The sequence below is a fragment of the Ancylobacter amanitiformis genome, from assembly GCF_030814815.1.
Lineage (GTDB): Bacteria > Pseudomonadota > Alphaproteobacteria > Rhizobiales > Xanthobacteraceae > Ancylobacter > Ancylobacter amanitiformis.
The window spans coordinates 1-55993 of record NZ_JAUSVR010000009.1 but is presented as its reverse complement, the minus strand read 5'-3'; the positions used below and the strand labels follow the sequence as shown (position 1 = coordinate 55993).

The 55993-nt window shown below is 68.4% G+C and carries 52 protein-coding genes (1 of these 52 cut by a window edge); 29 read left to right on the top strand and 23 right to left on the bottom strand.

Going from position 1 to position 55993, the window contains the following annotated elements:
* Window positions 1-408, top strand: partial view of an acetylornithine deacetylase gene (gene argE / locus QOZ99_RS14165; RefSeq protein WP_306890642.1) — the 3' end only. It extends 756 nt beyond the left edge of the window; only the last 408 of its 1164 coding nucleotides appear in the window; its start codon lies off the left edge, out of view; the stop codon is at window positions 406-408.
* A 64-nt stretch (window positions 409-472) separates the two neighbouring features.
* Here argE and QOZ99_RS14160 read toward each other — a convergent pair whose 3' ends face one another.
* The 3 genes from QOZ99_RS14160 to QOZ99_RS14150 form a co-directional block, all read right to left on the bottom strand.
* Window positions 473-1504, bottom strand: a complete 1032-nt coding sequence (locus QOZ99_RS14160; protein WP_306890641.1) for an Hsp33 family molecular chaperone — start codon at window positions 1502-1504, stop codon at window positions 473-475.
* Window positions 1505-1724: 220 nt separating this feature from the next.
* Entirely contained in the window at window positions 1725-2678 is a 954-nt protein-coding gene (argF, locus tag QOZ99_RS14155; protein WP_306890640.1) for an ornithine carbamoyltransferase, read from the bottom strand.
* Window positions 2675-3883 (bottom strand): aspartate aminotransferase family protein, encoded by a 1209-nt coding sequence (locus QOZ99_RS14150; RefSeq protein ID WP_306890639.1) that lies wholly within the window; start codon window positions 3881-3883, stop codon window positions 2675-2677. The genes argF and QOZ99_RS14150 overlap by 4 nt, the downstream gene beginning before the upstream one ends.
* 439 nt (window positions 3884-4322) lie before the next feature.
* Here QOZ99_RS14150 and QOZ99_RS14145 point away from each other — a divergent pair, with 439 nt between their 5' ends.
* Both QOZ99_RS14145 and QOZ99_RS14140 read left to right on the top strand, forming a co-directional pair.
* Window positions 4323-4826, top strand: a complete 504-nt coding sequence (locus QOZ99_RS14145; RefSeq protein ID WP_183191263.1) for a GcrA family cell cycle regulator — start codon at window positions 4323-4325, stop codon at window positions 4824-4826.
* 75 nt (window positions 4827-4901) lie between these two features.
* Entirely contained in the window at window positions 4902-5702 is an 801-nt protein-coding gene (locus QOZ99_RS14140; protein WP_306890638.1) for a M48 family metallopeptidase, read from the top strand.
* Window positions 5703-5768: 66 nt separating this feature from the next.
* On the opposite strand, the gene QOZ99_RS14135 is transcribed toward QOZ99_RS14140, so the two are convergent.
* The 7 genes from QOZ99_RS14135 to QOZ99_RS14105 form a co-directional block, all read right to left on the bottom strand.
* Window positions 5769-7946 carry a transglycosylase domain-containing protein gene (locus QOZ99_RS14135; protein ID WP_306890637.1) on the bottom strand — a complete coding sequence of 726 codons (2178 nt, stop codon included), beginning with the start codon at window positions 7944-7946 and terminating at the stop codon, window positions 5769-5771.
* Window positions 7947-8040: 94 nt separating this feature from the next.
* The gene (locus QOZ99_RS14130) at window positions 8041-9030 is read right to left on the bottom strand and encodes an amidohydrolase family protein (RefSeq protein WP_306890636.1); all 990 of its coding nucleotides are present in this window, start codon (window positions 9028-9030) and stop codon (window positions 8041-8043) included.
* 108 nt (window positions 9031-9138) lie between these two features.
* A complete protein-coding gene (locus QOZ99_RS14125) occupies window positions 9139-11937 on the bottom strand; it encodes a [protein-PII] uridylyltransferase (protein ID WP_306890635.1) in 2799 nt (932 codons plus the stop codon).
* 175 nt (window positions 11938-12112) lie between these two features.
* Window positions 12113-12691: a PRC-barrel domain-containing protein gene (locus QOZ99_RS14120; protein ID WP_306890634.1), complete on the bottom strand. Its 579-nt coding sequence runs from the start codon at window positions 12689-12691 to the stop codon at window positions 12113-12115.
* Between the two features lie 167 nt (window positions 12692-12858).
* Window positions 12859-13338 (bottom strand): hypothetical protein, encoded by a 480-nt coding sequence (locus QOZ99_RS14115; RefSeq protein ID WP_306890633.1) that lies wholly within the window; start codon window positions 13336-13338, stop codon window positions 12859-12861.
* Window positions 13339-13616: 278 nt separating this feature from the next.
* Window positions 13617-14939, bottom strand: a complete 1323-nt coding sequence (locus QOZ99_RS14110) for a sensor histidine kinase (protein WP_306890632.1) — start codon at window positions 14937-14939, stop codon at window positions 13617-13619.
* 9 nt (window positions 14940-14948) lie between these two features.
* Window positions 14949-15752, bottom strand: a complete 804-nt coding sequence (locus QOZ99_RS14105; RefSeq protein WP_306890631.1) for a response regulator — start codon at window positions 15750-15752, stop codon at window positions 14949-14951.
* 254 nt (window positions 15753-16006) lie between these two features.
* On the opposite strand from QOZ99_RS14105, the gene QOZ99_RS14100 reads away from it, so the two are divergent.
* Both QOZ99_RS14100 and QOZ99_RS14095 read left to right on the top strand, forming a co-directional pair.
* On the top strand, window positions 16007-16189 hold the full coding sequence (locus tag QOZ99_RS14100; protein WP_306890630.1) for a NepR family anti-sigma factor: 183 nt from the start codon (window positions 16007-16009) through the stop codon (window positions 16187-16189).
* Window positions 16186-16740 (top strand): sigma-70 family RNA polymerase sigma factor, encoded by a 555-nt coding sequence (locus QOZ99_RS14095; RefSeq protein WP_306890629.1) that lies wholly within the window; start codon window positions 16186-16188, stop codon window positions 16738-16740. Before QOZ99_RS14100 ends, QOZ99_RS14095 begins: the two co-directional genes overlap by 4 nt.
* A gap of 230 nt (window positions 16741-16970) precedes the next feature.
* Here QOZ99_RS14095 and QOZ99_RS14090 read toward each other — a convergent pair whose 3' ends face one another.
* The 3 genes from QOZ99_RS14090 to QOZ99_RS14080 all read right to left on the bottom strand — a co-directional run bounded on the left by QOZ99_RS14090 (window position 16971) and on the right by QOZ99_RS14080 (window position 19586).
* Window positions 16971-17150, bottom strand: a complete 180-nt coding sequence (locus QOZ99_RS14090) for a DUF1328 domain-containing protein (protein WP_306890628.1) — start codon at window positions 17148-17150, stop codon at window positions 16971-16973.
* 162 nt (window positions 17151-17312) lie between these two features.
* The gene (locus QOZ99_RS14085; RefSeq protein WP_306890627.1) at window positions 17313-18212 is read right to left on the bottom strand and encodes a LysR family transcriptional regulator; all 900 of its coding nucleotides are present in this window, start codon (window positions 18210-18212) and stop codon (window positions 17313-17315) included.
* Between the two features lie 159 nt (window positions 18213-18371).
* Window positions 18372-19586, bottom strand: coding sequence for a DNA recombination protein RmuC (locus tag QOZ99_RS14080; protein WP_306890626.1), 1215 nt, complete (start codon window positions 19584-19586; stop codon window positions 18372-18374).
* A 109-nt stretch (window positions 19587-19695) separates the two neighbouring features.
* Between QOZ99_RS14080 and def the strand changes: the two genes are divergently transcribed.
* From def to QOZ99_RS14060, 4 genes are all read left to right on the top strand, one after another.
* Window positions 19696-20244 (top strand): peptide deformylase, encoded by a 549-nt coding sequence (gene def, locus QOZ99_RS14075; protein WP_306890625.1) that lies wholly within the window; start codon window positions 19696-19698, stop codon window positions 20242-20244.
* A 109-nt stretch (window positions 20245-20353) separates the two neighbouring features.
* Window positions 20354-21283, top strand: coding sequence for a methionyl-tRNA formyltransferase (gene fmt / locus QOZ99_RS14070; RefSeq protein ID WP_306890624.1), 930 nt, complete (start codon window positions 20354-20356; stop codon window positions 21281-21283).
* A complete protein-coding gene (locus tag QOZ99_RS14065; RefSeq protein ID WP_306890623.1) occupies window positions 21280-21741 on the top strand; it encodes a GNAT family N-acetyltransferase in 462 nt (153 codons plus the stop codon). Before fmt ends, QOZ99_RS14065 begins: the two co-directional genes overlap by 4 nt.
* Before the next feature lie 447 nt (window positions 21742-22188).
* Window positions 22189-22446 (top strand): YMGG-like glycine zipper-containing protein, encoded by a 258-nt coding sequence (locus tag QOZ99_RS14060; protein WP_183191247.1) that lies wholly within the window; start codon window positions 22189-22191, stop codon window positions 22444-22446.
* Between the two features lie 55 nt (window positions 22447-22501).
* On the opposite strand, the gene QOZ99_RS14055 is transcribed toward QOZ99_RS14060, so the two are convergent.
* A complete protein-coding gene (locus QOZ99_RS14055; protein ID WP_306890622.1) occupies window positions 22502-23128 on the bottom strand; it encodes a S24 family peptidase in 627 nt (208 codons plus the stop codon).
* A gap of 394 nt (window positions 23129-23522) precedes the next feature.
* On the opposite strand from QOZ99_RS14055, the gene QOZ99_RS14050 reads away from it, so the two are divergent.
* Both QOZ99_RS14050 and QOZ99_RS14045 read left to right on the top strand, forming a co-directional pair.
* Window positions 23523-23882 carry a DUF952 domain-containing protein gene (locus QOZ99_RS14050; protein ID WP_306890621.1) on the top strand — a complete coding sequence of 120 codons (360 nt, stop codon included), beginning with the start codon at window positions 23523-23525 and terminating at the stop codon, window positions 23880-23882.
* Window positions 23883-23914: 32 nt separating this feature from the next.
* A complete protein-coding gene (locus QOZ99_RS14045; RefSeq protein WP_306890620.1) occupies window positions 23915-24991 on the top strand; it encodes a quinone-dependent dihydroorotate dehydrogenase in 1077 nt (358 codons plus the stop codon).
* A gap of 79 nt (window positions 24992-25070) precedes the next feature.
* On the opposite strand, the gene QOZ99_RS14040 is transcribed toward QOZ99_RS14045, so the two are convergent.
* The 4 genes from QOZ99_RS14040 to QOZ99_RS14025 form a co-directional block, all read right to left on the bottom strand.
* Window positions 25071-25583 (bottom strand): c-type cytochrome, methanol metabolism-related, encoded by a 513-nt coding sequence (locus QOZ99_RS14040; RefSeq protein ID WP_306890619.1) that lies wholly within the window; start codon window positions 25581-25583, stop codon window positions 25071-25073.
* An 84-nt stretch (window positions 25584-25667) separates the two neighbouring features.
* Entirely contained in the window at window positions 25668-27008 is a 1341-nt protein-coding gene (locus QOZ99_RS14035) for an MATE family efflux transporter (protein WP_306890618.1), read from the bottom strand.
* Window positions 27009-27012: 4 nt separating this feature from the next.
* The gene (locus tag QOZ99_RS14030; protein ID WP_306890617.1) at window positions 27013-27282 is read right to left on the bottom strand and encodes a DUF6460 domain-containing protein; all 270 of its coding nucleotides are present in this window, start codon (window positions 27280-27282) and stop codon (window positions 27013-27015) included.
* Window positions 27283-27286: 4 nt separating this feature from the next.
* Window positions 27287-29227, bottom strand: coding sequence for a cisplatin damage response ATP-dependent DNA ligase (locus QOZ99_RS14025; protein ID WP_306890768.1), 1941 nt, complete (start codon window positions 29225-29227; stop codon window positions 27287-27289).
* Between the two features lie 29 nt (window positions 29228-29256).
* On the opposite strand from QOZ99_RS14025, the gene QOZ99_RS14020 reads away from it, so the two are divergent.
* Window positions 29257-30114: a hypothetical protein gene (locus QOZ99_RS14020; RefSeq protein ID WP_306890616.1), complete on the top strand. Its 858-nt coding sequence runs from the start codon at window positions 29257-29259 to the stop codon at window positions 30112-30114.
* Here QOZ99_RS14020 and QOZ99_RS14015 read toward each other — a convergent pair.
* Window positions 30111-31139, bottom strand: coding sequence for a ligase-associated DNA damage response exonuclease (locus QOZ99_RS14015; RefSeq protein WP_306890615.1), 1029 nt, complete (start codon window positions 31137-31139; stop codon window positions 30111-30113). The two genes, QOZ99_RS14020 and QOZ99_RS14015, sit on opposite strands and share 4 nt — an antisense overlap.
* A gap of 51 nt (window positions 31140-31190) precedes the next feature.
* Here QOZ99_RS14015 and QOZ99_RS14010 point away from each other — a divergent pair, with 51 nt between their 5' ends.
* The 3 genes from QOZ99_RS14010 (at window position 31191) to pdeM (ending at window position 35481) form a co-directional block, all read left to right on the top strand.
* Window positions 31191-32117: a class I SAM-dependent methyltransferase gene (locus tag QOZ99_RS14010; protein ID WP_306890614.1), complete on the top strand. Its 927-nt coding sequence runs from the start codon at window positions 31191-31193 to the stop codon at window positions 32115-32117.
* Between the two features lie 111 nt (window positions 32118-32228).
* Window positions 32229-34787, top strand: coding sequence for a ligase-associated DNA damage response DEXH box helicase (locus QOZ99_RS14005; RefSeq protein WP_306890613.1), 2559 nt, complete (start codon window positions 32229-32231; stop codon window positions 34785-34787).
* Entirely contained in the window at window positions 34753-35481 is a 729-nt protein-coding gene (pdeM, locus tag QOZ99_RS14000; protein ID WP_306890612.1) for a ligase-associated DNA damage response endonuclease PdeM, read from the top strand. Before QOZ99_RS14005 ends, pdeM begins: the two co-directional genes overlap by 35 nt.
* A gap of 89 nt (window positions 35482-35570) precedes the next feature.
* Here the strand turns inward: pdeM and QOZ99_RS13995 are convergent, their stop codons facing one another.
* Window positions 35571-38960 carry a hypothetical protein gene (locus QOZ99_RS13995; protein WP_306890611.1) on the bottom strand — a complete coding sequence of 1130 codons (3390 nt, stop codon included), beginning with the start codon at window positions 38958-38960 and terminating at the stop codon, window positions 35571-35573.
* Window positions 38961-39334: 374 nt separating this feature from the next.
* On the opposite strand from QOZ99_RS13995, the gene QOZ99_RS13990 reads away from it, so the two are divergent.
* The 3 genes from QOZ99_RS13990 (at window position 39335) to QOZ99_RS13980 (ending at window position 41157) form a co-directional block, all read left to right on the top strand.
* A complete protein-coding gene (locus QOZ99_RS13990) occupies window positions 39335-39766 on the top strand; it encodes a MerR family transcriptional regulator (RefSeq protein ID WP_306890610.1) in 432 nt (143 codons plus the stop codon).
* A gap of 177 nt (window positions 39767-39943) precedes the next feature.
* On the top strand, window positions 39944-40558 hold the full coding sequence (locus QOZ99_RS13985) for a 2-hydroxychromene-2-carboxylate isomerase (protein WP_306890609.1): 615 nt from the start codon (window positions 39944-39946) through the stop codon (window positions 40556-40558).
* A 152-nt stretch (window positions 40559-40710) separates the two neighbouring features.
* Window positions 40711-41157, top strand: a complete 447-nt coding sequence (locus QOZ99_RS13980; RefSeq protein ID WP_306890608.1) for a hypothetical protein — start codon at window positions 40711-40713, stop codon at window positions 41155-41157.
* A 51-nt stretch (window positions 41158-41208) separates the two neighbouring features.
* Here the strand turns inward: QOZ99_RS13980 and QOZ99_RS13975 are convergent, their stop codons facing one another.
* On the bottom strand, window positions 41209-42207 hold the full coding sequence (locus tag QOZ99_RS13975; RefSeq protein WP_306890607.1) for an alpha/beta hydrolase: 999 nt from the start codon (window positions 42205-42207) through the stop codon (window positions 41209-41211).
* Between the two features lie 119 nt (window positions 42208-42326).
* Between QOZ99_RS13975 and QOZ99_RS13970 the strand changes: the two genes are divergently transcribed.
* Window positions 42327-42791 carry a secondary thiamine-phosphate synthase enzyme YjbQ gene (locus QOZ99_RS13970; protein WP_306890606.1) on the top strand — a complete coding sequence of 155 codons (465 nt, stop codon included), beginning with the start codon at window positions 42327-42329 and terminating at the stop codon, window positions 42789-42791.
* A 139-nt stretch (window positions 42792-42930) separates the two neighbouring features.
* The gene (locus QOZ99_RS13965; protein WP_306890605.1) at window positions 42931-43599 is read left to right on the top strand and encodes a response regulator transcription factor; all 669 of its coding nucleotides are present in this window, start codon (window positions 42931-42933) and stop codon (window positions 43597-43599) included.
* Between the two features lie 246 nt (window positions 43600-43845).
* Here the strand turns inward: QOZ99_RS13965 and QOZ99_RS13960 are convergent, their stop codons facing one another.
* Complete coding sequence (locus tag QOZ99_RS13960) at window positions 43846-44376, bottom strand: toll/interleukin-1 receptor domain-containing protein (protein WP_306890604.1); 531 nt, start codon at window positions 44374-44376, stop codon at window positions 43846-43848.
* A 304-nt stretch (window positions 44377-44680) separates the two neighbouring features.
* Window positions 44681-48220 carry a hybrid sensor histidine kinase/response regulator gene (locus QOZ99_RS13955; RefSeq protein ID WP_306890603.1) on the bottom strand — a complete coding sequence of 1180 codons (3540 nt, stop codon included), beginning with the start codon at window positions 48218-48220 and terminating at the stop codon, window positions 44681-44683.
* 230 nt (window positions 48221-48450) lie between these two features.
* Between QOZ99_RS13955 and mscL the strand changes: the two genes are divergently transcribed.
* The 9 genes from mscL to QOZ99_RS13910 form a co-directional block, all read left to right on the top strand.
* Complete coding sequence (mscL, locus tag QOZ99_RS13950) at window positions 48451-48879, top strand: large conductance mechanosensitive channel protein MscL (protein ID WP_306890767.1); 429 nt, start codon at window positions 48451-48453, stop codon at window positions 48877-48879.
* Between the two features lie 176 nt (window positions 48880-49055).
* A complete protein-coding gene (gene rfbC / locus QOZ99_RS13945) occupies window positions 49056-49616 on the top strand; it encodes a dTDP-4-dehydrorhamnose 3,5-epimerase (protein WP_306890602.1) in 561 nt (186 codons plus the stop codon).
* 32 nt (window positions 49617-49648) lie between these two features.
* Window positions 49649-50713, top strand: coding sequence for a dTDP-glucose 4,6-dehydratase (rfbB, locus tag QOZ99_RS13940; RefSeq protein WP_306890601.1), 1065 nt, complete (start codon window positions 49649-49651; stop codon window positions 50711-50713).
* On the top strand, window positions 50710-51609 hold the full coding sequence (gene rfbD, locus QOZ99_RS13935; protein WP_306890600.1) for a dTDP-4-dehydrorhamnose reductase: 900 nt from the start codon (window positions 50710-50712) through the stop codon (window positions 51607-51609). The genes rfbB and rfbD overlap by 4 nt, the downstream gene beginning before the upstream one ends.
* A gap of 131 nt (window positions 51610-51740) precedes the next feature.
* Window positions 51741-52685 carry a heme-dependent oxidative N-demethylase family protein gene (locus tag QOZ99_RS13930; protein WP_306890599.1) on the top strand — a complete coding sequence of 315 codons (945 nt, stop codon included), beginning with the start codon at window positions 51741-51743 and terminating at the stop codon, window positions 52683-52685.
* A gap of 39 nt (window positions 52686-52724) precedes the next feature.
* Window positions 52725-53222: a DUF6790 family protein gene (locus tag QOZ99_RS13925; RefSeq protein ID WP_306890598.1), complete on the top strand. Its 498-nt coding sequence runs from the start codon at window positions 52725-52727 to the stop codon at window positions 53220-53222.
* A gap of 109 nt (window positions 53223-53331) precedes the next feature.
* Entirely contained in the window at window positions 53332-54720 is a 1389-nt protein-coding gene (locus tag QOZ99_RS13920) for an ABC1 kinase family protein (protein ID WP_306890766.1), read from the top strand.
* Between the two features lie 84 nt (window positions 54721-54804).
* Window positions 54805-55098 carry an aa3-type cytochrome c oxidase subunit IV gene (locus QOZ99_RS13915; RefSeq protein ID WP_306890597.1) on the top strand — a complete coding sequence of 98 codons (294 nt, stop codon included), beginning with the start codon at window positions 54805-54807 and terminating at the stop codon, window positions 55096-55098.
* An 8-nt stretch (window positions 55099-55106) separates the two neighbouring features.
* A partial coding sequence (locus QOZ99_RS13910) for an NAD(P) transhydrogenase subunit alpha (RefSeq protein WP_306890596.1) occupies window positions 55107-55993 on the top strand: 887 nt, incomplete at its 3' end.

Genomic DNA, 55993 nt, shown 5'->3' with positions numbered 1-55993 from the left:
CGCCAATGCGGCATCCGCTGGAACGTGCGCGGCCTGCCGGATTTCGACGAGCCGACGCTGCTCGCCCGGTTCGAGCGCTTCGCGCAGGGCGTGGTGCTGCCCAAGCTGCGGGCGAGCGCGCCGGAAGCCTCCATCGTCACCGATTTCATCTACCGGGTGCCTCCGCTCCGCCCGCAGACCGGCTCGGAGGCGGAGCTTCTGGCGCTGCGCCTCGCCGGGCAGAACCGCACCTACACCGTATCCTACGGCACCGAGGGCGGGCATTTCCAGGCGCAGGGCATTCCCACCGTGATCTGCGGCCCCGGCTCGATCGACCAGGCACACAAGCCCGACGAGTTCATCGAGGTGGCGCAGCTGCGCGCCTGCGAGCGGTTTCTCACCGGGCTGGTCGCGGAATGCGCGAAATAGGGCGCCGGGCGGGCTCGGGCTCCCGTCCGCGCGGCGCCCCTGACGGCGCGTGACGGCGTGACGCTCAGGCCGGCGTCGCCTCCGCGTCCGGCTCCTCCGGCCCCGCCACTTCCGTGGCCTCGAAGCCGTAGCTGCGGCCGCAGAATTCGCAGGTGACGGTGATCTTGCCGTCCTCGATGAGGCTTTCGCGCTCCTCGCGCGAGAAGCTGGCGAGCACGCCGGTCACCCGCTCGCGCGAGCAGGAGCATTTGGCGACAACGCTCTCGGCCTCGAACACCCGCACGCCGCGATCGTGGAACAGGCGGAACAGCAGGCGCTCGCTGGACAGGTCGTCGTCGACCAGCTCGATATCCTCCAGCGTGCCGACCAGCGAACGGGCCTCCAGCCAGGCGTCGTCTTCCTCGGGCTCAGGAAGCTCCGTGCCCTCGGGCGCGTCGCCCGGGTGCAGGTCGACCGGGCGGACCCGCCCGCCCTCGGTCGGCAGGAACTGCACCATCATTCCGCCGGCGCGCCAGGACGAGGCGGCGCCGCCCGAGTGCAGTTCCTCCGCCACGGCGAGGCGCACGCGGGTCGGGATCTGCTCGGACTGGGTGAAATACTGGTGCGCGGCATCCTCCAGCCCGCCGCCCTCCAGCGCCACCACGCCCTGATAGCGGTTGACCGAGAGACCCTGGTCGATGGTCATCGCGAGATGGCCGCGCCCGAGCAGGGCGCCGCTGTCGGGCCGCCCGCCCGGCGCGGATTCCACCAGCGCGGCGAGGCGCTCGGCGTCGAAGCGGGCATAGGCGCGCACGTCCCGCGGGGCGGTGAAATCCACCACCAGCAGGTCCACAGGCCCGTCCGTGCGGGTCTGCAGGATGAAACGGCCGGAGATCTTCAGCGTCGAGCCCAGCAGCACGGTCAGTGCCACGGCCTCGCCGAGCAGGCGCTTGACCGCCGGTGGGTAGGCATGATGGGCCAGCACCGCGTCGAGCGTGGTGCCCAGGCGCACGACGCGCCCGCGCACGTCGAGGCCGTCGACGTGGAAGGGGGTGACGAGGTCATCCACCGCGAGCGCGGCGGGTGAACGGGAATGGGTGTCGGGATGTGTTGTCATGTCGCCCGCCCATATGGGTGCGAGGAAGCCGTTGCGCGAGGGGGTCGCAGGCCCGGCGCGCGCCGTCAAGGGGAAGGGCGCGTCACGCCGCGGAGCCGGTCCCCCGGTCGTCCGTCATCCCGGCCGGCTGCCGGCCCGGTCCGGTATGATGTGGCGATCCCCGGCCCGGGCCGGAGATCCAAGAAGGCTGGCGGTGGGGACCCCACCCGGCGTCAGGCTCTCAGACCCCGGCGCCGTCGAGGCACCAGGCGAGAATGCCCTTCTGCGCGTGCAGGCGGTTCTCGGCCTCGTCGAACACCACCGATTGCGGGCCGTCCATCACCTCGTCGGTCACTTCCTCGCCGCGATGGGCCGGCAGGCAGTGCATGAAGATGGCGTCCGGCGCCGCGCGGCGCATGAGCGCGCCATTGACCTGATAGGGCTTGAGCAGGTTGTGGCGCCGCTCCGCCTCCACATCGCCCATCGACACCCAGGTGTCGGTGACGACGCAATCGGCCCCCTCCACCGCCGCCTCGGCCTCGTGGGTGAACTGGACCCGGGCGCCATTGGCACGCGCCCAGTCGACCAGCGCCGGGCGCGCGGCGAGCTCGGGCGGGGTGGCGACGTTGAGCGCGAAATCGAAGCGCTGGGCGGCGTGCACCCAGGAGGCCAGCACATTGTTGGCGTCGCCGGTCCAGGCCACGGTGCGGCCCTGGATCGAGCCCTTGTGCTCCTCGAAGGTCATGACGTCGGCCATGATCTGGCAGGGGTGAGACTCGCGCGTCAGCCCGTTGATGACCGGCACGCTGGCATGGGCCGCCAGTTCCTCGAGCGCGGCATGGTCGAGGATGCGGATCATGATGGCGTCGACATAGCGCGACAGCACCTTGGCGGTGTCGGCGATGGTCTCGCCGCGCCCGAGCTGCATTTCCGCGCCGGTCAGCATGATGGTCTCGCCACCCAGCTGGCGCATGGCGATGTCGAAGGAGATGCGCGTGCGGGTCGAGGGCTGGTCGAACACCATGGCCAGCACTTTGCCGGCGAAGGGTTTCTCCGCCGCGACAAGTTTCCGCCGCTTCTTGAGATCGTGCGAGAAGCGCATGAGTTCGCGCAGTTCGCCCGCCGGCAGCGCGTCGAGGTCGAGGAAATGCTTCACCGCCCCGCCCGTGGGCGAGCCTCCATTGCCGGCGCTCATGCGGCCGCTCCCTTCAGGGCTTCGTCCTTCAGGCCGTTCTCGATGCGGGTGAAGGCGGCGTCGAGCTTGGTGAAGGCGGCCTCGATTTCCTGTTCGCCGATATTCAGCGGCGGCAGCAGGCGGACCACATTGTCGCTCGCGGTCGGCGCGAGCATGTGCTCCTCGCGCATGGCGGCGACCACGTCGGTGTTCGGCACATGGGTGCGGATGCCGAGCAGGAGGCCCTCGCCGCGAATTTCGGCGACGACCGCGGGGTGGCGGTCCTTCAGCTCGGCGAGACGCTGGCGCAGCCGCGCGGAGGTCGCCTGCACGTGATCGAGGAAGCCGTCGGCCAGCACCACGTCGAGCACCGCATTGGCCACGCTCATGGCGAGCGGGTTGCCGCCATAGGTCGAGCCATGCGTGCCGGCGGTCATGCCCTTGGCGGCTTCTTCCTTGGCAAGGCAGGCCCCGACCGGGAAGCCGCCGCCGATGCCCTTGGCCACGGCCATGATATCCGGCGTGATGCCGGCCCATTCATGGGCGAAGAACTTGCCCGTGCGCCCGACGCCGCACTGCACCTCGTCGAGGATGAGCAGCAGGCCGTGCTCGTCGCACAGCGCGCGCAACTCGCGCAGGAACGGCCACGAGGCCGAGCGCACGCCGCCCTCGCCCTGCACGGGCTCGATGAGGATTCCGCCGGTCTCCGGGCCGATGGCGGCCTTCACCGCCTCGATGTCGCCGAACGGCACCTGGTCGAAGCCGGGCGTCTCCGGGCCGAAGCCGGCCAGGTATTTCGGATTGCCGCCGGCGGCGATGGTGGCGAGCGTGCGGCCGTGGAAGGCGCCCTCGAAGGTGACGATGCGGTAGCGCTCGGGGGCGCCGTTCGCCGCATGGTACTTGCGCGCCATCTTGATCGCGCATTCCAGCGCTTCCGCACCTGAATTGGTGAAGAACATGGTGTCGGCGAAGGTCGCCGCCTTGAGCCGCTCGGCGAGGCGCTCGCCGCCCTCGATGCGGAACACGTTGGACAGGTGCCAGAGCTTGCCCGCCTGCTCGGTCAATGCCGCCACGAGGTGGGGATGGGCATGACCCAGCACGTTCACGGCGATGCCCGCGGTGAAGTCGAGATATCGCTGCCCCTCGCGCGTGAACAGCCAGGCGCCTTCGCCCCGCTCGAAAACAAGGTTCACACGGTTATAAGTCGGCAGGATGGGGTCAATCATCGCTCCCCTCCCTCTCTCCACACGCAGGCGGCACTGGCGCCTTGCCAGCCCGGACCTGCCCCAAAACGAAACGTGCCGCCCTTGCGGGGGCGGCACCCGAAGCACGAATTTTATAGGATAGGGGGCGCGGGTCAACATGGCTTCGTCGCGCGAGGACGCGATCGCGCGTATCACGGGGCGACCCGCCAAGTGCCTGATCCGACTCAACTCCTTAACGGAGTGTTGCAGTGCGGACTCTGAGTTGGGGAAAACGATCGTTTCGGACGTGAACCTACTGGGCGTGAGTCTGCGCATATTGTAGCCTCCCACCCGTCAGATACGACATCTCGTGCGGCGGCATTCCCTGTGGCGTTGGCGGCGTTTGTTCCCGGCGGGCTCGCTTGACCGGAGGGCAGAGGGATTCCGTGTGCGGATGATTGATCGCGAAGGAGGCACCGCAATGAACTGGACCGACGAGCGCGTCGAGCTGCTCAAGAAACTCTGGTCCGAGGGACTTTCGGCCAGCCAGATCGCTGCGGAGCTGGGCGGTGTCACGCGCAACGCGGTCATCGGCAAGGTGCATCGTCTCGGCCTTTCCGGTCGCGCCAAGGCCATTGCGGCGCCGGCCGCGCGCCCGCGCAAGCCGCGCCCCGCGCCCACCGGCCCGGTGGCCCGCCCGATGGTGCAGGGCAATGTGGCGCTCGCGCCCGTCATGAGCCCGGTGGAAGAGCCGGAGCCGACGGAATTGCGCGATCCGGTTGCCAATGTCGTGCCGATGACCGAGCGCTGCACCATTTTCGATCTCACCGAGTTCACCTGCCGCTGGCCGGTGGGCGATCCCGGCAAGTCGGACTTCTTCTATTGCGGCAGCCGCACCAAGACCGGCCTGCCCTATTGCGCCTACCATGCCCGCATCGCCTACCAGCCGGTGCAGGACCGCAACCGCCGCCGCGCGGTGCGCTGAGCGCGGCTGCGAGCGACTGGCGTCGGCCGGAGGGTGCGTCATAATGGCGACCAGATTCTCCGGCCCGGTGGTCTGATGCTGTTTCTCCCTCCGCTGTTTTCGCGTCCCGGCGCGCCGAAGAAGGCGACGCCGACATCGCGCATTGCGCCGCCCGCCGAGCCGGCCGAATTCCGGCTCGATGTCGATGGCGAGCCGATCCTTATCGCATTGCGGCGAAATCCACGCGCGCGGCGCTACACGCTGCGCGTGCGGGCCGCCACGCGCGACGTGGTGCTGACGCTGCCGGCACGCGGCACGATCAACGAAGCCTATGACTTCGCCCGGCGTCATGTCGGCTGGATCCGTGTCCGGCTGGCCAAGCTGCCGCAGACCGTCGCCTTCGTCCCCGGCGCGGTGATCCCGCTGCGCGGCACGCCCCACCGGATCCTGCACCGGCCTGGCGCGCGCGGCACGGTGTGGACCGGCGTGGAGGATGGCGCGCCGGTGCTCTATGTCGCGGGGGAGGCGGCCCATGTCGGCCGGCGGATCGGCGATTTTCTCAAGCGCGAGGCGCGCGGGGCGCTCACCGAAGCGGCGCGGCGGCATGCGCTGGCGCTGGGTGTCAGCATTGCCCGCGTCACGCTGCGCGATACGGCGAGCCGCTGGGGCTCGTGCTCCTCGGCGGGTGCGCTCTCCTTCTCCTGGCGACTGATCCTGGCGCCGGGCTTCGTGCTCGACTATCTCGCCGCGCATGAAGTGGCGCACCGGCGGGAGATGAACCACGGGCCGCGTTTCTGGGCCCATGTGGATCGCCTGTTCCCCGAGCGCATGGCGGCCGAGGCGTGGCTGAAAAAGCACGGCGCCGAACTGCACCGCTACGGCGCGGACGAGGGCTGAGCCAATCGCCGCCTGCGGCGCGATGTGCGTTCCTCCCCACATGGGAAAGGTGAGGCCAGGCGGCCGTCAACTGCGACCGAAAAGACGATCCATCAGCCAGTTGTCGAGACCGGGGCGCGGGGCCGTGGGGGGCTGCGGGCCGCCGGTGACGACGGGTTCCTCCGGCACGTCGCCGGGAGCCGTGCCGGGGGGCATCTGGCCGGGAAGGTAGGTGCCCGCGCCGGGCAGGGCGACCGGGGGAATGTCCTTGTGCGTCGCCTTCATCACCTCGCTCCACACCCCGACCGGCAGGCCGGAGCCGCCGAGCTTTCGGGTGGGCGATGAATCGTCATTGCCCATCCATACGCCGGTGATGAAACGGCCCGTATAGCCGATGAACCACGCATCGCGGTAATCCTGGCTGGTGCCGGTCTTGCCTGCCGCCGGCCAGCCGGGCAGGTCGGCGCGGCGCGCGGTGCCGGTGAGCAGCGTCTCCTGCATCATGCGGTTCATCATCGCGACATGCGGGGGCGCCACGACAAGGTTGCTGACCGGCGCGGCATAGGCGAACAGGATCTTGCCGGACTTGTCGCGCACGCTGGCGATGACATGCGGCGTGACGGCGATGCCGCCATTGGCGAAGGGGGCGTAGGCGCTCGCCATCTCCATGAGCGACACTTCCGAGGTGCCGAGCGCGATGGAGGCGTTGGGCTCCAGTTTCGACATGATGCCCAGCCGGTGCGCGGTCTTGATCACCTCGTCCGGCCCCACTTCCAGCGCGAGCCGCACCGCCACGGTGTTCAGCGAGAGCGACAGCGCGGTTTTCAGGTCGACCGGGCCGCGATAGTCATGGCTGAAATTCTCCGGCTTCCAGCCCTTGATCTGGATCGGCGCGTCGTCGCGCACGGTCTCGGGGGTGAGCCCGCGCTCCATGGCGGTGAGATAGACGAAGGGCTTGAAGGAAGAGCCCGGCTGGCGCTTGGCGGTGATGGCGCGGTTGAACTGGCTTTCCTCATAGGAGCGCCCGCCCACCAGCGCCCGCACGCCGCCCTCGGTGTCCATCAGCACGATGGCGCCCTGCTCGACGTCGAATTTCTTGCCGTTCTTGGCCAGCGTGTCCTTCAGCGCGCGGTCGGCGACCGCCTGCAGCGCGGGATCGATGGTGGTCTGCACCGTGATATCGCGATCGATCGGGCCGACCAGCGTCTTCAATTGGTCCATCACCCAGTCCGCGACATAGCCGGTGGAGTCGGGGCCCTGCGCCTTGGCGACCGTCGCCGGGCGGGTGAGCGCGACCTGCTGCATCTGCGGCGTGATGAAGCCGGCATCGACCATGGCCGCCAGCACCACCTCGGCGCGGGCCTGCGCGCCCTCCAGGTTGCGGGTGGGGGCCAGCGCGGAGGGCGACTTGACGAGGCCGGCCAGCATGGCCGCTTCCGAGAGCGTCACCTGCCGGGCGGACTTGGCGAAATAGCGCTGCGCCGCCGCCTCGACGCCATAGGCGCCGGCGCCGAAATAGACGCGGTTCATGTAGAGTTCGAGCAATTCGTTCTTGGAATATTTCGTCTCCAGCCAGATCGACAGGATCAGTTCCTGAATCTTGCGCGAGAGCGTGCGCTCCTGCGTGAGGAACAGGTTCTTGGCGAGCTGCTGGGTCAGCGTGGAGCCGCCCTCGCGCACCCGGCCCCGCGTGAGGTTCACCACCACGGCGCGGGCGAGGCCGAGCGGGTCGACGCCGTGATGGGAATAGAAGCGCCGATCCTCGATGGCGACGAAAGCCTGCGGCAGATAGGGCGGCAGCGCGCGCAGCGGCACGCTGGCCCCGCCCATCTCGCCGCGCACGGCGATCGGCTTGCCGTCGGCGCCCTGTATGGTGATGGTCGGCGGGCGGTCGGGAATGGCGAGGTTCTGGATCGGCGGCAGCTGGGTCGCCTCGTAGCCGATCAGCACGCCGACCGCGATGACGCCCCAGATGCCGAGCACGATGCCCCAGTAGAACAGCCGCCGCAGCAGCCCGCGCCGCGGCGCGCGGCGCCGGCGTCCGCCGCCGGAAGTGGATGCCGCCCCGCTTCCCTTGGTGCTTCCCTTGGTGCTGCCTTTGCCGCTGCCTGTCTTGGCCCGCCCGCCGCCTCCGGATCGCTCGCGCGCCATGGCATGGGCGGGGAGGGTCGGCCGGTCGTCGGGCGACAGGCGAAGCTCGGCCGGGCCACCGGGTGCGCTCAGCACCGGCTCGCGCCGCTCCATCTCGCCCTGACGCCTGAACATGAACCGCGTGCAACCCTTTCGCCGGTCGGTAAACGAACTCTAAACCGCGGCGTTTAAAGGGGTGTTAAGGGGCGGGAATGGGGCGTGGGCCGGCTTATCCCGCGCTCGTGCCGGCCGCAGACCCCGCGTGCGGTGCCAGGCGCAGCAGGTTCAGCGCGTTGCCGCGGCACAGCCTGCCGCGCGTCGCCTCGCTGATGGCGGCGGCCTCGATGAAACGCGCGGCGATGTCGGAATCCTCATAGGGATAGTCGATGGCGAACAGCACATGCTCGTCGCCCAGCGCCGCGAGCGCGGCGAGCAGCGGCACGTCGGAACATTGACCGGAGGTGGTGACGAAGAAATTGCGCCGCAGATAATGCGAGGGCGGTGCCTTGAGCGGGCGGTTGCCGCTGGTCAGCGCGGCGCGGCTGTCGAGCCGCCAGAGAACATAGGGCAGCGTCTCGCCCATATGACCGAGGATCACCCGAACGCGCGGATAGCGGTCGAACACACCGGAAAAGACCAGCCGGAGCGCGTGCGAGGCCGTCTCGAAGGTCCATTCCCATGTGGGCTTGAGCAGTTCGTCGCACCCTTCCAGCACATGCGGCTTCACCCAGCTGTCATCGGGATGGAGATAGAGCGGCACGTCGAGATGCTGCAGCCGCTCCCAGAAAATGTCGAAGCGCGGGTCGTCGAGATAGATGCCGAGCGTGTGGCCATTGATCATGGCCCCGACGAAGCCCAATTCGCGCACGCAGCGCTCCAGTTCGTCGGCGGCGGCCGCGGGGTCCTGCATGGCGAGGTGGGCAAAGCCGGCATAGCGCGCGGGACGGCGGGCGACTTCAGTGGCGAGCAGGTCGTTCGCCATCCGTGCGCCGCGCGTCGCGCGCGCCGTGTCGCGCTCCACCTGCACGCCCGGTCCCGAGAGCGAGAGCACCGCCCGCTCGACCCCGGCGCCATCCATCGCCATGAGCCGTCGCTCGCCGAAATCCGACAGCCGGGAGATGAGCGCGCGGTGCACCTGCGGCGTCACACGCGGCATGGCCCGGGCAAGGTAGTCGAGGAATGGCGGGAAGATGACGTGTTCTTCGAGCGCGATCTTCATGGGCCTCTCCCCGATGCCGCCGGGCACCGGGGTAACATCTAGCGCACGCGCCGGCCGGATCGCAGCGCAAAACATGCCGAGCCGGCGCGGCGCCCGCCAGCCCCCCGCTCACGCCGCGTTGGCCTCGTCGTCGGCGTCGAGCACCGCCAGCAGCGCGCGGCGGATGGCGGAATGGCGGGCGGCGCCCATGATCTTGGCGCCCATCAGGTCGGTGACGTAGAACACGTCCACCGCCCGCTCGCCGAAGGTCGCCACATGCGCCGAGGCGATGTTGAGGTTGAGCCGCGAGAGGGTCTGCGTCAGCCCGTAGAGCAGGCCGTGCCGGTCGAGGCCGGAGACTTCCACCACGGTGTGCTTGTTCGACCAGGAATTGTTGAGCGTGACCTCGGGTTCCACCGTGAAGGCGCGTGGGCGCTTGGTGAACTTGCGGGCCACCACCTCGGGCAGCCGGATCTCGCCCGAAAGCGACTTCTCGATATTGGCGGCGATGCGCTCGGCGCGGCGCAACTCGTCCTCGTCGCGCTCGAAGGCGCGGGTGAGGGCGATGGTGTCGAGCGCGCGTCCGTCGGTGGTGGTCGAGATCTGCGCGTCGACGATATGGGCGTTGGCGCTGGCGCAGGCGCCGGCGATGACCGCCAGCAGCTTGGGATGGTCGGGCGCGAAGACGGTGAGTTCGGTCACGCCGCGCTGCGGGTCGGTCTGGGCGGTGGTGGCGAGCGCGTGCCCATCCGCCTCGGCGGCCAGGATGAAGCGCGCCTGCGTCACCTGCTGGTCGCGGTCGGTCTGCAGCCAGTAGCTGGGATAGTGGCGGCCGACATAGGCCTCCAGCGCGACGCCGTCCCATTCCGGCAGGGCGGCGCGGAATTCGGCCTGGGCGCGGGCCACGCGCTGGCTGCGATTGCTCTCGGAGAAGCCGCCGGTGATGACCGGCTCGGTCTCGTAGTAAAGCGTGCGCAGCAGCTGCGATTTCCAGTTGTTCCACACGCCGGGGCCGACGGCGGCGATGTCGGCGGTGGTGAGAATGTGCAGGAGCTTCATGCGCTCCAGGTTCTGCACCACGCTGGCGAAGTTCTCGATGGTCTTGCGGTCGGACAGGTCGCGCGATTGCGCGATGGTCGACATGGTGAGGTGCTGCTCGATCAGCCAGGCCACCGTGTCCGTGTCGCTCGCCGAGAGGCCGAAGCGCGGGCACAGCTTGCGGGCGACCCGCGCGCCGGCGATCGAATGGTCCTCGGGCCGGCCCTTGGCGACATCGTGCAGGAACACGGCGACATAGAGCAGCGTGCGGTGCTTGATCTGCTGCATCAGTTCATTGGCGAGCCCGAATTCCGGCCGCTCGCCGCGCTCGATCTTCGAGAGCACGCCGACCGAGCGGATGAGATGCTCGTCCACCGTGTAGGAATGATACATGTTGAACTGCATCATCGCCACGACGCGGCCGAATTCCGGCACGAAGCGCCCGAGCACGCCGGTCTCGTTCATGCGGCGCAGCACGATTTCCGGGCTGGCGCGCGAGCCGAGAATCTCCAGGAACAGCCGGTTCGCCTCCGGATTCTCCCGCACCCGCTGGTCGATCAGCTTGAGCGAGCGGGTGGCGAGGCGCATCGCGTCCGGGTGGAAGGCCAGCCCGTGCTTGCCGGCGAGGTGGAAGATGCGGACGAGATTGACCGGATCGCGGCCGAAGGCGCTGGAATCGGCGACATTGATGCGGTCATTGTCGACGATGAAGTCGGCGCTTTCCTTCAGCGTGCGGCGCGGCGAGCGGCGCAGCCGGGCGATCATGCGGTTGAGCCGCGGCACCGGCTTTTCGTGCCGCTCCTCCAGCGCGGCCGAGACGAGGGCGGTGAGGTCGCCGACATCCTTGGCCACGAGGAAATAGTGCTTCATGAAGCGCTCGACATCCTTCAGCCCGGGATGGGCCACATAGCCCAGGCGCTCGGCCATCTCGCGCTGGAGATCGAAGGACAGGCGTTCCTCGGCCTTGCCGCTGAGAAAATGCAGGTGGCAGCGCACCGACCAGAGGAAGTCCTCGCAGCGGCGGAAGATCTTCGCCTCATCGGCGGTGAACACGCCCTTGGCGACGAGTTCGCGTGTCTCGCGCACGCGGTAGACATATTTGGCGATCCAGAACAGCGTGTGCAGGTCGCGCAGGCCGCCCTTGCCGTCCTTCACGTTCGGCTCGACCACATAGCGCGACTGGCCGGTGCGCTTCAGCCGCTCCTCGCGTTCGGCAAGCTTGGCGGCGACGAACTCGGCACCCGTGCCCTGCACCACTTCGCGGTCGAACCGATCGATCAGTTCGTCGAACAGCGCGCGCTCGCCGAGCAGCATCCGCGCTTCCAGAAGGGTGGTGCGGATGGTCATGTCGGTGCGGGCCTGGCGGATGCACTCATCCACCGAGCGCGTGGCGTGGCCGACCTTCAGCCCCATGTCCCACAGCACATAGAGGATGGCCTCGGCGACGCTCTCGCCCCACGCGGTCTGCTTGTAGGGGAGCAGGAACAGGATATCGGTATCCGAGCCCGGCGCCATGAGGCCGCGCCCATAGCCGCCCACCGCGACGATCGCCATGCGCTCGGCGGTGGAGGGATTGTCGGAGCGGTAGAGATATTGCACCGCCAGCTCGTGCACGAGCTGGATGATCTCGTCCTGCAGGCGCGAGAGACGCTCGGCGCAGCGCCGGCCGGAGCCTTCCTCCATCAGCCAGCGCAGCGCCACCGCGTGGCCCTGCTGGTAGGCCTGCTTGAGGCGCCGGGCCATCTGGCCGCGCAGTTCGATCTCCGCGCCGGAGCGGCTTTCGCCGAGCACCCTTTCGGCCAGCGCGGAAAGCTCCACGCGCAGGGCGTCGAGGTCGAACAGGTCCTTGAAGGGATGCTCGGTGCGGCGGCGGCGGGGCATTTCGTTCATGGTCACGTCCGGCTGATCAGTCCACCGCTTTACCTGATCCTGCACGCCACGTCATCGTTCACCGCGCCCGTGCACGCGGATGCCAGCCTCTCGCGGACCGCACCCGCAACGCAACATGCCCGGCCAAAGGGCCGGGCATGTGCGTCTGACAAGCGAAAGCGGGGGGAACGTGCCGTCAGTTGGTCTTCGGGGTGGTGGCGTCCGACGTCTCGCTGCGGGCCTTCTCCAGGGTCTTGAACTCGGGCGCCGCGTTCAGCTCTTCCTTGGTGAGCGCCACCACGATCTTCGTGCCGCTGTCGGTCGGGGCCGGGGTCAGCGACGCGAAGGATACCGCGACCGGCTTGGCGCCGATGCCGAGGAAGCCGCCGACATCGATCACCGCCGCGGCGAGCGTTCCGTCGCGCTCGACCACGAGGTCGCTGATGGAACCGAGCTTCTCATCGGTCGAGGTGACGACATCGGTACCGATCAGGTCCGAGCCCAGCCACTGGCCGCTGGACTGGGCGCTGACGAATTTCGGCGTGGCGGGAACCGTGGTCGGCATCGCGGTCGCGTTGGCGCCGGGGGCGGGGGTGCCGGTCGCCGTGCCATTGGGCATTTCGGATGCGGGCGCCTGCGGCACGCCGGCATCCGGGGCGATCGGGCTGGCGGCGGGCGGCTGGGTGGTTTCCGGCGTCGTGGTCTGTGCAAGGGCCAGGGCGGGCGCAAGCGACAGGGCGGCGACGGCCGTGAGAGTGGCAAGCTTGTTGGGCATCGTCTTTCTCCTGTACTGATCTTCGTCCGTAACGGTGCGGTCTGTCGACCGTCTGCCCTGTCAACGTGCTGGATCAGATGAGGTTCCGCAGGCAAGAGAAAAACGGGCCGGAATCAGACTGACAGATCCACCAGGTGCCATCAGTATAGCTATGATACATGTCGCTATTACTGAATGCTGTTGATGATCGACGCATCGGCGACGCAGACAACCGTCTCGTCGGTCACAAGGTTCGAGCGGGTGACGCCGATCGACGACAGGCATCCGCGTGGGGCCTGCATGGCGCGCGGACGCGGCACCGGCTGTCCTGTGGCATCCGCCGTGGCGCCCGCCATCGGCGCCGGGCCGGAGGTCTGGACCACGCCCGCCGCCAGCTCGCTGCGGGCGACCATCGACGAGCCGCCGGGCGCGCTCGGAATGCGGATATCAAGACGGGGGCCCTTGGCCGCGCGGTTCACCATGGGTGCCTGCAGCACGGCGGCCGGGCCGTGAAGCCCCGCCACGATCGGGTTCGACCATGCCGAGGCGCCGGCACCGACCGCGGCCGCCGTCAGCGGAATGGCGACGGCGAAACCCGAGGCCGCGCCGAGAAGATAAAGAGAGCTTTTGCCGGCCATCCGACCGGCCATGGTGGCGAACGCGTGCATGTCGTCCTCCGCTCAGCTTGTGCCACGCGAAAGCTGGGCGCCGGGCACCGCGGAGCCAAACCCCGCTGCCCTCGCCGGAATGACTTCCGCGTGGAGTGATGTTGCTGGAAACGCCTGTTGGCCCATCGTGGAGAGCGGCTTCCACAGCCTTCGCCACATCGGTCCAACATAGGCATAAACGTGGTTAACGTCTTTCGGTTCCGCACCCATCCCGGCATTTGCGAAAGCCCTCGGACGAGATTCTGCGGCCTTGGGAGGGCGGGCCGGGCGGCGGGCCGTCAGCGTCCGGGCGTGAGATGCTGTTCGGGAACTTCCACGGAACAGTGGAGGCCGGCGGGATCGAATTCGAGATCGACCTTGCCGTCCAGCGCGCGGGCGAGATTGCGTTCGATCACCAGCGAGCCGAAGCCGCGCGCGCGCGGCGGCGTGACCGGCGGACCGCCCTTTTCGATCCAGGACAGTTCGAAGCCGCCGCCGGCTTCCGGCACGCGGCGCGCCCAGCGGATCGCCACCTGTCCGCCGGGCACCGAGAGGGCGCCGTATTTGGCGGCGTTGGTGGAAAGCTCGTGAAGCGCGAGGCCGATATTCTGGGCGGCTTCCGGCTTCAGGAAGATGTCGGGACCGCTCACCGTGACCTGGCTGCGCTCGTGATCGAAATGATGGCCGAGCTGCGAGCGCACCATGTCGTTGAGTGACGCGCCATGCCAGCCCTCCTGCACCAGGAGGTCATGCGAGCGGGCGAGCGCCTGCAGCCGGGCGCTGAAGATTTCCACGAACTCGTCGATCGAGCCGGCATGGCGGGCGGTCTGCCGCGCCATGGCCTGGATCACCGCGAGCAGGTTCTTGGAACGGTGCGTCAGTTCGCGCATCAACAGGCGCAGGTGCTGTTCATTCTCCTTGCGTTCGGTGACATCGACCGCCGCCCCGGTAAGGCCGATGGTGGCGCCGGAGAGGTCACGCAGCGGCTCGATGTGGAGGTCGTACCAGCGCTTGGTGCCGTATTCCTCGACCTCGGTCTCGCCTTTGCGCAATTCGCTCGTCATCAGGGCCTCACGCTTGAGGAGGTGGATCGGCCCGGATCGCGTATCGCCCAGGAGTTCCGCGTCGGTCGCGTTCAGCACCTGTTCGACGGGAAAGCCGAACAGCGGCTTGCTCACCGAGGTGTAGCGAAGATCGCGGTCCTGCGTGAAAATGGCGACGTTGGATCCGCGCAGTGCCATCTCGTAACGTTGCAGCACGGTGGCGAGTTCCAGCGTGAGACGCCTTTGCTCGCTTGCCACCTGGGCCGGCAGCGGAAGATTGACCAGCGCGCGGAGATTGGTCAGCAGCGCCACGGCGCCGACGGCGTTGACCACGGCGAGGCCGACGCGGACCAGGCTCTGCTGCCACTGCATGTTGGCGCTGTCGCTCAGTGCCAGCATCGATAGCAGCGCGAGGGTAAGGAGAAGCACGCTCAGCATATAGCCGAGAAACTTCATGCGCCCGGAAAGCTCCGGCCGCTTGTTGATCAGCAGCAGAACGCCACCCGCGATGGCGAGGCACGAAATGATCGTGATCCAGCGCGCGGCGTCGTCGATGAAGCTCATTTGAAAGGATGGCATCGGGGCCAATCAGGCGGTGGCGCGCTGCTCGCGCGGCCGCGCCTTGCGTTCGAAGAACAGGGCCTGGCTGATCACGGCCGCCACGGTGGAGGGCTGGAACGGCTTGGCGATGAGGAAGGCGGGCTCGGGCCGCACGCCGGTGAGGAAGCGCTCGGGATAGGCGGTGATGAAGATGACGGGTACTTCCACGCCGCTGATCAATTCGTTCACCGCATCGAGGCCCGACGAGCCGTCGGCCAGCTGGATGTCGGCGAGGATCAGCCCCGGCGTCTTGCGGCGGGCAAGGCTCACCGCCTCGCTATGGGTGCGGGCGATGCCGGTGACGCGGTGGCCGAGCCCCTCGACCAGCCCCTCAAGATCGAGCGCGATGAACGGCTCGTCCTCGATGATGAGCACATCGGTGGCGATCTCGGCGGCCAGCTCGCGCCCGGCATCGGCGACCAGGTGACGGAGCGTCGGCACGTCGATCTCGAGAACGGCGGCGGCGTCTTCCTCGCTGAAGCCTTCGAGCGAGACCAGCAGGAACGCCTGACGCACCACCGGCGTTATATGGCCGAGGCGGTTCTCGCCGTGAAACGTGGTGGCGGCCGGCTCGGACACCGCGTTGATGGACACCGAGTCCCAGAGCCGGGTGAGCAGCCGATAGAGCGCGACGCGCGTATCCACCCCGCGATCGAGCGTGGATGGATCGGCGATCAGCGTTTCAAGCATGGCCGTGACATAGGCGTCGCCAGCGGGCTGGCTTCCGCCGAGCGCACGAGCATAACGGCGCAGGAACGGAAGGTGCTGCGCGACCAGTTGCGAAGTGCTCACACGCGTCTCCCCAGATGCATAAAGGCAAGCGACCATTAACGTGTCTGATGGACCGTGGTTCCATAGTGCCAGAAAAAAATAGATCGAAAATCGCAACGGTGCCGGAACCGACCCGCCCTGGCGTCGTTATCGCTGGGCACGGAGCGACGGAGCCAACCTTGTCCCTCGGGGGCTCGATGTCGGGAAAAGAGAAGATGAATCAAGAGCAGTCCGGAGGGGCCTCCGCCAGCGCGGAATCTCTGACCGGTGAACACATGTCGGAAGCCAGCGGCTCGACGCTTGGAAGCGACATCCAGGCGAAGATCGGCCAGCACCTGCGGGCGATGTATGACGATGTCGTGCGCCAGGGCGTGCCGGATCGTTTTCTCGATCTGCTGGCCAAGCTCGATCAGCCCAAGGCTGGCGATGGGCCGGACGGGGAGGGGGGGCGATCGTGAGCAAGTTCGATCCCGGCCTGCGTGACGAGATCATTGCCGCCATTCCAAACCTCCGGGCCTTCGCCATCTCGCTCAGCGGCAGCGTGGATCGGGCGGATGACCTGGTGCAGGAGACGTTGCTGCGCGCCTTCGGCAACATTTCCAGCTTCCGGCCGGGCACCAACCTGCCGGCCTGGCTGTTTACCATCCTGCGCAACCTGTTCCGTTCGGAATACCGCAAGCGCCGGCGCGAGGTGCCCGATTCCGATGGAGCTTTCGCCGCCACGCTGACCACCAATCCCGACCAGAACACGCATCTGGATTTCGAGGATTTCCGCATGGCGCTGGACAAGCTGCCGCCCGACCAGCGCGAGGCGCTGGTGCTGGTGGGGGCTTCGGGCTTCTCCTATGAGGAGGCGGCGGATATCTGCCAATGCGCGGTCGGCACCATCAAGAGCCGGGTCAATCGCGCGCGCCGCCGGCTGGGCGAACTCCTCGCCATCGAGGATATCGGCGACTTCGGTCCCGACAAGACGACGCGGGCGGTCGTGGTCGCCGGCGAGCGGGTCTGAGCCCCGCCTCATCTTCTGAACCTCTCTTTTCGGTATCGATACGTGGCGCCGGCCGGCAGGCTGCAGGGCGGGTGACGTGATGCGCGCCGGAGGCAGGAGCCGGGGGGGGGGCAGGACAGGCTCCGCGCGCGCCGCCACGCCCGCCTCCGCTCCCGCCTCGACGAAAACGGCCGCCCCTTGGCGAGGGGCGGCCGATTGCGTCGCGATCCGTCGTGGCGCGGTTCGGGCGATCAGGGCATCCGGCTCGATCGGCCGCGCAGCAGGCCGACCACGGCCGAGACCAGGAACAGGATGATCGCCACGAAGAAAATGATCTTGGCGATTTCGATCGCCGTGCCGGCGATGCCGCCGAAGCCGAGCACCGCGGCGATCAGCGCGACCACGAGGAAGGTGAGTGCCCAACCAAGCATGGGAAGCCTCCGCTGTTGCGGCGGCGCGTGCCGCCCGTGAACCGGCGGCACCTGTGCCGCATGCCGGGACAACGGGCGGGAGCGGCCTGCGGTTCCGTTGCCGGCAAAGGCGTTTGCCCCCAGCACCGAAAACCGCGGCGACGCCCGTTCAGATACACCCGTTCAGATGCGCTCGGCGAGGCCGGGCGCCACCAGCCGCGCCTCCTGCATCAGCGCGGTGACGATCGGCGTCATCGGCTCGCGGTCGAGCACGACAAGGCCCATCTGGTGGAGAACCTCCGGCGCCTCGATGGGGATGGAGCGGATATTGGGCGGGAAGGCGAACACGTCGGCCAGCGGCTTGGCGACGACGCTCGCCCATTTGCCGGTGCGTACATGCGAGAGCAGGGCGATGGTCGAATTGGCTTCCAGCATCGGCAGGGCGGGATGGCCCGCCTCCTGAAGCTGCTTGTCGACGATGCGCCGGTTCTGCATGTCGGGGGTGAGCAGGCACAGCGGCACCCGGCCGATCTCCTCCCACGTCACCGAGGCGCGATCGCCGAGCGGGGCGCTGGCGGAGGTGATGAAGCGGTAGCCCTCCTTGTAGAGCGGCAGCGTCTTCAGCCGGCCGACGGGGTCGTTGTCGAGATAGGTGACGCCGGCATCGGCCTCCAGATTCTCGATCAGCCGCAGCACCTCGTTGGAACTGGCGGAAATCAGCGTGAAGCGCACATCGGCATGCTTCTCGTGGAACGGCGTGGTCAGCTCCGAGAGCATGGGCATGGCGGTGGGGATGGCGGCAATGCGCAGATGGCCGGACAGGCCCTTGCGCATGCCGGCGATCTCCTGCCGCATGGCGCGCACGTCGCCGATCACCCGCCGCGCCCATTGCAGGGCACGCTCGCCCTCGGGCGTGAAGCCGATGAAGCGTGAACCGCGCTCGACGAGGCGCACGCCCAGCTGTTCCTCCAGCTGTTTCAGTCCGGCCGAAAGGGTGGGCTGCGTCACGCCGCAGGATTCCGCGGCGCGGCCGAAATGGCGCTCCTTGGCGAGGGCCATGAGAAGTTCAAACCGATCGATCACGCAACGCTTTCCCGACGCCAGACGATAGAAGGATCCTATCAATCTATCAGAGAACGCGGCTTTCGCGAATTGGAAGGATGAAAAACCGGCGGGCGGGTCCGGTCCCGACGGGCGGCCCGGCGTGAGCCGGGAGTCCCGCCGCGTTGCGGTGCGGGCGCGTTATTGCGCCGCGCCGCGCCGGCCGAGCGGCAGCGAGAGTGGGTCGGGCAGCGGTTCGGCGCGTTCCGCAGCGGCGCTCTCCGCGCCGGTGTCGGCGTCGAATTCCAACTGCTCGATGCGGGCGCCGCGCCGGGCGATCTTGTCGGCGGAGGTCAGCGCCTGCGCCACGTCCTCGCTGGCCTGGCCGAAATGGCGGGCGATATTGCCGACCCGATCGCGCAGCCGCACCACGTCGGCGACCAGCTTGCCGCATTCGGCGCGGATCAGGTCGGCCTGCTCGCGCATGCGCGCATCCTTGCAGATGGCCTGCACCACCTGCACCGCGAGCATGAGCAGCGAGGGCGAGACCAGGATCACCCGGGCGCGGAAGGCGCGCTGGATCACCTCGTCGAAATGTTCGTGCAACTCGCCGAAGACCGATTCGGAGGGCACGAACATCAGCGCGATGTCCTGCGTCTCGCCGCTGACGAGATAGCGCTCGGCAATGTCGCCGATATGCTTGCCGACATCCCCCTTCAGCCGCGTCTCGGCCTGTCGGCGCGCCTCGGGTGTCGGGGCCTCGCGGAAGGCGGTGATGGCTTCCAGCGGGAACTTGGAATCGATCAGCAGCGGCCGGCTGTCGCCCGGCAGGAAGATGGCGCAGTCGGCGCGTCGCCCGCTGGCGAGCGTGTGCTGGAAGGCATAGCTGTCGCGCGGCAATCCGTCGGCGACGATCGCCTGCAGCCGGCCTTCGCCGAAGGCGCCGCGCGCCTGCTTGTTGGCCAGCGTCTCGCGCAGGCTCATCACCTGGCCGGAAAGTTCGCCCAGGCTCACGCGGGCCTGCTCCACCACGGCGAGCCGCTCGTTCAGCCGGCTGAGATTCTCGTGCGTCGCCTCGGCCGAGCGGGCGAGGCTCTCGCCGACGCGATGCGAGGAGGCGTCCAGCCGGTCGGCGACGGCGCGGGCGAGGTCGCCCTGGCGCTGCGCCAGCACCTCGGCCATCGACTGCACCCGGCCGATCGTCTCGGCCTGGGTGCGGGCGAGCGCGGCGAGCTGCTCCTCCAGGTCCTCGGCGCGCTGGGCCTGCTCGTCGGCTTCCTGCGCGTTGCGGCGCGCGCTCACGGCCACCGCCCTCAGCAGCGCGAGCAGCATGAGCAGGCCGAGCGCCGCGGCACAGGAGGCCGCTTCGAGGAGGGTGACGGGATAGCCGGCAAGAACGAACAGGACCTGATCCATGCGGGCCTTCTAGCAGATTTCATTTCTCGCGCGAACGAAAAGTGAACATTGCCATCTCGCGCGTTACCGTTCCGTTGACCGCGGCGAGGGCAGCGCTTATTTCAGCACCATGTCCATTCGTCCTCTCGTGATCATTCCCGATAACCGTCTGCGGCTGATCTCCGATCCCGTCACGCGCGTCGACGCGCGCGTGCGCGCCATCGTCGAAGACATGTTCGAGACCATGTATGACGCGCCCGGCGTCGGCCTTGCCGCCATCCAGGTCGGCATTCCCGAGCGCATCATCACCATCGATGTCGGCTCGCGCGACAGCGAGGGCGACGGTGATGAGGAGGAGAAGAAGCGCCCGGTGGCCCTGATCAATCCGGAGATCATCGGCGTCTCCGAGGAAATGTCGGTCTATCAGGAAGGCTGCCTGTCGATTCCCGATTATTACGCTGATGTCGAACGCCCGAAGCGGGTGCGGGTGCGCTTTCTCGATCTGAACGGCGAGACCCAGGAGGTCGAGGCCGACGGGCTGTTCGCCACCTGCGTGCAGCACGAGGTCGACCATCTCGACGGCGTGCTGTTCATCGACCACATCTCCAAGCTCAAGCGCGACCGGGTGATGAAGAAATTCACCAAACTCGCCAAGGAGAAGGAGCGCGACGGGGCCTGATCCCGCCCGCTCCGCACGTCTTGGCTCTCGCGAGTCTCGAATCCCGCGAGTCTTGGCTCTCGTGAGCCTCGCGTCCCATCCCCCGCATTCCGTGCCCGCTGGAGCTTCCATGCGCATCGTCTTCATGGGCACACCCGATTTCGCGGTGCCGACGCTGGTCGAGATTGTCGGCAGCGGGCACGAGGTGGTGGCCGTCTATTCCCGCGCGCCGGCGGCGGGCGGGCGGCGCGGGCTGGATTTGCTGCCCTCGCCGGTGCACCGCGCTGCCGAGCGGCTGGGCATCCCCGTTCTCACCCCCTCGACGCTGCGCGGCGAAGAGGCCGTCGCCACCTTCGCCGGCCATGAGGCGGATGCGGCCGTGGTGGTGGCCTATGGGCGACTGCTGCCGCAGGCGATCCTCGACCTGCCGCGACTGGGCTGCCTCAACCTGCATGCCTCGCTGCTGCCGCGCTGGCGCGGGGCCGCGCCGATCCAGCGCGCCATCCTGGCGGGGGATATGGAAACCGGCATCGCTGTCATGAAGATGGAAGCGGGGCTCGACACCGGGCCGGTCGGCCTCGTCGAGCGCGTCGCCATCGGGCCGGACATGACGGCGGGGGAACTGCACGACCGGCTCATGATCACCGGCGGCGACCTGATCGGGCGGGCGCTGGCGGCGCTGGAGCGTGGCGCGCTCGGCTTCACGCCGCAGTCGGACACCGGCGTTACCTATGCCGCCAAGATCGACAAGGGCGAGACCCGCATCGACTGGGGGAGGCCGGCGCAGGACGTGCACAACCATATTCGCGGGTTCGCACCCTTTCCCGGCGCGTGGTTCGACCTGGACGGGGCGCGGGTGAAGGTGCTGCGCTCCACGCTGGCGGGCGAGGCGGGCCGCGACGGAGCGATGACCGGCGAGGTGCTGGACGACGGGCTGGCCATCGCCTGCGGCGCGGGGGCGGTGCGGCTCGTCGAGGTGCAGAAGGCCGGCGGGCGAGCCATGGCGGCGGCCGAGTTCCTGCGCGGCACGGGATCGATGAAGGGAAGGGTACTGGCATGAGCTCGACGAACGGCACGATCCGGCCACTCGGCATGGATGACGAGGCGATCTGGCGCCCGCTCTGGCAGGCCTATCTCACCTTCTACGAGGCCGAACTGCCGGAAGCGGTGACGCAGACGACCTGGCGGCGCCTGATGGACCCCGCCGAGCCGGTGCGCGGCGCGCTGGCCTTCGACGAGGCCGGCCGCGCGGTCGGCCTGGTGCACTGGCTGTTCCACCGCTCGACCTGGGCGGAGGGCGATTATTGCTATCTCAACGACCTGTTCGTCGACGGCGACCAGCGCGGCAAGGGCGTGGGGCGCGCGCTGATCGACCATGTCCATGCCGATGCGGCGGCGCAGGGGGCGGTGAAGGTCTACTGGCTGACCCACGAGACCAACACCACGGCGCAACGCCTCTACAACGCCGTCGCCGAACGCACCGGCTTCATCCAGTACCGCAAGCTGATCGCGCGCTGACGAAAGGGCAGGCAAGTCCGGGTGGCGATCGGCCCGCCCGGGAATGGCGGCGCGCCCGGCACCTGCCCGAACGTGGCGCCTGCCTGAACGCGGAATGGCGCCGGCGGCGTGGGGATGCCCCCATGGCGAGGCGATCCCCGGCGCGTCGCTGCGCTACGGCCGGGATGACGCTGTGAACGCGGCCCGGCCCGGCGGCTCGACCCGCGGACCGGACGTCCACGCGTTGCTAGCCCGTGATTGCGGCCAGATAGAGCACAGATAACTTATGTAATTAATGATCGCCCGCCGTGCTGTCCTGTGAAAATGCGGGGCGCTTGGGTGAGGCGATGGCGGGGCTTTCCCGACCGGAACCATCCGCGCCCTTCCACGTTACCGCGTTGGTGATGCGGCGCCCAGCCGCATGGTGCCGTCCATGTGGGGACGGCCGGTGTCCCGGGGAGAAAAGACATGCTGAAGATCATCGCCATATCCGCTGTCGCGCTGAGCATGGCCGCCTGCACGACCACCGAGCGCCGCGCGACCGGCGGTGCGCTGATCGGCGGCGGCACCGGAGCGATCATTGGTGGCATCGCCGGCGGCGGTACCGGTGCTGCGGTGGGTGCGGCGGTGGGTGCCGGCACCGGCGCCGTCATCGGCGCCGCGACCACCCCGCGCGAATGCTGGACGCGCGATCGCTACGGCAATGCCATCGCCGTGCGCTGCTGAACGTGTCCATCCACCGGGCGCATCTCGCCCGTTGCCCCCGGCGTGGGCCAGCCTTTCATTGGCTGGCCCACAGCACGCGCGCGACCCAGGCGATGTCCTTCTCCTGCAAGATCCGGTCGGCGTGATCGGGATTGAGCGAGCGCAGTTCCACGGTGCGCGCGGTGCGGCGCTTGAGTTCCTTCGCCAGCACCTCGCCCTCGCGCGTCTTGACGATGACGCGGTCGCCGCGACGCACCGGCGCGGTGGGTGACACCACTACGATGTCGCCGTCGCGATAGAGCGGCAGCATGGAATCGCCGGCTATTTCCAGCGCATAGGCGTGCTCGTCGCCGATATTGGGAAACTCGATCTCTTCCCAGGCCCCGCCCGCGGGAAAGCCGGCATCGTCGAAATAGCCGCCCGCCCCGGCCTGCGCGAAGCCGATGAGCGGAATGGCGCGCCGGCCGGCCGCGCCGCCCGTCACCAGCGTCATGAAATCGTCAATGCCCGTGCCGGTGGAGGCCAGAACCTTGGCGATGCTCTCGGTGGAGGGCCAGCGCGGCCGTCCGTCGGGAGCCTCGCGCTTGGAGCGGTTGAAGGCGGTCGGATCGAGCCCCGCGCGACGGGCGAGCGCCGAGGTGCTCAAGCCGTGCTGTTGCGCCAGACGGTCGACGGCACGCCAAATCTGGGCATGGGTCAGCATGGCGCCACCTGAGATTCGGGGATTTTGTCCGAGTCTGGGAATTAGAACCTATTTTCCGGCAAGTCCAGCCAAATTGCTACTTTAACGTGCATTCGAATGCACGCTCGCGCATCTGGACGCGCCGCGCCGGCACCCGCTATAACGCTGCGTCATGGGTCCATGCGTGGCATCGCTTTCGAGCATGGCCACCGACCGTCACGATGCCGGCAAAGGGCGGAGCGGCACGGCGCGGCATGTCGTTTCCCCGCGCCATCGGCGCCCGATCCTTGAGGAAACGTCGTGGCCCTCCTGTGAAGGCCCGTGCTCATCCATTGCCAGCGTGGCCGGGTGAAGCTAGAGGCCTGTCTCGGGCGCGGGCGGGCCGCGCCGACTGGCGAGCCGCGAGGCGCCGAACATGACGACGACTGACACGCTCATCTACAAGATTGCCCCGCGCGGGCTCTGGCAGGAAGCCGAGGCGGCGGGAAGCTTTGTGGGCGCGCCGGTGGATATCGCCGACGGCTTCATCCACTTTTCCACGCGCGCGCAGGTGGCGGAGACCGCGGCCCGGCACTTTGCCGGTCACGAGGACCTGCTGCTGATCGCGGTGCGCACGCCCGCGCTGGATCCCGCCGCGCTGCGCTGGGAGCCCTCGCGCGGCGGCGCGCTTTTCCCCCATCTCTATGCCGCGCTCCCGCTCGACACGCTCGCATGGGTGCGCCCGCTGCCGCTCGGCGCCGACGGGCGGCACGTTTTCCCTGAACTGGCAGGCTGACCCTCGAGGGCCGACATCCGGAGCATGGTTTGATGAGCACGCTCGCCGACTTCGCCTTGCCCTTCGCGCGGCTGCTCGATCCCGAGATCGCGCACGGCCTCGCCATCCGCGCGCTCGCCGTGCTGCCGCCCCGGCCGGCGCCGGCGGACGATCCGCGTCTCGCCGTCGAGGCGTTCGGCCTGCGGTTTCCCAATCCGGTGGGATTGGCGGCCGGCTTCGACAAGGAGGCCGAGGTGCCCGACGCCATGCTCGGCAGCGGCTTCGGCTTTGTCGAGGTCGGCACCATCACCCCGCGCCCGCAGCCGGGCAATCCGCGCCCGCGCAATTTCCGCCTCACGCAGGACCGCGCGGTGATCAACCGCTACGGCTTCAACAGCGGCGGCCATGGTCCCGCCCGGGGGCGGCTGGTGGCGCGGGCGGGCCGGCCGGGCATTGTCGGCGTCAATGTCGGGGCCAACAAGGACAGCACCGACCGCGCGGCCGATTATGTCGCGGGAATCGAGGCCTTCGCCGGCCTCGCCACGTATTTCACCGCCAATGTCTCCTCGCCCAACACGCCGGGCCTGCGCGACCTGCAGGAAGAGCGCGCGCTCGACGACCTGCTGGCCCGTCTTATCGAGGCGCGCGATCGCCTCGCCCCGCGCGTGCCGCTCCTGCTCAAGATCGCGCCCGATCTCGCGCTCGCCCATCTCGACGGGGTGGTGCAGGTGGCGCGGCGGCGGCGGATCGACGGGCTGATCGTTTCCAACACCACCATCGCGCGCCCGGCCAGCCTGGTCTCGAAGCACCGGGGGGAGACCGGCGGCCTGTCCGGCCGGCCGCTCTTCGCGCTGTCGACGCGCATGCTGGCGGAGACCTATGTGCGCACCGATGGCGCCTTCCCGCTGATCGGGGTGGGCGGGATCGACAGCGTGGAGGCGGCGCTCGCCAAGATCGAGGCGGGGGCGAACCTCATTCAGATCTATTCGGCGCTGGTCTATGAGGGGCTCGCCCTGGTGCCGCGCCTCAAGCAGGGCATCGCCGCGCGCCTCGCCAAGGAAAAGACGACGCTCGCCGCGCTGACCGGCCGGCGCGCGCGCGACATCGTGGTCACGCCGTTTCCGGGCTGAGCCCCGAACACCGTTCGGCCCCGGCGGACCCCGCCCACGCTTGCCCGCCCGAGGGGAGGGGCTAGCTGAGACCAAACAGCTAGCCCATGCAGGCATCCTCGGTGGCGGCGTAGCCGGCCGGCTTCGCCGCGCTCTTCTGCGGATTGCCACGGCCCAGCGCCCCGTCCGATCGGGCCCGGAGATAGACGAACATCGCGTCGACATAGCACATGACGTTCGGATTGGTGCCGAAGGCGGGCATCACCAGGTCCTGGCTCGCGCTGACGTTCTTCTTGCCGTTCGTGACCGTGTCGAGGAACTGGTCGTAGCTAAGGTTCTGCAGGGCATCGACCAGCGAGGGGGCGAAGCTCGAGCCGAGACCGTCCGGGCCGTGACACTGCATGCAGTTGGCGGTGTAGCGGATGTAGCCGACCGACGTGTACCAGTCGACCGTGCCATCCTTGTCGATCTTGAAGGTCGGGTTGCCGGCCTTGTCGCTGTACTCGCCGTCGCTCGAACTTGCGGCAGCGGGGTCGCCGGATCCGTCGGCGGCGACCGGCGTCACGAAGGCAAGCAAGAGAGCGGCGATGGTGGCGCCGGTGCGCAGGGACATGATTTCCTCACCCATTAGCGGCTTCTTGTTGTCCGGCCCCGGCAAGGGCCGTGGCGGTGATCCTCCCGCCGCGCCCGTCAATGGTCAAGCCGGGGCCGATTTGGCAAAGGTGCGCCGCTCCAGCGCCGGCATGCGCAGCGCCTGGAACAGGCCGCGCCCGCCCATGAAGGCGAGATAGGCGAGCCACAGCCCGGTATTGCCGAGCGGCAGGGTGAGCCACCAGACGAGGAAATACAGCGCCACCGCCGGAAGCATCATGTTGCGCATGTCGCGCGACCATGTGGAGCCGGCATAGATGCCGTCATAGGCGAAGGCGGCGACACCGGCGAGCGGCGTCAGCGCGGCCAGCGGCAGGAATTCGCGGCCCAGCGCGCGAACCTCCGGATTGGCGGTGAGCAGGTCGATGAACGCACCGCCCCACAGGACCAGCGCCAGCGTCGCCGGCAGCGCGAAGCCGAAGCCCCAGCCGAGCGCCATCCGCACGGCGCGGCGGAAGCCGGGATGATCCTTTGCCCCCACGCTCTGGCCGCAGATCTGCTCGGCGGCGGTGGCAAAGCCATCCAGGAAGAAGGCGGCGACCATGACGATGTTGAACAGCACGGCATTGGCGGCCAGCGTCACGTCGTCCGCCCGCGCGCCCTGGCTGGTGAAGAACACCAGCACCGCCATCAGCAGGCCGGTGCGGATCATGATGTCGCTGTTGACGGCGAGGGTCTCGACCAGCCGGGCGCGGTCGAGCACCGCGCTCCACGGCGCGCGCCAGCCCGATCCCATCAGCCGAGCGGCGGCGCCCAGGCCGAACAGCGTGCCGGTGATCTCGGCCAGCACGTTGGCGGCCGCCGCGCCGGCAATGCCGAAATCCCAGTAGAGCACGAGCAGCACGGTCGCCGCCGCGTTCACGCCGGCGATCAGGATTTGCAGCCCGAGGCCGATATCGGTGCGGGCAATGCCGACCAGCCAGCCCAGCAGGGCGAAATTGCCGATGGCGAACGGCGCCGAGAGAATACGCACCGAGAAATACAGCGCGGCGGCGGCATGCACGCCCTCGCTCGCCCCCATCAGGGTGAAGGCGGCGGTGCCGATCGGCCCGTTGAGCGCGATCAGCGCAAGGCCGATGGCGGCGGAAATGACCAGCGCGCGGTACAGCACGGCGCGCAGTTCCACGCTCTCGCCGCGCCCGAGCGCCTGCGCCGTCAGCCCCGCCGTGCCCATGCGCAGCGAGCCGAAGATCCAGAAGGCGAAGTCGAACAGCAGCGCCCCGACCGCCACCGCGCCGAGCAGCACCGCATCGCCCAGCCGGCCGATGGCGCCGGTGGCCACCAGGCCGAGCAGCGGCGTCGTCATCTGCGCCAGCGTGGCGGGCAGCGCGAGGGTGAGGAAGCGCCGGGAGGTGACCTCCACCCGGCCGGCGGGCGCGAAATTCACCGGCCTACTTGCCCCGGTTGGCGAGGCGGGTGATGAGCCAGAGCGGAATGACGATCACCGCGCCGAGCACCACGTAGCGCCACAGCCGCTCGATCGTGTCGAAGCCGAAGCTGAACAGGTTGCGCACCAGCCGCTCCAGGCTGGTGAAGATGTTCATCGGGTCCAGCCCGAGCGCGGAGAGAATGACGCCGACCACCAGCGAGAGCAGCAGCAGCCGCATGAGCACCCATAGGGGTGAACCGCCCATCCAGCGGGCGAACGGGTTCTCGGCCATCGACTCACGCTCCCTCGGATGCTGCCGGCCGCTTCCCTACCACGCGGGAGGGGCGGCGGGGAGCGCGCGCGCGCTCGCCATCCCCCGTGCCGATCATCGCCTCCAGCGTCGCCAGCCGGTCGGCCTCGCCGGGCGGCTTGTCCCAGCGCAGGCGGGCGACGCGGGGGAAGCGCATGGCCAGGCCCGAGCGGTGGCGGGGGGAGCGCGCGAGCCCCTCGAACGCGACTTCCAGCACCAGCCCCTCGCTCGCCGTGTGCACCACTTCGCGTACCGGCCCGAAGCGATTGACGGTGTTGCGCCGCACGAAACGGTCGATCTCGGCGAGTTCGGCATCCGTGAAGCCGAAATAGGCCTTGCCGACCGGCACCAGTTCCCCCGTCCCCGAGGTTTCCCCCGTCCACACCCCGAACGTGTAGTCGGAATAGAAGGAGGAGCGCTTGCCGTGGCCGCGCTGGGCATACATCAGCACGGCATCCACGCTGTGCGGATCGCGCTTCCATTTCCACCATGGCCCCCTGGGGCGGCCGGGCAGATAGGGGCTGTCGGCGCGCTTCAGCATCACGCCCTCCACCGCCTCGGCATCCGCGCCCGCGCCATGGGCTCCCGGGTCGGCGCGGGCGGCGGCAAGGTCCTCCCAACGGGTGAAGGGCACGAGGGGAGAGAGGTCGAGCCGGCCCTCGGCGGGATGGGCGGCAAGCAGCGCCTCCAGCCGGGCGCGGCGGGTCTCGAAGGGCAGTCCGCGCAGATCCTCGCCCCCTGCGAACAGCAGATCATAGGCGCGGATATGGGCGGGGAACTCGGCGACGAGCTTGGGCGAGACGGACTTCCGGTTGAGCCTCTGCTGCAGCACGTTGAAGGATTGTACGCGCCCCTCGCGCAGGATCAGCAATTCGCCATCCACCGCGCCATCGAAGCCGAGCGCGCCGGCAAGGTCGGGGAAGGCCGGCGAGATATCCTCGCCGGTGCGGCTGTAGAGCCGCGTGACATGCCGCCCGTCCGCCCCGCGCACCGCCTGCACGCGGATGCCGTCCCATTTCCATTCGGCGCGGAAAGCGGCGGGGTCGAGCGCGGCGAAATCCGCATCCTCGATCGGATGGGACAGCATGACGGGGCGGAACGGGGCGGGGTCGTCGGTCTCAGGGCGCGGGCCGGTTCCCTCCGCCCAGGCGAACAGGCTCTCATAGGGAGGGGCCATCCCCGGCCAGACCAGTTCGATATCGTCCGGCGCGAGGCTTCCCAGCGTCGCCACCGCCGTCTTGGCGAGGCGGGCCGAGACACCGATGCGCAGGCCGCCGGTAATGAGCTTGAGCAGCGCCCAGCGCCCCGTCTCGTCCAGCCGGTCCAGCAGGGCGGCGAGCACGGCGGGCAGTTCGGCGCGGCCCATATGGGTGAAGGCGTGGACGATCGCCGAGAGCGGCACGTCCTCCTCCTCACGTCCCGATTCACCTGCCGAGTGCGCTTCCCCCTCACCCCAGCCCTCTCCCCGTGGGGGCGAGGGGGCCGGTCGCGCGGCGGGGAAAGCCCTCTCCCCCATGGGGAGAGGGTTGGGTGAGGGGGGCGCTTCCAAAGCCCTCTCCTTCTGGGGGAGAGGGTTGGGTGAGGGGGGCGCTGCCAAAGCCCTCTCCCCCTGGGGGAGAGGGTTGGGTGAGGGGGCTTCCCCGCCCCGCCGCGGCGGGGCCGGCCACATCAGCGCGACGGTCTCGGAGAGGTCGCCGACATAGTCGTAGGAGAGCGCGAACAGCACCGGGTCGGTGCGCTCACTGATGAGCTGGCGGATCAGCCCCGCCTTGGCATTGCGGAAGGTGAGCGCGCCGGTCAGCGCGGCGAGCGCCCATCCGCGCTCGGGATCGGGCGTGTGGCGGAAATAATCGGCGATCAGCGCGATCTTGCCGTTGCGGCGCGGCTCATAGGCGAGGCGGTCGAGCAGGGCGGCGAATCGGTTCATCATTCAGTTCAGGTGTTGGGAGGGGCAGTATGGGCAAGGAAGTTAAATCGGCGATTTTAGCCGGAATTTTGTTGTCATTTTTGACATTTTCTCTCGGTTTATTGGCTGACCTGTACATAAAAAATGGAGAAATAAAAATATTGCCATTGAACAATGAAGAAAAACAGAAACTTATATTCATAGTAGAAAACTGGAGTAGAAAATTTGAAAACGAATTCGAAATAAGAATTTCTAGTTCAAAAAATATATCTGTAATAGATAAAAATAATATCTATAGAATAGATGTAAAAAATGACGGATATGATGGATTTATTTTGTCATTCAAGTCGACTGACTCATCTAGTAGTGGTGTGTTAATTGTTGAGTCATCAGGAGAAATTACAGAAAGAAATATTAAAATAATATCTGCTCCATTTGGATATGATTTGAATTTTGGTGGAGGTTTTTCATATTACAATGTAATAATAGACAACATTCTGAGGGTGTTGTTTACTGGTTTAGTTTTCTCTATCATTACGTATTATATAGAAAGAAAACTTTCAGCATCAATTGAAAAAACTGAAGAACTTTCAAATAGACTTGAAGTTATCTCTGGTAAAAATGATGCTGAAAAAAAGAAATATGAAAACAGAATAAATATACTTAAACTACTTCTAGTTAAGAGACTTAAAGAAGCAGATGTAGAAATTAGCATGTGGCGACGTGTCATTTCGAGGGTTTTGGCAACTACATTCAATGACAGATCTCACGGAAAGGAGATAGTTCGCTCGTTTGTCACGATAAGCGGAGGTTCTGTTAATTGGGGTAAAGAAGTGGAGAATATTGAATATGAGGAAATATTCGATCTTCTCGATCAAATGAGGCGTGATAGATCAAATAAGGCCTAATCTGAAAATGTGATTGAGGTGTCTCGTTCCTCCTCGCCATAGCCCACCATGTGCAGCGGGCGGGCGCGCAGGCCGGCCAGCCCCGCCCAGTGCACCAGCGCGTCCTCCTGCCCGTGCGTGACCCACAGTTCCTCGCAGCCGGTGGCAAGGATGGAGGCCTGGAGGTCGTCCCAGTCCGCATGGTCGGAAAGGATCAGCGGCAGTTCCACGCCGTTCTGCCGGGCGCGGGCGCGGATGCGCATCCAGCCCGAGGCGAAGGCGGTGACGGGATCGCCGAACCGGCGCGACCATACATCGCTCAACGCGCTGGGCGGGCAGATCACCACCGCGCCGGCCCGCTCCGTCGGGGTCGCGTCGCGGGCGGGGCGAACCTCACCCAGATCGATGCCTCTCGATGCGTAATAGGCCGTCAGCCGCTCCATCGCGCCATGCAGGAGAATGGGTCGGGTGTAGCCGGCGGCGCGCAGCAGCGCCATCACCCGCTGCGCCTTGCCGAGCGCATAGGCGCCGACCAGATGCGCCCGATCCGGAAAGAGGGCGAGCGAGGCGGTGAGCTTTCCCGTCTCTTTGAGCGGATCGGGATGGCGGAACACCGGCAGGCCGAACGTCGCTTCCGAGATGAACACATGGCAGCGCACCGGCTCGAACGGCGCGGCGGTGGGGTCGGCGCCCGGCTTGTAGTCGCCCGAGGCGACGATGGTGCAGCCCTTCCATTCCAGCGCGATCTGCGCGCTGCCCAGAATATGCCCGGCCGGGTGGAAAGTGACGCCGACGCCGTTCACCACCAGCTGCTCGCCAAAGCGCGCGGCCTGCGTCGCGCCGGCGAAGGCGTCGCCATAGCGGATCGCCATGATGTCGAGCGTCTCGCGCGTCGCCATCACGGCGCCATGGCCGGCGCGGGCATGGTCGGAATGGCCATGGGTGATCAGCGCGCGGGGAACCGGGCGCGTGGGATCGATGTAGAAGCCGCCGGCGGGCGAGTAGAGGCCCTGCGGGGTCGAATGGAGAAGCTCTTCCGGGCGCATCGCGGAACCTATATAGGGCGCCCCACCGCCTTTTCGCGAGAGCCCCCCATCATGAGCGCCGGCCGGCTGTTTCTTTCCTCCGGGGACCCCTTGGTCGACCGCCGGCTCGACTGGGCGCGCGCGCTGCTGGCGGAGGGCAACCCGGCCGACGCCGCGCAATTGCTGGATGAGGCGATGGCGCGCGCGCCGCATTACGCGCCGGGCTGGTTCCTGCTCGGCGAGGCGCGCGAGGCGGGTGATGATGCTTCTCGCGCGCTGGAAGCCTACCGGCAGGCGCTGATCCTCGATCCCGGCGACACGCTCGGCGCCGGGCTGCGCGTCGCCCGGCTCGGCGGCACTGCCGAGCCGGGCATGAGCGAAGCCTATGTGCGCACGCTGTTCGATCAATATGCCGAGCGCTTCGACGCCGCGCTGGCGCGGCTGTCCTATCGCGGGCCGGAATTGATCGATGAAGCGCTGGCGGCGGCCTGCGCGGCGCTCGGGCGGCCCTACGCCTTCGCGCGCGGGCTGGATCTGGGCTGCGGCACCGGGCTGGTGGCATTGCTGCTGGCCGACCATGTCGGGGCGATGGAGGGCGTCGACCTCTCGCCCAACATGATCGCGCTGGCCGCGAGGCGCGGCCTTTATGAGCGGGCGGTGGCGGGGGAGATGGTCGCCTTCCTCAAGGAGCGTCCGGGCGAGGATGTCGACCTGATCTTCGCCGGCGATGCCTTCTGCTATCTGGGTGATCTCGGCCCCATCCTGGCCGAGACCCGGCGCGTGCTGGAACCGGGCGGGCTCTCCGCCTTCACCGTGGAGACGCATGCGGGCGAGGGCATCCTGCTGCGCGACACGCTGCGTTTCGCCCATGGGGAAGCTTATGTGCGCGCCACGCTGGCGGGTGCCGGGCTGGTGCTGGTATCCTGTGACGCGGCCTCGACCCGCACCGAGAAGGAAAAGCCGGTGCCGGGACTGGTGGTGGTGGCGCGGCGCGCTTAGAGCACCGCCGATCGCATGGTCGTGCCATCGGATCGGGTCACGCGTTCTCTTTCCGTCTCCAGAGCCCCTCGCAATTGCGCGCCGACGCATTAGCTTCTCGCGGTGCCGATCATGGATTTCGACCGCGCCGACGAGATCGCCCTGCTGCCCGACCCGTTCGCGGGCTGGTTCGCCAGCCGCGGCTGGGCCCCTCGCGCGCATCAGCTGGACCTGATCGCCAAGGCGCGGCTCGGCCGCTCCACGCTGCTGATCGCGCCCACCGGCGCCGGCAAGACGCTGGCCGGCTTCCTGCCGAGCCTGATCGAGCTGGCGGCGCGCGCGCAGCGGCGCAGCAACAGCCCGCGCCCGCCCGGCCTTCACACGCTCTATATTTCCCCGCTCAAGGCGCTGGCCGTGGATGTCGCGCGCAATCTGGAGCGGCCGGCGGCGGAGATGGGCCTGCCCATCCGCATCGAGACGCGCACCGGCGACACGCCCGCCTCGCGCCGCCAGCGCCAGCGGCGCGATCCGCCGGACATCCTGCTCACCACGCCCGAGCAGATCGCGCTGCTCATCGCCTCGGGCGATGCGGCCCATCTGTTCGGCGACCTGAAGCGCATCGTGCTCGACGAACTGCACGCGCTGGCCGGCTCGAAGCGCGGCGACCTGCTCGCGCTCGGCCTCGCGCGGCTGCGGCGGCTGGCGCCCGGCGTGCAGACCGTCGGTCTCTCCGCCACCGTGGCGGATCCGCAGACGCTGCGCCGCTGGCTGGTGCCGCAAAGGCGCGCGGAGGGGGCGGGCGCGCAAGAGATGGGCGCGCGGGAGATGGGCGATCTGGTCATCGCCGAGGCGGGCGCCGCGCCTGAGCTCTCCATGCTGGAGAGCGTCGCCCATGTGCCCTGGGCCGGGCACACGGCGCGCCATTCGCTGAAAGAGATCTACGCGCTGATCGTCGCCAATACGACGACGCTGGTCTTCGTCAACACGCGCATGCAGGCGGAACTTCTGTTCCAGGAGCTGTGGCGCATCAACGACGCCAATCTGCCGATCGCGCTGCATCACGGCTCGCTCGATGTCTCGCAGCGCCGGCGCGTGGAGGCGGCGATGGGCGAGGGGAAGCTGAAGGCGGTGGTGTGCACCTCCTCGCTGGATCTGGGTATCGACTGGGGCGCGGTCGATCTGGTGGTGAATGTCGGCGCGCCCAAGGGCTCCTCGCGGCTGATGCAGCGCATCGGTCGGGCCAATCACCGGCTGGACGAGCCCTCGCGCGCCGTGCTGGTGCCGGCGAACCGCTTCGAGGTGCTGGAATGCCGCGCCGCGCTGGAGGCGGTGCGCGCGGGCGCGCAGGATGGCGCGGTGGAGCGCCGCGGGGCGCTGGACGTGCTGGCCCAGCATGTGCTCGGCATGGCCTGCGCCGAGCCTTTCGCCGTGGACGAGCTCTATGCCGAGGTGACGTCCGCCGAGCCCTATGCCGGGCTGGCGCGGGCGGATTTCGACGACGTGGTCGATTTCGTCGCCACCGGCGGCTATGCGCTGCGCGCCTATGAGCGCTTCGCCCGCATCCGCCCGCGCAAGGATGGGCGCTGGCGCGTCGCCAACCCCGGGGTGGCGCAGCAATACCGGCTGAATGTCGGCACCATCGTGGAATCCTCCATGCTCAAGGTGCGCCTCACCAGCGCGAAATCGCGGTTCGGCGGGCGGGTGCTGGGCGAGGTGGAGGAATATTTCGTCGAGATGCTGAGCCCGGGCGACACGTTCGTCTTCGCCGGCGAGGTGCTGCAATATCTGGCCATCGTGGAGGACGAGGTGCGCGTTGCCCGCACCAGCGCCACCGACCCGAAAGTGCCCTCCTATGCCGGCGGCAAGTTTCCGCTCTCCACCTTCCTCGCCTCGGGCGTGCGAGCCCTGCTGGCCGACCCGGCGCGCTGGTCGAGCCTGCCGGCGCAGGTGCATGAATGGCTGGACCTGCAGAAGCTGCGCTCGCGGCTGCCGGGACGCGACGACCTGCTGATCGAGACCTTTCCGCGTGGCGGGCGGCATTATCTGGTCGCCTATCCGTTCGAGGGACGGCTCGCGCACCAGACGCTCGGCATGCTGCTGACGCGCCGGCTCGACCGGTTGCGGCTGAACCCGCTCGGCTTCATGGCGAACGACTATGCGCTGGCGATCTATGGCGTTTCCGACCTGTCGCTTGCCATCGCGCAGGGCCGGCTCGACCTCGACGCGCTGTTCGATGCCGACATGCTGGGCGACGACCTGGAAGAATGGCTGGACGAATCCGCGCTGATGAAGCGCACCTTCCGCCAATGCGCGGTCATTGCCGGGCTGATCGAGCGGCGCTTTCCCGGAAAGGAGAAGAACGCGCGGCAGGTGACCATGTCGACCGACCTGGTCTACGACGTGCTGCGCCGACATGAGCCGGGCCATGTGCTGCTGCGCGCCGCCCGTGCGGATGCGGCAACAGGGCTTCTGGATATTCGCCGTCTGTCCGACATGTTGGTTCGAATTTCGGGGCGAATCGATCATATTGCACTGCCGCGCGTTTCGCCCCTTGCCGTGCCCGTGATGCTGGAAATCGGCCGCGAGAGGGTGGCGGGCGACGCGAGCGAGGCTTTGCTGGCCGAAGCCGAGGAAGAACTGATCAGGGAGGCGACGCGTGACGTCGACGACGGTTCGTGCCGTGCGTTATGACATCGAACGGCAGGCGGAGGGGGGGCTTCCGCTTGCCGGTGCGCGTCTCGTGCTGGATCCCGCCGGGGCCATCTATTGGGCGGCCGAGCGTCTCGTCATCGTTGCCGACCTGCATCTGGAAAAAGGCTCGGCGCTGGCGGCGCGGGGCGCATTGCTGCCGCCCTATGACAGCCGCGCCACGCTGGCCGTGCTGGCGCAGATCGTCGATCGCTGGCGCCCGCGCGCGGTGGTTTCGCTCGGCGACAGCTTCCATGACCGACGCGGCGCCGAACGCCTCGGCAGCGAGGAGCGCGGGGCGCTCGCCCGCCTGCTGCGCGGGCGCGAAATGATCTGGGTCGCCGGCAATCACGACCCCGACCCGATGCCGGGGCTCGGCGGCAGCCATGTGAACGAACTGACGATCGGCCCGATCTCCCTGCGTCACGAACCCCGGGCCGGCGACAGCGAGGGCGAGATCGCCGGGCACCTGCACCCGGTCGCCCGCCTTCTGGTGCGCGGCCAGAGCCTGCGCCGGCGCTGCTTCGCCACGGACGGCACGCGCCTGGTCATGCCGGCGCTGGGGGCCTATGCCGGCGGCCTCAACGTGCGCGACCCCGCGATCGAGGGGCTGTTTGCCGGCGCCTTTGCCGCGCATCTGGCCGGCGGCGCGCGCATCTACCGCTTCGCGCACGACGCCTGCCTGCCCGATCACTGAACCCGGGCACCCGCCTTCGCGCTTCCGGCTCCGGGCGGTCCATCTTCCGCCTATTTCCGTGCCGCGCGATTTCCAACGCCGTGCGATGTTCAGCGCAACGCGGTCTTGCGCGGCACGGTGGCTGCGGGGTCCGCGGCCTTGCCCGCCTCCGGCCCGGTGCCTTCATTGGCGCGGGCATCCGCCATCACGGGCGTCCAGCCCTGCACCGCGAGGCGGGCGGCGGCGAGCGATCTGGGATCGAGCATCACGCCGATGGCGTCGCGCTTGGCCGCGGCCTGTGCGTCGCCGGCCGCCGCCGCCAGCGCGAACCAGCGCCACGCCTGCACCGGATCCGCCACGACGCCGAAGCCGCGCGCATAAAGAATGGCGAGGTTGAACTGGCTGTCGCGCAGGCCGTGCTCGGCCGCGCTGGTGAACCAGGTCGCCGCCTGGGCGTAGTCCGGCGGGCCATTCGTGCCCGAGGCCAGCAGCACACCCAGATTGTGCATGGCGTGCAGGTTGCCCGCTCGCGCCGCCTGCTCATAGAGGGTGCGGGCGCGCGCGAGGTCGCGCGGCACGCCGGCGGCACCCTTCTCATAGAGCGCGCCAAGACGATAGGCGGCGGGTATGGAGCCGCAATCGGCGGCGAAGGCGAACCATTGCGCGGCACGCGCGGCGCTGGGCGGCACGCCGATTCCCTGCTGGAAACGGTTGGCGACCTCGAACGCGGCGCCGGCATCGCCCGAGAGCGCGGCCGATCGCAGCCCCTGGCTGCCGATGGCGAGGGGGAGATCCTCCGGCCCGGCCATGCTGGAGGGGCCGGGCGCAAGGTTCGGGGCTGCCTGAGTTGGAGCGACCTGAGTTGGAGCAGCCTGGGATGGAGCGATCTGGGACGGGGCCGCCGGCGGCACGGCCGGCATTGGCAGGGCGGAGGGCGGGCCGGCCGGCGCGCCGCGCGGGCCATTGCCGATCGAGCCGGTAATATCGTCGGGCAGCGGCGCTGCGCCCGGCGGCAGGCTTGATGCGCCCGGGCGCGCCAGTGTGGGCTGGCTACCGGCGGGGGTGGGCGCTCCGGCACGCAGTTGCCCCTCGCGCATCGTGCCGAGGACGTGCCACGAGCCATAGGCAAGGGCCGAACCGCACGCCCCGATGAGCAGCATGGCGCGGATGCGGGCCGCCCAGCGGGCCGGGTTGCGCGCCGCCGGTGATCCGCGCTCGCCGTGGCGGCCGGCCGGGTCGGCCCGGTCGCGCGTGCCGGGCTGGGTCGCGCGGCGGGCCTGGGCGATGAAATGCGCGCGGCTCGGCGCGCCAGCGGCGCCGGGAGAGCCGGCCGGGCCGTGCGGCGCCCGAACCTCGGGCGCGCCGGGAAGATCGAACGCGTCGCCGAGCGCCCCGGGCACACGGCGCGATGTCTCGGAGGCATGCTTGGGAGCATGCTTGGGGGCGTGCTCGGGGGCGTCCTCGGGCCCGTCTTGCGGCGTCTCTTGGAACGCCTCTTGGAGCCTCTCTTGGAGCCCCTCCTCGGGAGCGTAGGTCGCGGTCTCGTCGTCAGCCGGCTCGTAAGCGAGCGGTCCCGCATAGGCGGTCGCCACCTGCGGCGAGCGGGCGAGCTCCTCCAGCGCCGCGCGCATCAGCTGCGGCTCGAACGGCTTCGGAATCGAGGCCGGCGGCGGGGTGAAACTGGGCTGCGGGCCGGCCTGTCGCGCGGGCGCCGCCGGGATGGCTGCGTGAGCCGGTGCGTCGGGATTCCGCAATGCCGGCGAGGACGGAGCGGTGTTGGCGTGGGGCGGGCGCGCGGAAGCGCGTGCAGCCTCGATGGCGGCGATCTCGCGCTTGAGCAGCGCATGGGCGTCGCCCAAACCCGCACCAGCACCAGCGCTACCACTGCCACCCCCGCCGCCGGTCGGGTGCGGGCGACCGCCGGACGCCGCGAGGAGGGTGGCGCGCGTCTCCTCCATGTGGATGAAAAGGTCGTTCACCGCCCGCTCGATGGTCGAGAGCTGTCCGGTGATCTGCGCGGCGGGCGTCGCGGCGTGGTCGAGCTTCTGCGCGATTTCCGCAACCTGCCGGCTCAGAGCATCGAAGCGCGGGCCGTGATCGGGCAGCTGGATGGGCCGCTCGATGCGCTCCAGCCGCTCGGCCATGCCGCGGAACAGCTGCTCCATGCCGGCGGGTGGCTCGCGGCGGGCGCTGGCCAGTTCCTTCTGCAGCGTGTCGAGGCGCCCGAGAATGTCATCCACCGGCACGACCGGCTCCGGCCGGCGGTCGATCCGCTCGACCAGCGCGTCGATCCGGCGCTCCAGCGGCGCGACGGCCGCCTGCAGGGTGGTTTCGTCGACGCGCGGAATCTGGCCGATGCGGCCGGCCAGCAGCGCGACCTGCTCCGCCAGCCGCTGCAGAGCATCGGTCGACAGCGCGCGCGCCAGCAATTCGCGGATCTCGCCCGCCTGCGCCTGAAGACGGGCAATGGCGGCGCCATCGACCGTCTTGGCATTGACGATGTCGATCTTGCGCTCGAGCTGCTCGACCCGGGTGATGAGCACGCCCGGGTGCTCGGGGCGCTTGAGATTGCCGATCATGTCGCGCAGCGCGAGAAGGGTGGCGCGCATGTCGTCGTCGCCCGCCCGCGTGCGCTCGGCGCGATCGGCAAGGCGCATCATGGCGCGCTGCAACTCGTCGATCGCCTGGCGGGGGGCGAGGTCGGCGATGGTCTGGCGCATCTCGCCGAGTTCGTTCTGGATCGCGTCCAGCGGATCGGCCTTCACCGGGTGACGCGTGGGCGGGCGCTCCGGCGATGGCGCGAAGAGGGGAGACGGGTCGGGCACAGGCTCGCCGTGCGCCAGCGGGGAGGAGGGCCGTGGTGGCCGCGTGCCGGCCGCGTGGTCGAGTTCCTGCTGGCGGGCGGCGATCTCGGCAATGGCGGCCTCGATCGCCTGCGGACTATGAGCCGCCGGCCCGGACGTCTCGCGCCGGCGCAGAGTGGCCTCGGAACTTGCGGGCGGTGACGCTGGCGTCTGGCGCGCCCGCGACGCCTCCTCATGGCGAGCGCCGACCTTGTCCGGGCGCGAAATCGCGTCGCCCGGGGGCGTGGCTGCGCGCTGGCGGGCGCTGGCGCGCGGCGTGTTCAGCGCATCGAGCCGTTCATTGATCTGCCGGATGGCGGCGTCGATCCGCCCATCGGTGGCGGCGAGCGCGGCGGATCGCGAGGGTGACGGCGCGCGACGGGTCGTTGGTGCGGCGGGCTCTGCCTGCCGGATCGCCGAGGGTGCGGAATCGACCAGCCGGTCGATGGCGCCCGAAAGTTCCTCGACCCGGCGCTGCAGATCCTCGACCGAGCCGCCGGCGGCGGCGGCCGTCTGCGCGACGCCGGCATTGGAGGCGATGAGCTGTGCCTTCAGCCATTCGTCGAGCGGCAGCCCCGCGCGGCGAGCGGCATCGCTCATCGCCCGCCAGGCCTCGGGGGCGATCTGTCCGCTCAGGGAAGGGACCCGTTGCCTCACCACTGTCTCCGTCGCGTCGAGCGCCGACATGGCGAGAATCGCCCGTCCTCGGCGCCGGAGGCTCATCCGCGCGACTGTTCATTTTCTTGGTAAATGTGGCGTTAAGAACGAGGCTCGGGCGGACCCTGATTTGCGTCGCTCACGGCGCCTTCACCGGCCCCCGACCGACCCGAGGGCTCATTACCCCCGGGAGAAGGGCCTTTCGCGTCACGCCGGAGGCCATGTATTCCGTTCAATGAAATCAATGATTTAGGTCGCCGTTTAACAGTAAGTTTCCCTAACGTCGGGTGCGACTTTCTCCCCTAGCGGAACCCCATCTGCAACACTCCGGTCAACGTTCCTGACGTGTCCCCCGGAACCAACGGAGTTCGGCAATGGATTTCTCCTCTTACGACGCGGATCGTGCAGTGAATCAGGTGACCCCGTCGGGGTCCGAGGCGGCGTTCTTCACCATCGGTGATCTCGCCCGCGAATTCGACGTGACGCTGCGGGCCCTGCGCTTCTATGAGGACAAGGGCCTCCTCGCTCCCCGCCGCGAAGGGCTGACCCGCCTCTACAGCGCCGCCGAGCGGGCGCGCCTCGAAATCATCCTCAAGGGCAAGAAGCTCGGCTTCACCCTCGCCGAGATCAAGGCGATGGTCGCCCTGCGCGAAGGCGGCCCGATGCCGGCCGGCGGTCTGGCGCTGACCCGCGAGAAGTGCGTCGAGCAGCTTGGTCTTCTCGAACACCAGAAGGCGGAAATCGAGGACGCCATCGGCGAGCTTCGCCAGATGGTCGCGGCTTTCCCGACGCGCAACGCGGCCTGATCGGGCGCGGTTCGATCGGACCACGCCTCTCGTTCCTGCATACGGCGGCGCTCCCTCGGGGGCGCTGCTGGCGTTTTGGGCGGGGGTCATCGGGTTGATGCCGCGGCAGGGCGTTTCCGGCTGTCACCTTGTTGAGCTAGCGTATGCGCTCCGCGCGAGTCGCAAGCCGAGAGCCGCATGTCCCGTTCCATCGACTATTATTTCTCGATTTCCAGCCCCTGGGCCTTTCTTGGCTATGCCGCCTTTCTCGACGTGGCGCACCGGCACGGGCTTCGCATCAATTTCCGTCCCGTCCTGCTGGGCGAGCTGTTTGCCGAGACCGGCGGACTGCCGCTGCCCCGCCGCCACCCCGTGCGCCAGCGCTACCGGCTGGTGGAGCTGAAGCGCTGGCGGGACATGCGCGGCGTCGCGCTGCACCTCGCCCCGGCGCATTGGCCGTTCGATGCCGGCCTCGCCGATCGGCTGATCATCGCCGCCCAGATCGCCGGCCATGATGTCGCGTCGCTGGTCGGGCGGCTGGGTTCCGGCGTCTGGCAGCGGCAGGAGAACCTGGCCGACCCGGCGACGCTGGCGCTCATCCTGGCGGAGCTTGGCCTGCCGGCCGGGCTGGTCGAGGCCGCGGACAGCGACAAGGCCCGCACCATCTACCAGACCAACCACGCGGATGCGGTGGAGGCCGACGTGTTCGGTTCTCCCTCCTATGTGCTCGACGGCGAGATCTTCTGGGGGCAGGATCGGATCGAACTGCTGGACGCCGCGTTGTCCAGCGGGCGGGCGCCGTTGACGCCCTGATCCGCCCCTTGCCGGGCGATAAGGGAGGTTTTCAGATGGTTCGCGTGTTGCGCCAAACTGTTGTGGCAGCCTTTGTTGCCGCCTTGGCCGTGATGGCTCTCCTCGCCTTTTCTTACGTCATGCCCGCGGCTGTCGCGCAGACGGCGGATCCGGTGGCAGCGGATCCGCGCTTCACGCTGCAGCCGGTCAATGGCGGGATGCTCAAGCTCGACACCCGCAGCGGCGCGCTGTCCTTCTGTTCCATGAAGTCGGGCGCGTGGGTCTGCGAGGCGGTGCCGGAGGACCGGGCGGCGCTGGAGGGCGAGATCGCGCGCCTCAACGCGCGCATCGCCGAGCTGGAAAAGGGCCGCGCCGGCGGCGTGCCCGATATCATGGGCGCGCCGGTGCCGCCGCAAATGTCACCACCTGCTGTATCTCCACCTGCTGCATCACCGCCCGCCGCCGCTCCCCCGGCGGATGGCGAGGGGAGTGGCACGGCTGAGGCGCAGAAGCGGCTCGATCAGGCGATGGACATGGCCGAACACGCCTTCCGCCGCTTCTTCGACATGGTCGAGCGGCTGCGCGGCCGCGAGCCGGCGCCGCAGGAACAGAGCCTGTGAGCGACGCGGTGCCCGGCGCGAGCCGCCGGACACCGTGTCGCCGATGTCGTCTCAGATACCGCTGATGAAGGCGCAGATGCGGGCGAGGGCCTGATCGGCGAGGCTGCCGGGGAAGCCGATGAACACATGGCAGCCGCCGGGATAGACGGCGAGCTGCGCCGGATTGCCCGCCGCCAGCCAGCGCGGCGCCATGAACAGCGTATCGTCGAGCAGGGCGTCGCTGGTGCCGATGGTGAACAGCGCCGGTGGCAGGCCCTTGAGGTCGCCGAATAGCGGCGAGATGTCCGGCGTTTCGACGTCGCCGCCCTCGCGCAGATAATGGCCGACGAACACCCTTATGTCGCGTGTGTTGAGCACCAGCGGTGCCTCGCCCCAGTGCCGCGCGCTGGGCGTGAGGGCGAGGTCGTAGCAGCCGGCATTGAGATTGGCGCCGCGAAAGGGTGTGAGCCCGTGCTTGTCGCGCAGCCGCAGCAGCGTGGCGACGGCGAGGTTGGCGCCGGCCGATTCCCCGCCAATGGCGAAACGGTCGGTGCCGAAGCGCGCCATTCCCTCGCGCACCAGCCAGAGCGCCGCGGCCTCGCAATCGTCCGGCGCGCGGGGATAGGGCTGCTCGGGCGCAAGCCGGTAGTCGACGGAAACGACGGCAAAGCCGGTGCGCTCGACGAAGCGGTGGTTCAGCCCATCATTCTCGCGCGCCGAGCCGAGCGACCAGCCGCCGCCATGAATGTGCAGGTAAACGCCCTTCGGCGCCGTCGGCGGGGTGAGGATGCGCAGCGGCACCGGTCCGTGCGGGCCGTCAATCGCGATGACCTGCGCATAGGGGCTTGCCGGCGCCAGCGGGAAGGGGCCCTTGCCCTCCAGCCGCAGCGAGCGCAGCACGGCCATGGGGAACACCCAACGATCGGCTATGGCGCCGAGCGCCTTGAGGATGCCGGCATTCACCGCCCGCGTATCCGCGGTGATGGCGGACGGGTCGAACAGCGCGGGATCGAGGGTGATGTCGGAAATGAGGGGCGAGGCGGGGAGGTTGTGGAGACGAGGGCTGGCCATGAACGGGCACGCTCCGATGATGGAGGGATGTGTGATGTCTGTCATCGGTGGCTGATGTCCTCTATCCAACCCCAGCCGGGCGCGTTCGTCCAGCTTCGAGACCGGGAAAGATCACCACGATGAGCAGGATCCGGCAGGGCGAACTGCGTGAAACCCCCGTGGCGCGGCGCTTCTCGATGCTGATGAGCGTCGACACGCCAGGTCGCGGATTCACCGACCTCACCGAGGCGGTGAGCCGGTTTCTGGCGTCGGCCGGCGCGCGCGACGGCGAGGTGAGCCTGTTCTGCCGGCACACCTCCGCCTCCCTCACCATCCAGGAGAATGCCGACCCGGATGTACGGGTCGATCTCCTCGCCGCGCTCGACCGGCTGGCGCCCGAGGATGCGGGCTGGGTGCATGACATGGAGGGCCCCGACGACATGCCCGCCCATGTGAAGAGCGTGCTCACCGGCATCCATCTGGCGGTGCCGGTCATCGGCGGGCGGATGGCGCTGGGAACCTGGCAAGGCATTTATCTGGTGGAGCACCGGGCCCGTGCGCACCGGCGCGAATTGGTGGTGGCGTTTGTCGGCGATGCCCACTAAACGTCGATACGGAAGGTTCCGGTAAGCACGCCTTCGGCTCATTGCGGCCGCCGGCTTGCCCGCCAGGTTCCGCGAGACCATGATCGCGGCGCGGCGTGCGGCGAGCGCATGTCCGCGCGGGTTGAGAGGACCGCTGCGAGTGGACACGACGACGAGTTTCCGGCTGGTGATCGCCGATGACCACCCGCTGTTCCGGGGTGCGCTGCGCGAGGCGGTGTCCCGCCAGTTTCCCGCGGTCGAACTGTTCGAGGCCGGCGGCTTCGAGGATCTCCAGGCGCTGCTCGAACGCGAGGGCGATGTCGATCTCGTGCTGCTCGATCTGACCATGCCCGGCGTGCGCGGCTTCTCCGGCCTCATGTATCTCAGGGCGCAATATCCCGGCGTGCCGGTCGTGGTGGTCTCCGCCAACGAGGAAGCCGGCGTCATCCGCCGCTGCATGGAATTCGGCGCCTCCGGCTTCATTCCCAAGACCAGCGCGGTCGACACGATGCGCGAGGCGATCGCCGCCGTGCTGGAAGGGCGCACCTGGACGCCGCCCGATGTCGACCTGTCGAGCGGCGCGGACAAGGAAACGCAGGCGCTGGTCGCCCGGCTCGCCACGCTCACCCCGCAGCAGGTGCGGGTGCTGATGATGCTATCGGAAGGCCTGCTCAACAAGCAGATCGCCTATGAACTCGGCGTCTCCGAGGCGACGGTGAAGGCGCATGTCTCCGCCATCCTGCAGAAGCTGGGCGTGGAAAGCCGCACCCAGGCGGTGATCGCCGCCTCCAAGATCGAAGGCGGCAACTGGGCGCAGGCGACGGGCTGAAGGCGGTTCCGCCGCGCGCTTGCCCCTTGCCATCACGTCCCCGGTCCGCACTGAATCGGAGGCCGCTGATGCTTAAAATGGTAGCTACCAATACCGAGAGCAGACGTGCTGTAGTCTAAGGAGGCTGTAATGCAGTCTCAGTTCGCCCGCCGCGATGCAGACGCATAAACTACACGTTCGTGATAATCCGCGAGGGTTGAAGTTGTTGTACTACTAACCGTATCAGAAGTAAGTCTCAGAGCGCCGTCAATATCCGTTCTGCCTTCGCGCTGCGATATCCGTTTCCGACGCATCGCGAACATTTACCAATTCTGCGAGCTTGGCCGCGACCTCTGCCATGGTGTCTTCTTCCGTGCTGAGGCCGCTACGAGAGCCGAGCAAAGGACTTTCATCGCGGAGAGCTTCAAAGGTCGTGCCGTGAACGATGGGGACGAGCTGTTCACGCGCCAGAAGCGCCGAAAGCTCCTTGTCTGCAATACTTTCGCCTTTGATGCGGCGCAGGAAGTTAGGCGTCACCAGCACGATCCCAACTCGCGACTTGGCCAGACCCTTGTCGATCTCGCGAAGCAACGACATGCCGAGCGGGACATCTTTCTCGCTGAACCAGACCGAGACGCCGCGCGTCTCAAGCTGATCATGCAGCTCCTTGGCGGCACTTTCCCGATCATCCCAGGCGTGGCAGAGGAATATGTCGCGAAGGTCAGGTACTGTTGCTCTAATCTCGACGTTGCGGCGGACAGGTTCGAGTGATCGAACTTCTGCAGGCGTGTACCACACACCCGAGCTGGCTCTCGCCCATCTTGGCCGTGAAGTGCGACTTGACCCGCCGCCGCTGATCCTGCTGCTTCCACTATTTCCTGATGGGAAAGGAGAGGACGATCCGTAGCCGTAGCTTCCGTGACTACTGCGGCCCCATCGACTACCACACGCAGGGCACTCCGCCGCCGCGGCCGGCGATCGGTGACCTCTTACTGGTGCTGTGCATGTAGCCATGCTGACGATATCCTCCCTAGGTTGTAGGCCGATATGGTGACGCTTATTCAAATACCAAGGGGATGTTTGGCAAGTTCAACGGCGCTCCTTACTCCGCCGCCGCCCGCGTGGCCCGCCATTGCGCCAGCAGCGCGCGCAGCGCGGCCGGGCGCAGGGGCTTGTTCAGCACTTCCATTTCGGTGGCCCGGGCGGCGTCGCGCACGCGCTTGGAGCGGTCGGCGGTGATGAGCACCGCCAGCAGGCTCTGGTCGAGCTTCCAGCGCAGATGCTTGGCGGCTTCGATGCCGTCGCTGTCGTCGAGATGGAAGTCGACCAGCAGCGCGTCCGGCATGAGGCGGGCCTCGCGCACCAGCGTGAGCGCGCCGGCCACGTCCGCCGCCTTGATCACCCGGCAGCCCCAGCCGGTCAGCAGCGTCTCCATGCCGTCGAGAATGGCGGGGTCGTTGTCGATGCACAGCACGGTGAGGTCGTCGAGCGAGGCCGCCGCCGCCGTCCGCGGCAGGAGGCGCGGCACCTCGGCGGGAATGGGCGGTGCGGTCGGCACCTCGACGGTGAACACGCTGCCGCGGCCGGACGCCGAGTTCACGTTGATCGGATGATCCAGCACGCGCGAGATGCGCTCGACGATGGACAGGCCGAGCCCGAGCCCGCGCGCCGCCTTGGCGCCCTGGTCGAGCCGGTGGAATTCCTTGAAGATCAGCTTCTGCTTGGCCTGCGGGATGCCGAGCCCGGTATCCAGCACCTGGACGCGCAGCTTGCCGCGCCCGTGGCGCACGCCGATCAGCACCCGGCCTCGCGGGGTGTACTTGATGGCGTTGGAGACGAGGTTCTGCAGCAGCCGGCGCAGCAGCCGCCGGTCCGAACGCACCGCCGCCGAACTGGTGACGAAGGTGAGCGCGAGCCCCTTTTCCTTGGCGAGCGGGGCGAATTCCAGTTCCAGCTGACGAAAGATGTCGTCGAGCCGGAAGGCGGCGATGTCGGGCTTCAGCGCGCCGGCATCGAGCCGGGAAATGTCGAGCAGCGCGCCGAGGATTTCCTCCACCGCCTCCAGCGAAGCGTCGACATTGCGGGCGAGGCGGGCCTCCTCGCCCTCCGGCGCGCGGTCGACCAGGCTGGTGGCGTAGAGCCGGGCGGCGTTGAGCGGCTGGAGAATGTCGTGGCTGGCGGCGGCGAGGAAGCGGGTCTTGGAAATGTTGGCCTCGTCCGCCTCCGCCTTGGCCTGAGCCAGCTGGGTATTGAGCTTCTCCAGCGCCTTGGTGCGCTCCTTCACGCGGCGCTCCAGCGTCTCGTTGGCGCGCTCCAGCGCCTCGGCGGCCTCCACGGTGGGGGTGATGTCGGTGAAGGTCACCACCACGCCGCCATCGGGCATGGTATTGACGCGAACCTCCATCACCACGCCGCGCGGTGACAGCCGCTCCTGGAAGGTGACGTTGCGCCGCGCGTAGCGGCCGAGCTTCTCGCGGACGATCTCCTCCACCGGGCCCGGGCCGAACACGCCGTTGCCGGCGTTGAAGCGGATGATCTGGTCGATGCCGACGCCGATGCGCACGATTTCCGGCGGCAGGTCCAGCATGTCGCCGAACTGCCGGTTCCAGCAGATGAGGCGCAGGTCGCGGTCGAACACCGCGATGCCCTGACGCACATGGTCCAGCGCGGTCTGCAGGATCTCGCGATTATACTGGATCGCCGCCGATGCGTCGTCGAGCAGCTTCAGCGCCGCCTTGGTGGAGACGGTGCGCTTTCTCAGCATCAGCGACAGCACGAGGCGGGAGGAGGCCGCGCCGATCGCCGAGGCGAGCAGGTGCTCGGCATAGCGGATGAGCTGGAAATCGGCCTCGCGCCCCGGCTCCAGCGTCACCCCGCGCATGGCCGAGACGCTCTCGAAGGAGGCGCGCGTGCGATCCTCGCCGAGATAGCGCGACACGGTGGCGAGAAGCTCGCCGACCGTCACCGGGGAGCGCCACAGCCGGAAGCTGGGCGCGGAGGGGGTGCGGTCGCTCTCCACGAACACGCTCGCCTGCAGCCGCTCGATGGGCGTGGGCTGGCGCATCAGCGAGACCGTGAAGAAGCACAGCACGTTCACCGTGAGGCTCCAGATCACGCCATGCACCAGCGGGCTGGCCTCGACGCCGAGCAGCGCCTGCGGGCGCAGCATGGCGAGGCCGAACGGGCCTTCCACCAGGAATTGCGGCGTGAACAGGCCGGAATCGACAAGGCTCGGCAGCAGCAGCGTATAGGCCCAGATGGCGATGCCCGCGGCGATGCCGGCAATGGCGCCCGCCGCCGTGCCGCGCCGCCAGACCAGGCCGAGCAGCAGCGCCGGGCCGAACTGCGCCACCGCGGCGAAGGACAGGAGGCCGATCTGCGCCAGCTGCGCCTCGCCGGTGAGGCGATAGTAGAGATAGGCCAGCAGCAGGATGGCGAAGATGGCGATGCGGCGCACCGTGAGCAGGCGGTGGCCCATGTCGAGATGCGGCTTCACCCGGCCGGAGGCGTCGTCCGCCTCGCGGAGCCGCCGGCCGCGCACCATGAGCGGCATGAAAATGTCGTTCGACACCATCACCGCCAGCGCCACGGTTTCCACGATCACCATCGCGGTCGCCGCCGACAGGCCGCCGACAAAGGCGATGAGCGCGATCGCCCGCGCGCCCACCGACAGCGGCAGGGTGAGGACATACATGTCGCCATCGATGAAGCCGGGCGGAAACGAGACGAGGCCGGCCACCGCGATGGGGATGACGAACAGGTTGATGAGCACGAGATAGAGCGGGAACAGCCAGGAGGCGGTGCGGATCTCCCGCTCCGAGGTGTTCTCCACCACGGCGACGTGGAACTGGCGCGGCAGCAGGATGATGGCGAGCGCCGAGAGCAGCGTCATCACCGCCCAGTTATCGGCGGAGAGCCCCTCCGTCAGCATGGGCAGCACGGCCTTTTCCGCCGCCTTGGCGAACAGGTCGGCCGGGCCGGAAAACATGACGAAGGTGACGAACAGGCCGACGATCAGGAAGCTCACCAGCTTGACGATCGACTCGGTCGCCACCGCCAGCATCAGCCCTTCCTGGTGCTCGGTGGCATCGATATGCCGCGTGCCGAACAGCACGGCGAACACCGCCATGGCGACGGCGATCATCAGCGCGAGGTCGCCGACGATGGGGTAGTGCAGGCCGAGGCCCTCGAAGTCGCCCAGCATCGCCACCAGCGAGGCCGAGACCGCCTTCAGCTGCAGCGCGATATAGGGCAGCGAGCCGACGATGGCGACGACCGCGACGAGCGCCGCCACGCCCTGGCTCTTGCCGTAGCGCGCGGCGATGAAGTCGGCGATCGAGGTGATGTTCTGCGCCTTCGCGAGCCGCACCAGCCGCAGCAGGAACGGCACGGCGAAGGCGAAGACCAGCATCGGCCCGACATAGATGGTCAGGAAATTCACGCCCTGCGTGGTGGCAAGGCCGACCGAGCCGAAGAAGGTCCAGGAGGTGCAGTAGACCGCCAGCGACAGCGCGTAGATATAGGGTCGCCCGTCCCGGCCGCGCCGCTCGCGCGCCGCCCGCCGGTCGCCATAGCTGGCGACCGCGAACAGGAAGCCGACATAGACGAGGGCGACCGCGATGATGACCCAGGCCTGAAGCATGGGGAGTCCCGATGGTTCCGCGCGAAAGGCGGCGTCGCGCTTTTATGCGCCCTTGCGGCAGGGCACGGCAAGCGCGCCAGGGCCGGCGCCTGTTGACGGCCGCCGGCGGGGCGCGGCCGCCTTTGGAAGGAGCGGAGCGTCAATCGCCCGCCCCGGCGCATGTCGGCGCTTGCGATCACCGGGCGGGCGGTGAAGAGTGGGGGCGAAGCAGCGTTGCAGCAGGGGGCGTCATGAGCAAGGTACTCAAGGAGTTTCGTGAATTCGCCGTGAAGGGCAATGTCGTGGATCTGGCGATCGGTGTGATCATCGGCGCCGCCTTCGGCCAGATCGTCACGTCGATCGTCTCGGATCTGTTCATGCCGGTTGTCGGCGCCGTGTTCGGCGGGCTGGACTTCTCGAACTACTTCGTCGGCCTGTCGGCAAACGTCACCGCCAACTCGCTGGCCGCCGCCCGTGATCAGGGCGCGGTCCTTGCCTATGGCCACTTCCTGACCGTGGTGATCAACTTTCTCATCATCGCGTGGATCCTGTTCCTCGTGGTCAAGGGCATCAACCGCCTGCGCCGCAATGCCGCCGCCGAGCCCCCGGCGCCCGCTGCTCCCGGCAAGGAAGAAATACTTCTGACCGAAATTCGCGATATTCTCGCCAAGAAGTCCTGAAATGTCGGCCGCTGCGGCGCAAAGGTTCGGGAGGCCGGGCGTTCGCGGGCGCGCGGCTCCCCGCGGACAACGTATGCTGGCATTGTTTTCGCAGTTGCAGCATGAAGTCTATTGGAAGCGGCGACGGGATTGGCTAGAAGCTCCCCTCTGTTCATACAGGACCATCGCTTCGCCTCATGACGACCTTTACCCGTCTCGCCATCCCCGACGTCATCCTCATCCAGCCCGCGCGGTTCGGTGACGAGCGTGGGTATTTCTGCGAGACCTATGCAAAACGCGCCTTTGACGAGGCCGGAATCGATCTCGTCTTCGTGCAGGACAATGAATCGCTGTCGCGTCAGGTCGGTGTCGTGCGCGGGCTGCACTTCCAGACACCCGTCGTCTCGCAGGCCAAGCTCGTGCGCGTCGCGCGCGGGGCGATCTTCGACGTGGCGGTGGACCTGCGCAAGGGTTCGCCGAGCTTCGGCAGGTGGGTCGCGGCGACGCTGACGGCGGCGAATGGCGAGCAATTGCTGGTGCCGCACGGCTTCGCGCATGGCTTCTGCACGCTCGAAGCCGAGACGCTGGTCGCCTACAAGGTGGACGCGCCCTATTCTCGCCCCAACGACGCCGGTATCCTGTGGAGCGATCCCGACCTCGCCATCGATTGGCCGGTCGCGGCCGCCGAGGCGGTGCTGTCGGACAAGGATCGGGCGCTGCCCCGGCTCCGGGATTTCGACACGCCCTTCGTCCTGTGACGCAAAGGCCCGGCGAGGTAAGAGCAGCACGCATGACCAGCATTGCCCAACGCGTCCTCGTCACCGGCGGAGCCGGATTCATCGGCTCGGCCGTGGTGCGCCGGCTGGTGCGGCAGGGGCGTACGGTGCTGACCTATGACAAGCTCACCTATGCCGGCAATCTCGCCTCGCTCGCCGAGGTGAACGATCATCCCGGCTATCAGTTCCTCAAGGCCGATATCTGCGACGGACAGGCCTTCCGCGCCGCGCTGCAGGAGTTCCGGCCCGATCTGGTGATGCATCTGGCCGCCGAGTCGCATGTCGATCGCTCGATCGACGGGCCGGGCGACTTCATCAATACCAATATCGTCGGCACCTACACGCTGCTGGACGAGGCGCTGCGCTACTGGCGGTCGCTCGATGCCAGCGCACAGAAGCGCTTCCGCTTCCACCATATTTCCACCGACGAGGTATTCGGCACGCTCGGGGAGGAAGGCCTGTTCCGCGAGGACACGCCCTACCAGCCGAATTCGCCCTATTCGGCGTCGAAGGCGGCATCCGACCATCTGGTGCGGGCCTGGTTCCACACCTATGGCCTGCCGGTGGTGATGTCGAACTGCTCGAATAATTACGGGCCCTACCATTTCCCGGAAAAGCTCATCCCGCTCACCATCCTCAATGCGCTCGAGGGCAAGCCGCTGCCGGTCTATGGCAAGGGCGAGAACGTGCGCGACTGGCTCTATGTCGACGACCACGCGGCCGCGCTGGAGCGGATCGCCACGCGCGGGCGGCTGGGCGAGAGCTACAATGTCGGCGGCAATAATGAGCGGCGCAATATCGACGTGGTGCGCACCATCTGCGCCATCATGGACCGGGTGATGCCGGATGCGGCGATCGGCGCGCGCGAGGGGCTCATCACCTTCGTCACCGACCGGCCGGGCCATGATGCGCGCTACGCCATCGACGCCACCAAGCTGAAGGACGAACTGGGCTGGGAGCCGTCCGAGACCTTCGAGAGCGGGATCGAGAAGACGGTGCGCTGGTATCTCGACAATGGCGCGTGGTGGGAGCCGCTCAAGGCGCGCTACGATCGCGCCCGCATCGGGCTCGCGACATGAGCCGGCTGCTTCTCCTCGGGGCCGGCGGCCAGGTCGGGCGCGAGACGCTCGCGCTGGCCGAGGCGCGCGGCGTGGACCTGGTCGCGCTCGATCATGCGCGCGTCGACATCACGGATGCCGGGGCTGTCGAGCGCGCGCTGGCCGTGCATGCGCCCGCCGTGGTGATCAACACCGCCGCCTATACCGCGGTGGACCGGGCCGAGAGCGAGCGCGAGGCGGCTTTCCGCGTCAATGCCGCCGCGCCGGCGCTGATCGCCGCCGCCTGCGCGCGGCATGGGGCGGCGCTGGTCCACATGTCCACCGATTATGTGTTCGACGGCACCAAGCCCACCGCCTATGTCGAGACCGATGCGGTCGCCCCGCTCGGCGTCTACGGCGCCTCCAAGGAGGCGGGCGAGCGCGCGGTGCGCGAGGGGTTGGAGCGCCATGTGATCCTGCGCACCTCCTGGGTGTTCGGCGCGCAGGGCACGAACTTTCTCAAGACCATGCTGCGTCTCGCCCGCGAACGCGAGCGGCTCACCGTGGTGGCCGACCAGCGCGGCTGCCCCACGGCCTCGCGCGACATTGCCGAGGCACTGCTGGCCGCAGCCGCGGGCTTCATCGCCGGCACGGCGGCGCCCGGCACCTATCATTTCGCCGGCAGCGGCATGACCACCTGGCACGGCTTCGCCACCGCCATCGTCGCGCGCGCCGCCCAGCATACCGGACGGCGGCCCGAGGTCGCCGCCATCACCACCGCCGAATATCCCACGCCGGCGCGCCGGCCGGTCAATTCCGAACTGTCGAGCGACCTGTTCGCCGCCCGCTTCGGCGTGCGGGCTGCCCCTTGGCAGCAGCGGGTGGTCGAGGTGGTGGACGAATTGATGGCGCCGGTCGCGACCGTGCGGGCCTCCTGACCGCTCTCCTGATCGCGCCTGCGTCGTCTCGCCGCTGACGAAAAGCCGGGCTGACGGCGCTGTCGACGCGTTCTAGTCTGCGCGATGTCCGGGCCGGCTGGCGGTCCGGCGAGACCCGCCTGTGCCACGCCATGAATGCCGCCGAGAAATTCGCCGACGCCGTCACCGACGACGCAATCCCCTTCGCCCACACGCCCTTCGACGGATCGCGCAAGGCTTTCGCGGTCGGCCTCGCCCCGCTCGATCCCGACGCGTGGATCGAGCCGGATCGGCAGATCGCGGCACGGCTGGCCGAGCGGGCGGCACTGCTGTGCGAGAAGCGGGACGTGGTGCTGCGCGAGGAGCCGGGCACGCGGACGTCGCAACGTGAGGCGCTGGACCTGGTGGTGGAGCATGTCACCCGGCGCTATCCCGAGCTTTACCGCCTGGAGGGGCGGCGGCTCACGGTGCTGCCCACCGGCCGCAGCTTCGATCTGGAGGATGCGAGCGAGGCGCCGCTCGCCCTTGCCGGCCAGATCGTCACCGACGACCTGCTGATCCTGACACCGAGCCCGGCGGGCTACCGGCTGGTGGCTGCCGTGCTGTGCTTTCCCTCCTCCTGGTCACTCGCCGAGCGCTTCGGCCAGACACTGGACGGGCTGCACGAATCCGTTCCCGGATACCAGTCCAAGCTCGCGCGGGTGATGAACCGCATCTTCGACAACCTCAAGGTCGACCAGCCGGTCTGGCGGGTGAACTGGTCGATCTACCCGGACGCGCAGCTGCATCATCCCGAATCCAAGGAGCGTCCGCGCCACTGGTTCGAGGATCCCGCCAATCTGGCGCCCGAGGCCTTCGTGCGTGTCGAGCGCCAGACGCTGCGGCGCATGCCGGAGAGCGGCGACATGCTGTTCACCGTGCGCATCCATGTCGATCCGTTCGATGCCTTCCGCCGCCATCCGGACGGGCGCATGCTGGCGGCCTCGTTGCGCGAGCAGATCCTTGGCCTCGACGCGGACCAGTTGGCCTACAAGGCGATGACGGAGCATCGCGACGCCATCGCTGCCGCGCTGGAGCGCATCGCCCGCGGCGATTAGGCGGCGATGGGACTGCCCCGGTTACGAGGGATAGGCGCGATGGTTTTCTGGGTTCCCATTCTGGCATGGCTCGCCGCTCTTGCGGCCGCCCTCTTCAGCCTGCTGCGCGGGCCGCGTCCCATCACGCCGGCCGCGATCCTCGACCGGCTGCTGCGCTATATTCTCGTTTTCCCCGTGGGGCTGATGGGATTGTGGGCCTTTATCGGCCACGTCTTCTTCGCCGAGCCGGCGGCAGCCTCGATCGGCTGGGCGCCGAGCCCGTTCCAGTACGAGGTCGGCATGGCCAATCTCGGCCTTGGCGTGGCGGGATTGATCGGCGGCTTTCTCGGCTCACCGGGCTTCCGCGCGGCGGTGGGCGTGGTGATGCTCGGCTTTCTCGGCGGCGCGGGGGTCGGCCATGTCGTGCAGATCGCGGAAACCGGCAATCAGGCGGCCGGCAATGCCGGGCCCATCCTCTATACCGATTTCCTCACCCCGCTCGCCGTGCTCGGCCTGCTGCTCGCGCAGCGCCGGGTGGGTCGTCCGATCACGAGGTGATCGCCGCCCGTTGCACGCGCGGGAATACGGCCTAGCTAGAGTGTAACCAGCGAGGCCGTCCGTGTCCGATTCCGACGAGACTGTTCCCCCGAACGCCGTTCCCCTGCCCATGGCTCCCCCCAGCGCCGCTTCGGCGACTGACGCCGCTCCCGACCGCGAGGCCAACCGCCTCTCCGCGCGCGCCGCGCGTTATGCCCGGGTCGGGGCGCGGGTGGGCGGCGTCGCCGCGCGCATCGCCGGCACCCGCCTGCTTGGGCTGGAGGGGCAGCGCGGCGGCAATGCCGCGGCGCTGGCGGCGGCGCTGGGCGGGTTGAAGGGGCCGATCATGAAGGTCGCCCAGTTGATGGCGACCATTCCCGACGCGCTGCCGCCCGAATATGCCGCCGAACTCGCCACCTTGCAGAATCAGGCCCCGCCCATGGGCTGGGCCTTCGTCAAGCGGCGCATGATGGCCGAACTCGGGCCAGACTGGATGGCGCGCTTTTCCAGCTTCGACCGGGAGCCGACCGCCGCCGCCTCGCTGGGCCAGGTGCATCGCGCCCGTGCGCTCGACGGCGCCGATCTGGCGGTGAAGCTGCAATATCCCGACATGCAATCCGCCGTGGAGGCCGATCTCAGGCAGCTCGACCTCGTCTTCGCCTTGCATCGGCGCATGGACCCGGCGATCGACACCACGGAGATCGCCGAGGAAATCGGCGCGCGGGTGCGCGAGGAACTCGATTACCGGCGCGAGGCGAGCCATGCCGGGCTCTATGCGCTCATGCTGGCGGACGAGCCGGGCGTGCGGGTGCCGGGCGTGCATGCCGCGCTCTCCACCGGCCGTCTGCTCACGCTGGACTGGCTGGAGGGCCGCCGGCTGCTGGATTTCGTCGACCACCCTCTGGACCAGCGCAACGCCATCGCCCGCGCCATGTTCGCCGCGTGGTGGCTGCCCTTCAGCCGCCACGGGGTGATCCATGGCGATCCGCATCTGGGCAATTACACGGTGTTTGAAGAGGAGGGCGCGCCGGCCGGCATCAACCTGCTGGATTATGGCTGCATCCGCATCTTCCCGCCCTCCTTCGTCGGCGGCGTGGTCGATCTCTATCGCGGCCTGGAGGCGAATGACGAAGCGCGCACCGTGCATGCCTATGAGACATGGGGCTTTCGCGGATTGAGCCGCGAACTGATCGAGGTGCTGAACATCTGGGCACGCTTCATCTATGGCCCGCTGCTCGACGATCGCGTGCGCACCATCGCGGACGGGGTGGCTCCGGGCGAATATGGCCGGCGCGAGGCCTTCCGCGTGCACAAGGCGCTGAAGGAGAGGGGGCCGGTCAAGGTGCCGCGCGAGTTCGTGTTCATGGACCGCGCCGCCATCGGCCTCGGCGGGGTGTTCCTGCATCTGAGGGCGGAACTGAACTTCCATGCCCTGTTCGAGGCGGCGATCGAGGGGTTCTCGGTCGAGGCCATCACGGCGCGGCAAGGCGCCGCGCTTGCGCAGGTCGGACTCACGTGAGCGCGGCGGTCGTCGCCGTTGCCGCAGCGGACGTCTTCGGCTAAAGCGAAGGAAGGGCTTTTAAAACTTTGGGAGGGGGTCGCGATGGCCGATCACGGAACGCCGGAGTACGCCACGGCTGCTGGCAATGACTACAGCGAGCACGAAGGCACCTATCACCTCTTCACCAAGCTGACCTTCGTCAGCACGCTCTCGCTGATCAATTTCATGGTGTCCTTCGCCATTGGCGGCGCGAACGGCCATTGGGGCCTGTTTACCCTCGGCACGCTGGCCTCGATCGCCGGCGCCGCGGTCGGCCTCGCCTCCGCGGATGGCAAGCCCAAGCTGCAATTCGGGCTGCTGGCCGTCCTCACGCTCGCCCTGATCATCACCTCCTGAGCTGAATCATGCGCATCGCGATTGTCAAAGAGAGCTCTGCTTCGGAGCCACGGGTGTCTGCGTCTGCGGACACGGTTAAGCGTTATGTGGGTCTTGGCGCGGAGGTTGTTGTCGCGTCGGGGGCCGGGGTTGCGTCGGGGATTGGCGACGGGGAGTATGAGGGGGCGGGGGCGGTTGTGGTCACCGATAACGCGGCCGCGGTGGCGGGGGCGGATATCGTGCTCGGCGTTCGCCGTCCGGAGGCGGGTCTTGTGGCGGGGGCCCGGCGCGGGGCTCTGGTGATCTCGATCGCCGACCCGTTCGGCCACGAGGCGGAACTGGCGGAACTGGCGGCGACCGGCGTGTCGGCCTTCGCGATGGAACTGATGCCGCGCATCACGCGGGCGCAGGTGATGGACGTTCTGTCCAGCCAGGCGAACCTCGCGGGCTATCGCGCGGTGATCGATGCGTCTGCCGAGTTTGGCCGGGCGTTCCCGATGATGATGACGGCGGCGGGCACGGTTCCGGCGGCGCGGGTGTTCGTGATGGGGGCGGGGGTTGCCGGCCTGCAGGCGATCGCCACGGCGCGCCGGCTTGGGGCTGTGGTGTCGGCGACGGATGTTCGTCCGGCGGCGAAGGAGCAGGTGGAGTCTCTCGGCGCCAAGTTCATCGCGGTGGAGGACGAGGAGTTCAAGCAGGCGGAGACGGCGGGCGGCTACGCCAAGTCGATGTCGGCGGAGTACCAGGCCAAGCAGGCGGCGCTGACGGCGGCGCACATCACCAAGCAGGACATCATCATCACCACGGCGCTGATCCCCGGTCGGCCGGCGCCCAAGCTCGTCTCGGCGGAGATGGTGGCGTCGATGAAGGCGGGCTCGGTCATCATCGATCTCGCGGTGGAGCGGGGCGGCAATGT

Coding starts and splice junctions, on each gene's coding strand:
- QOZ99_RS14160 (WP_306890641.1), bottom strand. CDS start 1,504: ATGACAACACATCCCGACACCCATTCCCGTTCACCCGCCGCGCTCGCG.
- argF (WP_306890640.1), bottom strand. CDS start 2,678: ATGAGCGCCGGCAATGGAGGCTCGCCCACGGGCGGGGCGGTGAAGCAT.
- QOZ99_RS14150 (WP_306890639.1), bottom strand. CDS start 3,883: ATGATTGACCCCATCCTGCCGACTTATAACCGTGTGAACCTTGTTTTC.
- QOZ99_RS14145 (WP_183191263.1), top strand. CDS start 4,323: ATGAACTGGACCGACGAGCGCGTCGAGCTGCTCAAGAAACTCTGGTCC.
- QOZ99_RS14140 (WP_306890638.1), top strand. CDS start 4,902: ATGCTGTTTCTCCCTCCGCTGTTTTCGCGTCCCGGCGCGCCGAAGAAG.
- QOZ99_RS14135 (WP_306890637.1), bottom strand. CDS start 7,946: ATGTTCAGGCGTCAGGGCGAGATGGAGCGGCGCGAGCCGGTGCTGAGC.
- QOZ99_RS14130 (WP_306890636.1), bottom strand. CDS start 9,030: ATGAAGATCGCGCTCGAAGAACACGTCATCTTCCCGCCATTCCTCGAC.
- QOZ99_RS14125 (WP_306890635.1), bottom strand. CDS start 11,937: ATGAACGAAATGCCCCGCCGCCGCCGCACCGAGCATCCCTTCAAGGAC.
- QOZ99_RS14120 (WP_306890634.1), bottom strand. CDS start 12,691: ATGCCCAACAAGCTTGCCACTCTCACGGCCGTCGCCGCCCTGTCGCTT.
- QOZ99_RS14115 (WP_306890633.1), bottom strand. CDS start 13,338: ATGCACGCGTTCGCCACCATGGCCGGTCGGATGGCCGGCAAAAGCTCT.
- QOZ99_RS14110 (WP_306890632.1), bottom strand. CDS start 14,939: ATGCCATCCTTTCAAATGAGCTTCATCGACGACGCCGCGCGCTGGATC.
- QOZ99_RS14100 (WP_306890630.1), top strand. CDS start 16,007: ATGTCGGAAGCCAGCGGCTCGACGCTTGGAAGCGACATCCAGGCGAAG.
- QOZ99_RS14090 (WP_306890628.1), bottom strand. CDS start 17,150: ATGCTTGGTTGGGCACTCACCTTCCTCGTGGTCGCGCTGATCGCCGCG.
- QOZ99_RS14080 (WP_306890626.1), bottom strand. CDS start 19,586: ATGGATCAGGTCCTGTTCGTTCTTGCCGGCTATCCCGTCACCCTCCTC.
- def (WP_306890625.1), top strand. CDS start 19,696: ATGTCCATTCGTCCTCTCGTGATCATTCCCGATAACCGTCTGCGGCTG.
- fmt (WP_306890624.1), top strand. CDS start 20,354: ATGCGCATCGTCTTCATGGGCACACCCGATTTCGCGGTGCCGACGCTG.
- QOZ99_RS14065 (WP_306890623.1), top strand. CDS start 21,280: ATGAGCTCGACGAACGGCACGATCCGGCCACTCGGCATGGATGACGAG.
- QOZ99_RS14060 (WP_183191247.1), top strand. CDS start 22,189: ATGCTGAAGATCATCGCCATATCCGCTGTCGCGCTGAGCATGGCCGCC.
- QOZ99_RS14055 (WP_306890622.1), bottom strand. CDS start 23,128: ATGCTGACCCATGCCCAGATTTGGCGTGCCGTCGACCGTCTGGCGCAA.
- QOZ99_RS14050 (WP_306890621.1), top strand. CDS start 23,523: ATGACGACGACTGACACGCTCATCTACAAGATTGCCCCGCGCGGGCTC.
- QOZ99_RS14045 (WP_306890620.1), top strand. CDS start 23,915: ATGAGCACGCTCGCCGACTTCGCCTTGCCCTTCGCGCGGCTGCTCGAT.
- QOZ99_RS14040 (WP_306890619.1), bottom strand. CDS start 25,583: ATGTCCCTGCGCACCGGCGCCACCATCGCCGCTCTCTTGCTTGCCTTC.
- QOZ99_RS14030 (WP_306890617.1), bottom strand. CDS start 27,282: ATGGCCGAGAACCCGTTCGCCCGCTGGATGGGCGGTTCACCCCTATGG.
- QOZ99_RS14025 (WP_306890768.1), bottom strand. CDS start 29,227: ATGAACCGATTCGCCGCCCTGCTCGACCGCCTCGCCTATGAGCCGCGC.
- QOZ99_RS14020 (WP_306890616.1), top strand. CDS start 29,257: ATGGGCAAGGAAGTTAAATCGGCGATTTTAGCCGGAATTTTGTTGTCA.
- QOZ99_RS14015 (WP_306890615.1), bottom strand. CDS start 31,139: ATGCGCCCGGAAGAGCTTCTCCATTCGACCCCGCAGGGCCTCTACTCG.
- QOZ99_RS14010 (WP_306890614.1), top strand. CDS start 31,191: ATGAGCGCCGGCCGGCTGTTTCTTTCCTCCGGGGACCCCTTGGTCGAC.
- QOZ99_RS14005 (WP_306890613.1), top strand. CDS start 32,229: ATGGATTTCGACCGCGCCGACGAGATCGCCCTGCTGCCCGACCCGTTC.
- QOZ99_RS13990 (WP_306890610.1), top strand. CDS start 39,335: ATGGATTTCTCCTCTTACGACGCGGATCGTGCAGTGAATCAGGTGACC.
- QOZ99_RS13985 (WP_306890609.1), top strand. CDS start 39,944: ATGTCCCGTTCCATCGACTATTATTTCTCGATTTCCAGCCCCTGGGCC.
- QOZ99_RS13975 (WP_306890607.1), bottom strand. CDS start 42,207: ATGGCCAGCCCTCGTCTCCACAACCTCCCCGCCTCGCCCCTCATTTCC.
- QOZ99_RS13970 (WP_306890606.1), top strand. CDS start 42,327: ATGAGCAGGATCCGGCAGGGCGAACTGCGTGAAACCCCCGTGGCGCGG.
- QOZ99_RS13955 (WP_306890603.1), bottom strand. CDS start 48,220: ATGCTTCAGGCCTGGGTCATCATCGCGGTCGCCCTCGTCTATGTCGGC.
- mscL (WP_306890767.1), top strand. CDS start 48,451: ATGAGCAAGGTACTCAAGGAGTTTCGTGAATTCGCCGTGAAGGGCAAT.
- rfbC (WP_306890602.1), top strand. CDS start 49,056: ATGACGACCTTTACCCGTCTCGCCATCCCCGACGTCATCCTCATCCAG.
- rfbB (WP_306890601.1), top strand. CDS start 49,649: ATGACCAGCATTGCCCAACGCGTCCTCGTCACCGGCGGAGCCGGATTC.
- rfbD (WP_306890600.1), top strand. CDS start 50,710: ATGAGCCGGCTGCTTCTCCTCGGGGCCGGCGGCCAGGTCGGGCGCGAG.
- QOZ99_RS13930 (WP_306890599.1), top strand. CDS start 51,741: ATGAATGCCGCCGAGAAATTCGCCGACGCCGTCACCGACGACGCAATC.
- QOZ99_RS13925 (WP_306890598.1), top strand. CDS start 52,725: ATGGTTTTCTGGGTTCCCATTCTGGCATGGCTCGCCGCTCTTGCGGCC.
- QOZ99_RS13920 (WP_306890766.1), top strand. CDS start 53,332: ATGGCTCCCCCCAGCGCCGCTTCGGCGACTGACGCCGCTCCCGACCGC.
- QOZ99_RS13915 (WP_306890597.1), top strand. CDS start 54,805: ATGGCCGATCACGGAACGCCGGAGTACGCCACGGCTGCTGGCAATGAC.